Consider the following 54,402-nt stretch of genomic DNA (forward strand, 5'->3'; position numbering starts at 1 on the left):
TCCCCGCCCCACTTGACCACGTCCTTGACGAGACTGGAAGACAAGAAGGAGTACAGCGGATTCGTCGGCATGAACAGCGTCTCCACGCCGGAGAGCCCGATGTTCATCTGCGCCATCTGCAATTCGTAGTCGAAGTCGCTGACCGCGCGCAGGCCCTTGACGACCACGGCGGCCCCCTGCGCCCGGCAGAAGTCGACGAGCAGGCCGTGGAACGACTCGACCCGGACGTTGCCGTACGCGGCCGTCGCCTCGCGGAGCATCTCGATGCGCTCCTCGATGGTGAACAGGCCGGTCTTCGAGTGGTTGATCAGCACACCGACGATCAGCTCGTCGAAGAGCCGGCTGGCCCGCCCGACGATGTCGAGGTGGCCGTTGGTGACCGGATCGAAGGAGCCGGGACAGACCGCTCGTCTCATGATCGGCGACCGTACCAAAGGGTCGTCTCGCCGTAGCGGCGGCTGCGGTCCGCGGTGATGCCTTCCACCCAGCTCAGCGGCTCGCCCCGGACCGCCGTACGGGAGGAACGCTCGAACGTCACGACCGCGTCCTCGGCGAGCCACCCGTTGCCGACCAGCGCCTGCTGGACCTCGGTGATCTCGTCGTCGCTCACCGCGTAGGGCGGGTCGGCGAACACGACGTCGTACGGGCCGCCGTCGGGCGGTCCGGCGAGCACCTGGGCCACCTTGCCCGTGACCAGCCGCGCGGCGTTGCCCGCCCGCAGCGTGACGATGTTGTCGCGGATGGCCCGCGCCGCTTTCGCGTCCGACTCCACCAGCAGCGCGAACGCCGCACCGCGGGAGAGCGCCTCGAGACCGATGGCGCCGGAGCCCGCGTACAGGTCGGCGAAGCGGGCGCCGTCGAGGTCGACCATCGTGCCGAGGGCGCTGAAGTAGGCCTCACGCACCCGGTCCGCGGTGGGCCTGGTCTGCGCGCCCGGCGGGGCGGCCAGCCGGCGACCGCCGTGGGCGCCGGCGATGATCCTGGTCATACGGCCTCTCGCGGGTCATCGGGTAGCACGCTGTGACGCTACGCCACCACAAAGCACCGGCCACTGCGGAGTGAACTTTTACCCACCCCCGAAGGCCGTTTCGGCACCGAGAGCATCGACGTGGATGCAATCCGTACAGCGAAGATCTCGAATGGATATCAACCGGCTTAGGGCGCCCTGGGCAGTTTTTCAGATTCGTCTGAGTCGCTATGGTCGCTGAGCCGCCGACGTAACGCTGTCGGCTCGACGATGCGGGGAGGCGTCGTCGCTGGCCCTCGCCGACGCCCATGACCGCGCGCGACGGGCCGCCTTCCGCCTTCCTGTGCCGTACCCCCGACCCCTTCACAGGAGTAGGCGTGAACCTGCTTAAGTCCCCGCTCCAGCGCGCCACCGCCATCGCGGCCGGCGCCTTCCTCGGCCTGACCGGCGCTTTCGCGCTGACCGGCCCGGCGAGCGCCCACGCTCCCGTCATCCAGTACAAGACGTCCTGCGCCGAGGCCGACGGTTCGTGGAAGGTCGACTGGACCGTCGCCAACGACTTCGGCCTCGGGGCGACGGTGCGTGAGGTCGAGACCTCCAACCTGGCCCTCCCGGACGGCGACATCAAGGTCGGCCAGCGCGTCGACCCCAGCTACCAGAACCCCCTGAAGGGCACGAGCACCTTCCAGGGCTCGGACGCCTCGGGCTCCCTCAAGGTCACGCTCAAGTGGGATGACGAATACATCCGGGACGCGACCGCCACCGCGCCCAAGCCGGCGACATGCGACACGCCGCCGCCGCCGACCGCCTCGGCCTCGAGCAAGCCCGAGCCGACCGAGTCGACCCCGGCCCCGCCGGTGCCCACGGAGTCGACCCCGACCCAGCCGGTCCCGAGCGAGTCGACCCCGGACGAGCCGACCCCCAGCGAGTCCACGCCGGCCCCGGAGCCGACCCCCAGCTACGGCGAGGCCAAGCCGATCTTCGAGATCACCTGTGACTCGATGACCATCGGCCTGGACAACCCGGAGGACGGCGTCGAGATCCCGCTGGTGCTCGAGCCCAACAAGGGCGAGAAGAAGGTGCTCGTCGTCAAGCCGGGCGAGAAGAAGAGCGTCACGTTCGAGGCTTCCGAGGGCTTCAAGGTCAAGCTCTACCTCCAGGGCCACGAGGACGTCTCCGAGACCATCGCCTGGGAGGCTCCCGAGGGCTGTGACAGCTCCGGTGGCGGTGCCGGCGACGAGCCGTCCCTGCCGCTGACCGGTGCCGCCGCGGGCAGCATCGCCGCCGGGGCGGGTGTCCTGCTCGCCGTCGGTGCCACGGTGTTCTTCCTGGCGCGTCGCCGCAAGGTCAAGTTCACCGCCTGACCTGGGCACAGCTCCTGATCGAGGGGCGCGTCGACCGTCACGGTCGGCGCGCCCCTCGCTCGTCTGCGTCACCCTTCTCGCGGTCGCCGACACCCAGAGCATCGATGGCAACGCTTTCGGTGCAGCGATGGTCTCGGATCCACAACAAGCTCCTTAACCGGTCCTGAGCCACTTCCCAGATTCCGCTCAGTCGCTAAGGTCACTCGCGCCGACGAAACGCTATCGGCTCGACGACGTTGGGGAGGCGTCGTCCCGGCCCCCGCCGTCCCCTCGGCGGGCGCCGTCGCCTTCCTGGGTCGTGCCTCGGTATTCCAACGCCCCCAGGAGTACGCGTGAAGTTGAACTCTCCCCTCCGCCGCGCCGCGACAGTCCTCGCCGGCGCGCTCATCGGCCTGGGTGGAGCCGCGGTCGTCACCGCGCCCGCCAGCGCCCACGCCTCGTCCGTCAGCGGCAAGGCGGTCTGCGACACCGCCACCGGCACGCGGATCGTCACGTGGACGCTCACGAACGACTACCCGGCCGACGCGACCGTCGCCGAGCTCAAGACGGCCCCCACCGACGTCGAGAAGGCCGGCGAGGGCAACTTCGTCATCCCGAAGTCGGAGCGCGGGCGCGACGGCGAGCTCACCCTCACGCAGAAGGTGACCGGCGACGCCGGGGAGGCGACCATCTCCTTCAAGTCGATCTGGTCGGTCGACGGCTACGTGGACCAGAACAACACCGCCCGCGTGGACCTCAGCGAGCCGTGCGCTCCCGCCGAGACGCCCTGCGTCGAGGCCGGTGCCGCCACCTTCCACCACACCTTCGACGTCAACGGCGACGGCTCCACCGCCACGGTGACGCTCGACGACGGCGTGAAGCTGTGCGAGGGCGAGCCCGTCACGCTCGTCTCCTACTTCGCACCGAAGCCGCAGTTCTCGGTCCCGCAGTACGAGTTCGACCACGACAGCGGCTCGATCGACAACGAGCACCGCTCGGTGACGCTGAACGTCGACGTGCCGGACTGCAACACCCAGGTCGACCTCTTCTTCGGCGGCGAGGACGACATCATCGGCGAGATCACCGAGGGCGGCCCGCGCTACGGCGACAAGAAGCTGGGCAGCAACGGCGGCCTCGGCGGCCGCTCGAAGGGCCCGCAGGGCTGGTTCAACGGCGGCGAGAAGGGCTGCCAGACCCCGGCCGTCGAGCCGCTGTCGCAGTGTGACGGCACGGTCGCGCTCAACCTCAGCAACAACGGCGAGATCAGCAAGTACGCGGTCGACTTCACCGTGAAGGCCGGCGACTTCAGCAAGACCGTCACCGTCGCGGCGGGCAAGGGCGAGACGGTCACCGTCCCGGCCGGCGCCGGCACGATCACGGTCAGCGCCGAGGGCATGGACGACGTCGTCTACGACTGGGCCGCGCCCGCGGACTGCGCCCTGCCCACGGTCATCGTCGAGAACGACTGCGACACCGTGGCGATCACCGTCGAGAACCCCGAGGGCGTCACCCCGGCGACCGCGAAGATCACGTACGGCGGCAAGACCGAGACCGTCACCGTGGCGGCCGGCAAGAAGGAGAAGGTCACCTTCGAGGCCGGTGAGGCGACGTACGCGACGATCGAGTTCCCGGGCCTGAACGTCGAGCCGATCAAGGCCACCCTCGAGAAGCGGGACTGCGACGACAACGGCGGCGGGGGCGGCGGGGGCGGCGGGGGCGACAACGACGAGCCGAGCCTGCCCGTCACCGGCCCGGTCGCCGGCGGCATCGCGGGCGGCGCGGCCCTGCTCCTGATCGCCGGAGGCGTGCTGTTCTTCGTCGCCCGCCGACGCAAGATCACCTTCACCGCGTAAGGCACTGGTTGTTCAAGGGCGCGCCGAACTCCCGTCGGCGCGCCCTTTCCCTCTCCCCTGCGAAGGCGGCTCCCGTTGAGACCCCTGCTCCACCGCATCGCCGCGGTCGCGGCGATGGCCCTGATCGGCCTGACCTTCGCGGCCCCCGCGAGAGCCGCCGGACAGGAAGTCACCGTCACCGGCACCGCCACCTGCAACCCCGAGAAGGGCGAGTGGCTGGTCTCGTGGACGGTCGTCAACAGTGTTGACAAGATCGTCCTGGTCAACAAGCTCCGCACCGAGCCGGAGCCGGTGTCGGAGCTGACCAACGGCACCGAGATCCCCCGCCGTTCCCCGAGCGGCACCAATGGCAGGCGGATCTTCTCCCAGACGCTTCCCGGCGGGACACCGTCGGCCATGGTGTCCTTCGACGGCATCTGGCAGGGCGGAAAGGACACGGACAACACGGCGACCGTCGCCCTGGGCGAGTGCAAGCCTGCCGAGACGCCGTGTGTCGAGCCGGCCGAGGCCGCGTTCCACCATGAGTTCGCGGTCGCCGACGGCCGGGCGACGGCGACCGTGACGGTCGACGACGGCGTCAAGCTCTGCGCCGACGAGCCGGTCACGCTGGTCACCTACTTCGCACCGAAGCCGGAGTTCTCGGTGCCGCAGTACGAGTTCGACCACCAGAGCGCCACGATCACCAACGACCACCGTTCGGTGACGCTCGCCGCGACGCTGCCCGCCTGCAACGCCCAGGTGGACCTCTTCTTCGGCGGGGAGGACGACATCATCGGCGAGATCACCGAGGGCGGCCCGCGCTACGGCGACAAGAAGCTCGGCAGCAACGGCGGCCCCGGCGGCCGCTCGAAGGGTCCGCAAGGCTGGTACAACGGCGGCGGCCGCGGCTGTCACACGCCGGCCGTCGAGCCGGTGTCGCAATGCGACGGCACGGTGTCGCTGCACCTGAGCAACACCGGCGAGTACAGCAGGTACGCGGTCGACTTCACCGTCACGGCCGGCGACTTCACGAAGTCCGTCACGGTGGCGCCCGGCAAGGCCGAGACCGTGGTCGTCCCGGCCGGCGCGGGCCGGATCACGGTCAGCGCCGACGGCATGGACGACGTGAAGTACGAGTGGCAGCGGCCCGAGGACTGCCCGGCACCGACCGTCACCACGGAGAACGACTGCTACACGGTCACGGTGATCGTCACGAACCCGGACGGCGTCACGCCGGCCCGGGCAACGGTCCGCTACGGCGACGCCACGAAGGAACTCACCGTCGCACCCGGCGCCTCGGCGAAGGCGACCTTCCCGGCCCGGGACATCACCGAGGCCACGGTCACCATCGACGACCGGGCCCCGATCACCACCCCGATCGACAAGCCCGACTGCCCCGGCGGCGGCAACGGCGGCAGCAACGGCGGTGGCTCGACCGGCGGCGGAGACGGCGGTGGCTCGACCGGCGGCGGAGACGGCGGCGAGAACGGCGGCGGTCTTCCCGTCACCGGAGCGGCCGCCGGCGCCATCGCGGGCGGCGCGATCCTGCTGCTGCTCACCGGCGGCGCATTGTTCTACCTGGCCCGGCGCCGCCGGGTGACCTTCACTCCGTAGGAACTACAGGAACGTCGGCGGCCGGAAGCTCCCATCCGCTTCCGGCCGCCACTCGTGCACGGCCGCCACGGCCTCCACCGGAATCTCGGCATAGAGGTGCGGGAACTGCATCCCGCCCGGATCCGGCGGGTCACCGTCCTCCCACACCACCGGTACCGGCAGCAGCGCCTCGTCCAGCACCAGCAGCACGAGATCCGTACGCCCCCGGGCGAGCAGCGTCGCCGGGATGTGCACCTGCTCCGGCGTGGAGCAGTGGATGAAGCCCTGCGTCTCGAGGGACTCCGCGCGATAGCTGCCCGCCGCCCGGGCCGCCTCCCACTCGGCACGGGGGCAGAAGTGCAGGATCATCCCTTCTCCAGATACTCGGCGCGTTCCTCGTCCACCAGGGCGGCGACCGAGGCCGCGAGCGCCGGGTGCCGGGCCAGGGTCGGATCGTCGCCGACCAGCTCGGCCGCCTCGGCGCGCGCGTCGGTGATGAGCTTGCTGTCCCGCAGCAGGCTGAGCAGCCGCAGGTGGCTGTGCTTGCCGGACTGCGACGCGCCCAGCACGTCCCCTTCGCGGCGCTGTTCCAGGTCGAGCTCGGCCAGCTTGAAACCGTCCGTCGTGGACGCCACCGCGTCGAGGCGCTCGCGGGCCGGGGTTCCCTCCATCGCCTCGGTGACCAGCAGGCAGATGCCGGGCGCCGAGCCCCGGCCGACACGGCCGCGGAGCTGGTGCAGCTGCGAGACGCCGAACCGGTCCGCGTCCATGATGATCATGACGGTGGAGTTGGGTACGTCCACGCCGACCTCGATGACCGTGGTCGCCACCAGCACGTCCAGGTCACCGGCGGCGAAGCGGCGCATCACCGCGTCCTTCTCCTCGGCCGGAAGCCGCCCGTGCAGCACTCCGATGCGCAGTCCGTGCAGCGGCCCTTCCTCGAGGATCGGCGCCACCTCCGTGACGGCCAGCGGTGGCCGGCGAGCGGGTTCATTGTCGGACGGCGGCTCCCCGTCATCCTCGGCACCGGCCGCATCACCGATCCGCGGGCACACCACGTACGCCTGATGCCCGGCCTTGACCTCCTCCCGGACCCGCTGCCAGGCCCGCTCCAGGAAGGCCGGCCGTTCCGGCGGCACCACGTGCGAGGCGATCGGCGAGCGGCCCCGCGGCAGCTGGGACAGCGTGGAGGTCTCCAGATCGCCGTACACGGTCATCGCGACCGTCCGCGGGATCGGCGTGGCGGTCATGACCAGCACGTGCGGCGGCTGGGCGGCCTTGGCCCGCAGCGCGTCCCGCTGCTCGACGCCGAACCGGTGCTGCTCGTCGACGACCACCAGGCCCAGGTCGTGGAAGTCGACCCCCTCGTACAGCAGGGCGTGCGTTCCCACGACGATGCCGGCACTGCCGTCCGCCACCTTCGCGAGCGCCGCGCGCCGAGCGGCCGCACCGAGCGACCCGGTGACGAGAGTCAGCTGGGTGCCGGCCGGATCCCCGTCCAGCTCCCCTGCCCTGCCCAGCGTGCCGAGCTGGGCGCTGATGCTGCGATGGTGCTGGGTGGCGAGCACCTCGGTGGGGGCGAGGAGCGCGGCCTGCCCTCCGGCGTCGACGACCTGGAGCATGGCCCGTACCGCGACCAGGGTCTTGCCGGAACCGACCTCGCCCTGCAGCAACCGATGCATGGGATGGGCCCGCGTCAGGTCCGCGGAGATCTCCTCACCGACCCGGGCCTGCCCCTCGGTGAGCTCGTAGGGCAGGGCCGCGTCGAACGCGGCCAGAATCCCGTCGTCGCGTCGTGGCCGGGACCGTCCGGGAGCGGCGGCCGAGCGGGCCTTACGCTGCACAAGAGTCAGCTGTACGGCGAAAGCCTCGTCCCACTTCAACCTGTACTTCGCCTTGTACAGCTCCTCCTTGGAGCTCGGCCGGTGGATCTCGCGCAGGGCCGTGCCGATGCCGACCAGGTTGCGGTTCGCCCGCACCGCCCCGGGCAGCGGATCCTCGGGCGGCTCGAAGGTGTCCAGCACGGTCCGCACGCACTTGGCGATCGTCCACGTCGGCACGGCGGCCGCGGCCGGATAGACGGGAATGAGCGCCCCGGCGAACTCCTCGATCTCCTCGGCGGCCTCGTCCTGCGTCGCGTCGGCGCGCAGCAGCTGGTAGGCGGGCCCGTTGAGCTGCCGCTTACCGCGGAAATCGGTGACCTTGCCGGCGAACAACCCCCACCGCCCAATCCGCAGCTCCCGCTCACGCCACGCCTGGTTGAAGAAGGTGCAGGTCAGGCTCGCCCCCGACCCGTCCCCGATGGTGATCTCCAGCATGGTGCCGCGACGCTGGCGCATCGGGCGTACCGTGGCGCTCTTGACCTGGGCGAGCAGGGTGACCTGCTCCCCGACCTGGAGCTGCCGCAGGTCGGTGTGCTCGCCGCGCTCGTCGTAGCGCCGGGGGAAGTGGTAGATGAGGTCGCCCGCGGTGTGCAGATCCAGGTGCGTGGCCAGCGCCTTGGCGGTCCGTTCCCCGAGCACCTTGCGCAGCGGGGTGGTGGTCGTCGTCGCGGTGGTCGTGTCGCTCATTCCACTCCAACCAGGAGGTGGTACCGGGGCTGTCCGCCGGCGTAGGCCTGCACCTCGACGAAGGGCCACGCCTGAGCGACGTGCGCCCGCAGCAGCTCCTCGAGCCCGGCCGGCGCATCGGCGCCGAGCACCAGGGTGACCAGCTCACCGCCGCCGCCGAGCATCCGGTCGAGCAGCCGGCACGAGACCCCGCCCAGCGCCTCCTCCGGCCCGGCCTCCGCGGAATCGATCACATGGACCTCGCCGTCGACCAGACCGAGCAGGTCACCCGGGTGGCAGCGCCCCGCGACGGTGAGCGCCTCACGAGCCGCCGTCGTCACCTCGCCGTAGCGACAGGCGCCGGCGGCCTCGGCCATGGCGATGACGTCGTCGTCGAAGCGGCGCTGGGAGTCCCGCACGGCCAGCGCGGCGAGGGCCTGCACCGGGGAGCGGGTCGGCACGACACTGACCCGTACACCCGCGGCAGCGGCCTCCCGCGCCGCCGACACGGCGACGGCATGGGTGTTGGCATCGTTCGGCAGCAGCACCACCCGACGGGCGCCCGTCGCATCGATCGCGGCCAGCATCTCGGCGATGGACGGATTGCGGCCGACGACGACCGCGCCTTCCTCGGCGAACAGCGTGGTCAGGCCGTCCCCGGCGGCGACGACGACGGCACCCCGTTCGGCCCTCTGCGGGTCGGCCGGGCGTTCCCTCCCCGGCTCGACCGGGGCGCCCGAAGCGGGAACCGGGTGGTCGCGATCAGCGTGGTCATGGGCGGGGTGGTCGTCGGCGGCGTGGCCTCGCGCGGCCCGCTGCGCGGCGTGGTCATGACCGGCGCGGTCGTGGGCGGCGTGGTCGTGGGCGGCGTGGTCGTGGGCGGCGTGGTCATCGATCCGGTCGTCGAGCCGGCTCACCGAGATCCGGAACGGCCGCCCGGCCGCCACCCCTGCCTCGAGGGCGGCGCCGACCTGCGCGATGCCGACATGGACGTGGACGTTCCAGGTCGGCGGGTCACCCTCTCCGGTGCCCACGATGACGAGCGAGTCGCCCATCCCGGCCAGGGTGCCGCGCAGCGTTTCCACCGCCTCGGTCCCGGCATCCAGGAGATATTGCACCTCGTAGCCGACGTCGTCCGGACTGTCCGTGGCGGGAGCGGGGGCGGTGGCAACCGGTGCCTGCGCCGTCGTGCTGAGGGCCTCCACCAGGGCGTCGAGCAACACGACGAGTCCTCGGCCACCCGCGTCGACCACGCCGGCGCGGGCGAGGACCGGCAGCTGCTGCGGGGTGCGGGCCAGCGCCTCGGCCGCCGCGCGGGCCGCCTCCCGGGCTACCGCCACCAGATCGTCGGACTTGATCCGCCCTGCGCCCTCGGCCGCGGCCGCCGCCACCGACAGCACCGTGCCCTCGACCGGCCGGGCCACCGCCGCGTAGGCGGCCTCGCTCGCCCGCCGCAAGGCCTTGGCGAGCTCGCCGCCGCGCACCGACACGGCGGCGGCGAACGTGTCGGCCATCCCGCGCAGGATCTGGGAGACGATCACTCCGGAGTTGCCGCGCGCACCCAGCAGCGCACCACGGGCCATCCGGCGCATCACCCGTCCCAGGGGCGTCGCGGTGCCGGGCTCGTCCGCACCGGTCTCCTCCTGCAGAGCCTCGTGTGCCGAGGTCAGCGTGAGAACGAGGTTGGTGCCGGTGTCGCCGTCGGGCACCGGGTAGACGTTCAGTTCGTCGATCTCGTGCTGGTGGGCCCGCAGCGCGGCCAGCCCGGCGCCGCACCATCGGCGTACCGCGGCCGCGTCCAGGGTCTCCAGCACGCGAAAAGCGTACTAACCACCACCGACATTTGCGGGAGCACATGGCGGCGTCCGGGGCGATTGGCTGTGCCGGGTGGGCATCGGGTAACCTGGCCAGGTTGCCCGGGCGCAGTCTGTCCGGGGCACCCTCAGTTCGCAGCCGGGCTTCGGTCAGTCCGTCCGGCGTATCAATCCCAGGAGTACCCCGTGGCTAGCGTGTGCGACGTCTGTGGCAAGGGACCGGGCTTCGGCCACAACGTGTCCCACTCGCACCGGCGGACCAACCGCCGCTGGAACCCGAACATCCAGTCGGTGCGCACTCCGGCCGGTGGCGGCACCACCAAGAAGCTCAAGGTCTGCACCTCGTGCATCAAGGCCGGCAAGGTCGTCCGCGCCTGATACCGGCGCGCCGGTCGCCGGCGTCCCGCACTTCCCGTAGCCGCCGGGTCTTCTCGACCCGGCGGCTACGCGTGTGCCCGGGTCACAGCGTCCGTGCGTAGGACAGCACGCCCGGCTCGTCCTTGTAGAAGCCGAAGTCCTCGATCCGCTCGTAGCCGCACTTCTCGTAGAGCGCGACCGCCTCGGGCTGCTTGTCCCCCGTCTCCAGGATCACCCGCTTACGGCCGTGCTCGCGCGCGGAATCCTCGACGGCGGCCAGCACCCGGCGGGCCACCCCCCTACCCCGCGCCGCCGAGATCGTGAACATGCGCTTGAGCTCGGCGTCCTCGCCGTGTGCCCGCCAGCCCGCGCAGCCGATGAGCCGGCCGGTGGCATCCTGCGCCACGAGGAACGCGCCGTTCGGCGGCTCGAAGTCGGTCACGGCCACCGGGGTGTCGTCGCCCGAGCCGCCGTACCTGGCGCTCAGCTCGGCCATGGCGAGGCCGATGAGCTGCCGCACGGCGGGGTCGTCGAAGCGGGCCTCCCGAATGATGATCTGGTCCACGCCGCAAAGCTAACGCGGGTCAGCGGAAGTGGTCCCAGCCGGTCCCGCCCTGCCACGGCTTCCGGTCGACCGTCACGCCCGTACCCTCGTGCACGCTGCCGATGACCCGCCATTCCGGCGGCAGACTCGCCCCGGGCGGGAAGGTCGCCGCCAAGGCGTGGTCGTCGCCGCCCGCGAGGAGCCACACGTGCGGGTCCACGCCCAGCGCCGAAGCCGCATCGCGCATCTGGTCGGGCACCTCGAACGCCTCGCGGCGGACGTCGATGCCCACCACGCTCGCGGTCGCCACGTGGCCCAGGTCCTGGAGCAGTCCGTCCGAGACGTCGATCATCGAGGTGGCGCCCAGCTCGGCCGCCGCCACGCCCTGCGCGTACGGGACCGACGGCCGCCGGTACGCCTCGACGAGCACCTTCGGCGTCCGGAAGCCCCGGGACAGCACGGTGTACCCGGCCGCGGCGAAGCCCGTACGCCCGGCGAGCGCAACGGTGTCGCCCGGCTGAGCCCCGCTGCGCAGCACCGGGGCACGGCCGCCGAGGTCGCCCAGCGCCGTGACCGCGATGGTCAGCGTCGGGCTCGCCGACATGTCGCCGCCCACCACGCTCGCCCCGGTCGCGGCGGCCTCGGCGGAGAGGCCGCCGGCGAGCTCCTCGGCCCAGGCGGCGTCCAGGTCGACGGGTACGCAGAGCGCGACCAGCAGCGCGGTCGGCGTGGCACCCATCGCCGCGATGTCGGCCAGGTTGGCGGCGGCCGCCCGGTGACCGACGTCGGCCGCGCTCGACCAGTCCCGCCGGAAGTGCCGGCCTTCGACCAGAACGTCGGTCGATGCCACGGTCCGGCCGTCGGGCGCTGCCACCAGCGCGGCGTCGTCGCCCGGGCCCAGCAGGGTCGCCGGGCCGTCGCCGAGCCGCGCGACGATCCGGGCGATCAGCCCGAACTCCCCCGTCTCCGCGATGCTCACGTCCACCGTCTCCTCGATTTCCCCGTCGCGGTGCGCCCGGCCGGGCCACACCGATATCTTGAAGCCCGCCGGGCAGGAGCCAGCGATGCGTGCCACGAGGACCGCGCTCCGTACTGTAGTTTCACGTTCGGGTCGCCGGCGGCAACGGATAGGAGTCGGATCGTGGTCCAGGCATACATCCTCATCCAGACGGAGGTCGGAAAGGCCCGTGACGTGGCCGCCGCGATCGACAAAATTCAGGGAGTGGTCCGGGTCGACGCGGTCACCGGGCCCTACGACGTGGTGGTGCTCGCGGAGGGGCACAGCGTCGATGAGCTCGGTCGGATGATTGTGAGCAGAATCCAAGCGGTGCCGGGCATCACGAGGACCGTGACCTGCTCCGTGGTAAATCTCTGACATGGTCGACGTGGAGACCCGGACCGAGCCTCAGCCCCCCGCCAAGGATCCGGCGGTGCGCAGCGCAGCCCTGTGGGCGACCGTCGTGGCAGTGCCGGTGGCGGTGCTGGTCGGCCTGGTGATCTTCTTTCAGATGGTTCCCGACGACGGCCCGGTCCCCGCGGCGACGGCCACCCGGCCCGCCGTGGTGCCGAGCACGCCGGTGCAGATGGCCGCGCCGAAGCTGGCGGCCCGGCCCGCGCAGGTCTGCCTCGCGGTGACCTCGCAGCTGCCGGAGAAGGTCCGCGACCTGGTGGCCCGCAGGGTCAGCGCCGGCCCGGAGCAGAACGCCGCGTACGGCGAGCCGGCCATCACCGTGGCCTGCGGCGTGGCCCAGCCCCGGACCTGCAAGTCCCTCGACGAGACCGGGTCGGGCTGCGTACCCCTGGACAGCGAGCTGCTGAACATGAACCGCGTCTGCTGGTACGCCGAGCAGCAGGCCGACGCCACCGCTTTCACCACGATGGACCGTGAGGTCCCGGTGCGGGTGACGGTGCCCCGGCAGTACGAGCAGTCGGCACAGTGGGCGAACGAGTTCTCGGACGTCGTGGTGAAGACCGACAAGTCGATCAGCGAGGGCGTCCCCAGCGGGTGTGTCTGAGGCTCAGGCGACCGGCTGTGCGGCCCTGGCCTGGGCGGCCTTGGCGTAGCGGACCGTCCACAGCGCCAGGAGCACCATCGTGGCGATGAACAGGGCCGTCGACGCGGTGACAGCGGCCGACGTCGACAGTGCGAGCACCAGCGGGATCCGGACGATCGCGTCGAGCAGCAGGCCGGCACCCCAGGCCGCGGACATGATGCGGAACGTGCGGCGGAACCGCGGCAGCTCCTCCCACTTGCGCGCGAACTCGGCGGCCTTCGCCGGGTCGGCCTGCATCCGCAGGGCCGCGTAGTAGATCAACGGCCGGCCCACCACGCAGGAGCCGAGGAACGCCAGGCCGGCGATGCCGGTGCCGAAGGACTCCTTGATCAGCAGGAACTTCGGGCTCCCGGTGAGGAACGAGAGGCCGAGGCCCACCGCGAACACCCCGAGCATGACCGCCGCGAAGACGTCGAACTCCCGCGTACGCACGGCGATGTAGAGCACCCGGCCCAGCGCGACGACGGATCCGGCCAGCAGGGCGACGTAGTCGCTGGCGCCGAGCCAGTGCGCGACGAAGTAGGCGGCGAGGGACAGGCCGACGTCCCACAGCAGCGACGACAGGATGGTGACGAGTCCGGGCGTCTTGTTCATGAGGCAACCCTGACATGTCAGATCTGACATGTCAATGCCGATATGACGTTCTCGACATGTCGAGTTCGTCTGGTTAGACTCCCGGCATGTCCCTGCGCCACGCCCTGCTCGGCCTGCTCGTCGACACCGAGCAGAACGGCTACGACCTCACCAGACGCTTCGAGCAGACGCTCTCCGGCCACGCCTGGAGCGCCGGGCACAGCCAGATCTACCCCGAGCTCAAGCGCATGACGGCCGACGGTCTGATCGAGGTCGTCGACGAGGGATCGCGCGGCAGCAAGGTCTACGGCGTGACGCCGGCGGGCCGCGACGAGCTGCGCCGCTGGATGTTCAGCCCGCCCGGGGAGGCCCCGGCACGCAACGAGTTCGTGCTGCGGCTCTTCCTGCTGTCGTCGTTGGACCTGCCGGACCTCCGGGTCCTGGCCGAGCGCATGGCCCGGACCAGCGACGAGCAGGCCACCGAGCTGGCCGGGACCATCAAGGAGATCGAGGCGGCCACCCCGGCGGGCCAGCCGCACGGCTACGCGCGCTTCGCCGCCGAGTTCGGCCGCCGCTGGTTCGAGCTGCAACGCGACTGGGCCCGCTGGGTCCTCGGCGAGCTCGACGACCGGCCGGAGGCTGACTGACGTCAGTGCAGCCCGGTGCCGCGGTGGAGCGCGGTGCGGATGAGCCGGTCGACGACCTTCGGATACTCCAGGCCCGTCGCCGCCCACATGAGCGGGAACATCGACGTCGGCGTGAAGCCCGGCATCGTGTTGATCTCGTTGAGCAGGATCTGGTCGTCGGCGGTGACGAAGAAGTCCACGCGGGCCAGCCCGGCGCAGTCGAGCGCCGTGAACGTGCGGCAGGCGTACTCCTGGACCTGGCGCGCGACGTCCGGCTTGAGGTCCGCGGGGATCTGGTACGGGGTGCCGTCGCCGAGGTACTTCGCGTCGAAGTCGTAGAACTCGTCGCCCGAGGTGTTGACCATGATCTCGGCGAGCAGCGAGGCCTCGGGGACCCCGCCGGTCTCCCCCTCCAGCACGCCGCACTCGACCTCGCGCCCGACGATGGCCGCCTCGACGAGCACCTTCGGGTCGACCTTGCGGGCCCTGGCGACCGCCTCGTCGAGCTGGTCCCAGTCGGTGACCTTGCTGATGCCGTACGAGGAGCCGGCGCGGGACGGTTTCACGAAGACCGGGAGGCCGAGGCGGTCCTTGTCGGCCTCGGACAGTGAACAGCCGGCGCGCAGGACCGCGTACGCCCCCACGGGAATGCCCTCGGCGGCGGCGAGCTTCTTCGTGAACTCCTTGTCCATGCCGGCCGCGGAGGCGAAGACGTTGGCGCCCACGTACGGGATGCCGGCCATCTCGAGCATGCCCTGGATGGTGCCGTCCTCGCCGTAGGCGCCGTGCAGCGCCGGGAAGACGACGTCCACGCCGGACAGCACCGCCACCCCGTCGGCCGGGTCGACGACCATCAGCCCGGAGGAGGTCGGGTCGGCGGGCAGCACGACCGCCCGGCCGGACTCGACGGTGACCTCCGGCAGCCGGCTGCCCTCGATGGCGAGCTGCGCGGGGTCGTCGCCGGCCAGCACCCAGGCGCCTTCCCGGGTGATGCCGACGGGCACGACCTCGTACTGGTCGGGGTCGAGGGCGGCCAGGATGCTGCCCGCGCTCACGCACGAGATGGCGTGCTCGGTGCTGCGCCCACCGAACACGATCGCCACGCGGGTTCTGCGAGGGGTCGTCATGGAGGCCTCTCCTTGCCGGACGTCGCTACGCTGCCTGCCGCGCGGGCTGCGGGCATGCCGGGGGTGACCCTACTCTGCGTAGACCACTTTCCCGATACGCCAGGCACCGGCAGGGCGAATGAGGACACGGAGTCGATGAGACCACCACTGCACGTGATCGCCTGGCCCGGTCCGGGGCGCCTCGCGACCATGGCGCACCCCCGGGGCGGTGAGCGGCTGGCCGCCGAGATGGCCGGTCTCTCGGCCGCCGGCGTGGACGTGGTGGTGTCGGCCCTGACTCCGGGCGAGGAACGGCGGCTCGGCCTGACCGGCGCCGCAGCGGCGGCCGCCGCAGCGGGCATTCAGCATCTGGCCTGTCCGATCCCTGACCGCGGGGTGCCGGGAGACGCCGTGGCCCTGGGGGTACGCCTGGCCGCCCACGTCCGCGCCGGCCGTTTCGTGGTGGCGCAGTGCTTCGCGGGGGTCGGCCGCTCGACCCTGCTCGCCGGTGTGACGCTGGTGATGCTGGGTGTCCGGCCCGAGCGGGCTCTGCACCTGGTCGCCGAGGCGCGCGGCCTTCCAGTGCCGGGCACCGAGGCGCAGCGCATCTGGCTGTACGACTTCGCCCGCGCGCACGGAGGGTTCACCGGCGGGAATCCGGTGGGTCATGGCGTTTCCGCCGCTCCCCACGGCCCTCCCAGCCGCCTAGCGTTGCCCGCATGCACACACAGATCGTCCTCTTCGACGGCTTCGACCCGCTGGATGTGATCGCCCCGCTCGAGGTTCTGCACGCTGGGGGCGGCACGGTGGAGCTGGTCACCGCGGAGGGCCCGAGGGAGGTCCCCAGCGGCACCGCGGGCGTCTCCCTGCGCGCGGTCGCGGCCATCGCCCCCACGGACTGGCTGCTCGTTCCCGGCGCCGCCGGCGGATCCGAGGCCGAGGTCACCGCCAGGTTGGCCGCCACCCTGTCGACGCCGCTGCCGGAGCGGGTGGCGGCGGCCCTGGCCGACCCCGGGGTACGGGTGGCCACGGTCTGCGGGGGCTCCCTGATCCTCGCGATGGCCGGGCTGCTTGCCGGCCGGTCGGCGGTGACCCACCACGACGGCATGGCCGCCCTGGCCGCCGCCGGGGTGCACGCCGTGGACGCCCGGGTCGTGGACGACGGCGATCTGGTGTCGGGCGGCGGGGTCACCTCCGGCCTCGACGTGGGCCTGCATCTCGTCGAGCGGGAGCTGGGCTGCCAGGCCGCGCGGGCGTCGAGCGCCTGTTGGCGTACGAGCGCCGTGGCGTCGTATGGCGCGCTCCCGTGCCCGCGTGACCCGGCGTTCTCAGCCCGTCTTGGCGCGCCGGATGGCCACGTCGCGCATCTCCCGCTGGCAGAGGAGAGCACCCAGCACGGTGACGCCGAGCGAGACGGCCAGGGCACCCGGGTAGGGCAGGTCGCGGGTCAGCACCTCCCCGCTGCCGCCGTTACCGAGCAGTTCCTCGGCGAGCAGACCCGGCAGCACGGCCGGAACGAGCAGCGCCAGCCCGATGCCGGCGCCGAAGCGGTAGAAGCCGGCGGCGACCGCCGCGCCCGACACGAAGAACGCCAGGCAGACCGGCAGGACGTGCCCGAACTCGCCGACCGCTACGGGCGGCGACCAGGCCGGGTAGTCGGCGCTCACGGCCCCGAGCGCCTTGTCCTCCAGTCCGTGGCCGAGCGGGATGAGCACTGCCACACCGACGGACACCAGCACGCCGAAGGCCGCGCCGCCCGCGACGACCGTGCGGCGGGTGACCCCGGCCGCGACGAACTGGCGCAGGTGGAGGGTGACCAGCATGACGCCGATCACGCCGAGCCAGTATTTGACCGCCGACCCGGCCACGAACATCCACAGGCTGAAGCCCGGCTCGGTGAGGAGACCGAACGCGAGATCGACGAGGCCCAGGCCGACGACCAGGGTGGCGCCGAACCCGAGCAGGATCGGCCGGTACATCCGCAGGAGGGTGCTGAGGACCGTACGCGACGTCATTTGACTGCCTCCCCCGAGGTGAGGTGAACGAAGAGGTCCTGGATGCCGACCGGGGCGAGGCTCAGACCGGCCAGCTCGGCGCGGCGCTCCTCCTCGTCGCCCAGTTCGCCGTAGAGGGTTGCCTGACGGACGCCGCCGAGGCTCTGCGTGCCGAGCACCGTACGCCCGGACACGAACGTCTCCACCGCCTCGGCCGGACCGGTCACCGCGACGCCGCGGGACCGGAAGGTGTCGGTGTCCTCACTCACGACCAGCCGCCCGCGGTCGATGATGACGACCTCCTCGAAGAGGTCGGCCACCTCCTGGATGAGGTGGGTGGAGAGGACGATCGTGCGCGGGTGGGCGAGGTAGTCGTCCAGCAGCTCGCGGTAGAACGCACTGCGAGCGGCGGCGTCCATGCCCAGGTAGACCTCGTCGAGCAGGGTGAGTGAGGCCCGGCAGGCGAGTCCGAGGACGACGCCGAGGCTCGACCGCTGCCCCCGCGACAGCGCGGACACCCGGGTGCGGCGGTCCAGGCCGAAGACGTCGAGCAGATGCGCGGCGTACCCGGCGTCCCACCGCGGCCGCAGCCGGGCGTGGAAGTCGAGCACCCGGCCGATCCGGTCACTGTCGGCGACGTCGAGGGTGTCGCGGATGAAGACGGTGTCCCGCATGGTGCGCGGGTTCTCGAAGGGGTCCTCGCCGTCGACCAGCACCGAGCCGCCGTCCGCCTTCCGGTACGCCGCCAGGACGCTGAGCAGACTGGTCTTACCCGACCCGTTGCGCCCGAGCAGCCCGTAGATCCGGCCGGGGGCCAGCTCCAGGGTGAGGGCGTCGATGGCGGTGGTGGCGCTGTAGCGCACGGTCAGGTCGCGGACCGAGACGCTCGGGATCATCGGTGCCCTCCGGCTATGTGCTTCTGGATCTCGTCGACCGAGACGCCGATCATGCGTGCCTCGGCGAGCATCGGGTCGACGACCTCGGCGAAGAACCGCTTGCGCCGCTCGCCGCGCAGCTTCTCGCGGGCATCGGGGCTGACGAACATGCCGATGCCCCGCTTCTTGTACAGCACGCCCTCGTCGACGAGCTGGGCGAAGCCCTTGGCCGCCGTGGCCGGGTTGATGCGGTAGAAGGCCGCGTACTGGTTCGTGGACATGACTTGCCCGTCCTCCTCGAGTACCCCGCTCAGGATGTCGTTCTTGATGCCTTCGGCGATCTGCAGGTAGATGGGGCTCCGGTCGTCGAACACGCCGAGCCTCCCTACTTCAGTGGTTCATTACTCATGCAACGAACCATAGAAGATGCCCGCTAGGGTGGCAAGCATGACGACGATGGACGCCGCCGCCGAGCAAGCGGGCCTTCTGCTCGACCGTGGACAGCGGGCGTACGAGCAAGGCCGGTTGGAGGAGGCCGTCGAGCACCTGGAGGGGGCGGCCGAGCCGGCCCGGCGGCTGGTACGCGAGCTGCCACGCGACCGCACCTTCCGGCAGGGGCTGGGAAGCGTGCTGTACAGCCTCGGCGGGGCGTACATCACGGCTCGCCGGTTCCCCGACGCGGTGACCGTGCTGACCGAGGCGCTCGAGGCGTACAGGGAACTGGCCGCGAAGGCCCTCATGGCGGACGTCCGGGCCCGCCGCGGCATGGCCCACGCCCTGACGGGTGCGGGCGCCTCGGCGGTGACGGACGTGCAGGCTGCCGTCATCGGCTACGTACGCCGGGCCGGACTCAACCGGTACGACGCCGATTACGTGGGTCTGTGCCGCGTGCTGATGCTGGGCTCCGACGTGCTCGGGGCGTACGGGGACCCGACCATCGGGCTGAACGCCGCCCAGACCGGGCTGACCCTGTGCGTCAACGCCATCCGGGCCGGCGAGCTCACGCCCGACGGCGCCCTGCACCAAGCGATGGTCCGCGCTCTCAGCGTCGAACGCGAGCTGCTCCACGCCCTGGACCGCCCCGCGGAGGCCGCGAATGCCGAGGGCACGCTCCAGTGGCTGGGCGAAGAGCCGCTGCGCACCCTCGTGGCCGAACGCCTGGCCGGGGACAGCCCCGGGCTGCTGCTGCCGGTCGCCGACGCGGTGGCCACCGCCGACGATCCGGAGCTGGCGGCCCTGCTGCTCGGCGAGCCCGTCGGGCCGCTGTGCGCCCCCGCGTTCCGGGTGCCTCCGCCGCGGCTGACCGAGGCCGGCGTGGCCGCCGCCGACGCCGCCGTCCGGCTCCTGCCGGGCGACCCCGACGCCGCGGTCCGGCTCGGCCTCGAGGCCCACTTCCTCCTCGACGTCGCCCACGAGGACCGGCCGCCGCGCGACCCGGTCCGCGCGGTCTGGGTCGGCGTCCTCGAGCGGATGCGCGCCCAGTGCGAGGTGGACGGCGACACCGCGCTCGCCGCCGACCTGGCGGCCTGCGCGGAGCGGCTCTAAGCGGCCGCGAAGGTCTGCGGCAGGGCGCCCTCGTCCCACAACCGGTCGAGGTGCGCCAGGAAACCGACGAGACTGCGTTCCAGCTCCCGCCGCTCACCCGCGTCGAGCGCGGCCAGCGGATCGGAGAACACCAGGCCGTCCGGATGCTTCGCCCGGGTCCCGACGAACCGGTGGCAGGCCGAACACCAGACGTAGCTCACCAGGGTGGGCCGGCGGGCGTTCTCGGGAGCATTCACGTACGCCCGCACACTGCGCCGGCCGCAAGCGGGACACTCCCGTTCCCCAGGGGCGGCGAAGAAGCTCTCACCCTGCGCCAGCGCCGTGACCTCGGCTCCGCTGAAACTGCTCCACTCCATGCAAGGAACCGTAGATCAGGCCTCGTCCAGGGCTGCGGTGAGATCGGCGAGCAGGTCGGCCGTGTCCTCGATGCCGCAGGAGAGCCGGACGAAACCCGGCGCCGTGTCATCGCCCCACTGTGCGCGCCGGTCCGCCGTCGTGTGCAGACCGCCGAACGACGTGGCGGCGAAGACCAGCCGCGAGGCCGTCAGGAACCGGGCCACGCGCTCCGCGCTGCCCAGATCGAAGGAGACGATGCCCGGGATGCGGCGCATCTGGCTCTGCGAGATCTCGTACGAGGGATCCGACGCGAGCCCCGGCCACCGCAGCCCGGTCACGTCCGGCCGCCCGGCGAGCAGCCCGGCCACCGCCGCCGCGTTGGCGCTCTGCCGGGCCAGCCGCAGGTCCAGGGTCGCGAGCGACCGGTGGGCGAGCCAGCAGTCGAACGCCCCCGGGATGCCGCCGGTCTGCGCGCGCCAGGTGGTCACCCGGGCGATGAGGTCCTCGTCGTTCGTCGCCACGTAGCCGAGCAGGACGTCGGAGTGCCCGGTCAGTGCCTTGGTGCCGGAGGCCACCACCAGGTCGGCCCCGAGCTCGAGCGGGCGCTGCCCCAGCGGCGTCGCCGTCGTGTTGTCCACCGCCACGAGAGCGCCGGCGGCGTGCGCGGCCGTGACGACGGCCCGCAGGTCGCAGACGTCCAGTCCCGGGTTGGCCGGGGTCTCCACCAGCACCAGCCGTACGCCCTCGAAGGACGGGTACGGCCCGGCGGTGGGCACCAGCACCGTCTCGACGCCCAGGTCCCGCAGCGTCCCCTCGGCGAACGCCCGGACGGTGAAATAGCCGTCGGACGGCAGCGCGACCGTGTCACCCGAGCGCAGCACCGACAGCAGCAGTGCGGTGATGGCTGCCTGACCGCTGGCGAAGGCCCGGACCGTCCCGCCCTCCAGCTCGCCGACGGCCGCCTCCAGCGCGCGCCTGGTGGGATTGTCCGGCCGGCCGTACCCGTTCTCCGTCGGGCCCTCGACCGGGTCGAGGTGGTACGGCGCCGCGAGGACCGGCCCGGGCAGGAACGGCTGACCCGGCACCGCCGCGGGCAGCCCCGCGTGCACGACCCGCGTGCCGTCCCCCTGATCCGTCACTCCGGCTTCATCTCCCGGCCCATGAGCAGCTTCACCGCGACCCGGGGGTCCACACCCTCGTGGCACACGCGCTCGACCTGCTCGGTGATCGGCATCTCCACGCCGTGCGCCCGCGCCAGGTCGCGGATCGCGAGGCAGCTCTTCACGCCCTCGGCCGTCTGCTTGGTCGACGCCTGCGCCGCCTCCAGCGACTCGCCGCGACCCAGGTGCTCGCCGAACGTACGGTTCCGTGACAGCGGCGACGAGCAGGTGGCGACCAGGTCACCCAGCCCGGCGAGCCCGGCGAACGTCATCGGGTCGGCGCCGAGCGCGACGCCCAGCCGCGCCGTCTCGGCCAGCCCGCGCGTGATCAGCGAGGCCTTGGTGTTGTCGCCCATGCCCATCGCCGACGCCATGCCGTACGCCAGCGCGATCACGTTCTTGACCGCCCCGCCGAGCTCGCAGCCGATGACGTCGTCACTGGTGTACGGGCGGATGTACGGCAGCGCGATGGCCTGCTGCACCAGCTGGGTGCGGTCCACGTCGATGCCGGCGACCACGGTCGCGGCGGGCTGCTCGGCGGCGATCTCCGGGGCGAGGTTGGGGCCCGACACGACCACCACCCGCTCGGGCGCCACCCGTGCGGTCTCGATGATGACCTCGCTCATCCGCTTGGTGGTGCCCAGCTCGATGCCCTTCATCAGCGACACGAGGGTGGCGTCGGGCGGCAGGTGCCCCGCCCAGTCGGCGAGGTTGCCGCGCAGGGTCTGCGACGGCACCGCGAGGAAGACGAGCTCGGCGCCGGCGACGGCCGCCGCCAGGTCGCTGGTGGCGGAGACCCGCTCGGGCAGCTTCACGCCGGGCAGGGAGGCCTCGTTGATCCGGTGCTCGCGGATCGCCGCGGCGACCGTCTCCCGCCGGGCCCAGATGGTCGTGTCCGAGCCCGCGTCGGCGAGCACCTTGGCGACGGCCGTACCCCAGGCGCCGGCGCCCAGCACCGCGGAGCGCCTCATGCCGGCCGCTCCGTCGGACCCGTCGCCCGGCGCGGGGGCGCCGCGTAGAGCTCCTGTGGCGGCTCTTCCTGGCGCAGCTCCGCGAGCAGGTCGCGGGTGGCCAGCTGGATCGCCTCGGTCATCTGCTCGAGCACCGCCTTGGTCGGCGCCTCGCCCTGCCAGCGGCTCAGGTCGACCGGCTTGCCGACACTGACGCTCACCGGCCGGCGCGGCTTCAGCGAGATCTTCTTCGTCCGTACGTCGTGCACCTGCTGCGCGCCCCACGTGGCCATGGGCACGACCGGCGCCCCGGTGACCAGCGCGAGCCGCGCGGCGCCGGTCTTGCCGCGCATCGGCCACAGCTGGGGGTCACGGGTCGTCGTGCCCTCCGGGTAGATCACCACGACGCCGCCCACCCGGATGGCCTCGATGAGCGTGTCCAGCGACTTCACCGCCTCCACACTGCCGCGTTCCACCGGGATCTGCTGGGTCTTGCGCAGCATGAACCCGACGAACGGCACCTTCCAGATGCTCGCCTTGGCCAGGAACCGCGGCCAGCGCCCGGAGGCGTAGATGACGTGGGCCACGAGCAGCGGGTCGAACTGCGACATGTGGTTCGGGGTGATGATGAAGCCGCCGCCCGGTGGCATGTTCTCCAGGCCGTACCAGCGACGCTTCGTCCAGAGCTTGAGGGCCGGCAGCACGAGCGCCACCGCCAGCCGCCGCCAGAACCCGAGCCTGCGCTGCCCCACGGTAACTCCTCCGTCCCCCACGCCCTGGGACGAAATCATGCCTGTTCGTGGTCGCCGGAGCCAGGCCGGGTCGGTCGCGGAGGCGGTCCCGGGCGCTGGTGGCAGGATTGGCGGCGTGTCAGAGGCGGACTGGGTGGCGGTGATCCCCGTCAAGCGGCTCAGCGCGGCGAAGAGCCGGCTGCGCGGTGCCGTCGCCGACGCCTGGCACGAGGAGCTCGCCCTGGCCATGGTGCGCGACACGGTCGCTGCGATCGCCGCATGCGAGCAGGTCAGCGAGGTGCTCGTGGTCACCGACGACCCGGCGGCCGCCGGTGCCGTGGCAGCCCTGGGCGCGCGGGCCGTGGCCGACTCCCCCGCCGCGGGGCTCAACGAGGCCATGCGCTTCGGCGCCGACGTGACCGTGGGCATCGGGCGCCGTCGGGCGGTCCTGGCCGGGGATTTGCCGGCGCTGCGACCGTACGAGCTGGGCGCCGCCCTGCGGAGCGCGGGCACCGGGCGCAGCTTCGTCGCGGACGCCGCCGGCACGGGCACGGTGCTGTTGACCGCCGGGCCCGGCACCCACCTGGATCCGCGCTTCGGGGTGGGCTCGGCGGCCGCCCACGCCGCGTCCGGTGCGCAGCCGTTGTCCGGGGACTGGCCGGGGCTGCGCCAGGACGTGGACACCCCCGCCGACCTGCGTACCGTCGTCGAGCTCGGTGCCGGCGAGCACACCTGCGCGCTGCTGCGGCACCTCGGCCTGGTGACGGGATGCGTGCCGGCCGGTCCGTCCCGGTAGCGTGCTCCTCATGCAGGGCACGGTCGCGACGTTCGATCCTCAGACGCACACGGGCACGCTGCTGCTCGACGACGGCAGCGAGGTGCCCTTCCCGGCGGCGGCATTCCGCGCCTCCGGGCTGCGCCTGCTGCGCCTCGGCCAGCGGGTCAGCATCGAGACCGGTGCCGGCGGCGATGTGACCAAGGTTCAAGTTCCCGGAATCTCCTGAGCTTTGTTCATTTCCCCGTAACCCCCGACGGGCAATGATGGAGTGATGACCACCCCGCCCCGGACACCCGAGTCCGCCGTGACCGCTCGCCGGCGCGGCCCGAACGGACGGTTCCTGCCTCGTGAGAGCGCGGCCGGGGTGGCCAACGCCGAGCCGACCGCCATCGAGCCGACGGAGCCTGCCGTGACGACCGCTGCCCCGCGCCCCGCCGAACCCCAGGCAGAGCGCGACGAGCTGCCCGACGACCGTTTCCTCAACCGCGAGCTGTCCTGGCTCGACTTCAACGCCCGGGTGCTGGCCCTCGCGGAGGACCCGGAGACGCCCCTGCTGGAACGGGCGAAGTTCCTGGCGATCTTCTCCAGCAACCTCGACGAGTTCTACATGGTCCGGGTCGCCGGGCTGAAGCGGCGGCTCAAGGCGGGCCTGCCGATGCGCGGCGGGGACCGCAGCTCCCTGCGCAACCAGCTCGAGATGATCACGGAACGCGCCGCCGACCTGGTCACCCGGCACGCCGCCTGCTTCGCCGAGGAGGTCCGGCCCAAGCTGCAGGCCGAGGGCATCGAGCTGGTCAGCTGGGCCGAGCTCGACGCGCCGGAGCGCGAGCGGCTGCGGACGTTCTTCCGCGAGCAGGTCTTCCCGGTGCTCACCCCGCTGGCCGTGGACCCGGCGCACCCGTTCCCGTACATCTCCAGCCGCTCGCTGAACCTCGCCGTCGTGCTGCGCGACCCGGCCGACAGCAGCGGCGAGCTGTTCGCGCGCATCAAGGTGCCGAACAACGTGCCGCGCTTCGTGACGGTGCAGAACGACAGCCGCGGCGTGCGTTTCCTGCCCGTCGAGGAGCTCATCGCCGTCCACCTGGACCAGCTCTTCTCCGGCATGAAGATCCTGGAGTGGCACCTGTTCCGGGTCACCCGCAACGCCGAGGTGGAGGTCGACGAGGACCGCGACGAGGACCTCCTGCAGGCCCTCGAGCGCGAGCTGGCCCAGCGGCGGTTCGGCCCGCCCGTACGCCTCGAGGTCGCCGCCTCCATCAGCGACCACGTCCTCGACCTGCTCGCCCGCGAGCTCGACATGAACGACGAGGACGTGCTGCGGGTGCCCGGCCTGCTCGACCTCTCGGCACTGTGGCAGGTCTTCGGCGAGGTGGACCGCGACGACCTCAAGGACCGCCCGTTCGTCCCGGCGACGCACCCGCAGCTGGCCGACGGCGAGGTGCCGCGCAGCGTCTTCAACCGGCTGCGCGAGTGCGACATCCTCGTGCACCACCCCTACCACTCGTTCTCGACGAGCGTGCAGCGTTTCATCGAGCAGGCGGCCGCCGATCCCAACGTGCTGGCCATCAAGCAGACGCTCTACCGCACCAGCGGCGACTCCCCTATCGTCGACGCGCTCGTCGACGCGGCCGCCGCGGGCAAGCAGGTGGTGGTGCTGGTCGAGGTCAAGGCGCGCTTCGACGAGGTCGCCAACATCGGCTGGGCCCGGACCCTGGAACGGGCCGGCTGCCACGTGGTCTACGGGCTCGTGGGGCTCAAGACGCACTGCAAGACCGCTCTGGTCGTCCGCCAGGAGGGCAACCAGATCCGGCGCTACTGCCACATCGGCACGGGCAACTACCACCCCAAGACCGCCCGCCTGTACGAGGACTTCGGCATGCTGACCGCCGACCCGGAGATCGGCGCCGACGTCACCGACCTGTTCAACGTGCTGACCGGCTACAGCCGGCAGACCGCGTTCCGCCGCCTTCTCGTGGCGCCGCACGGGGTGCGCAGGGGCCTCATCGAGCGGATCGACGAGCAGGCCCGGATCGCTCGCGAGGGCGGCGAGGCGCTGGTGCAGTTCAAGGTGAACTCGCTGGTGGACGAGGAGACCTGCGACGCGCTCTACCGCGCCTCCCAGGACGGCGTGAAGGTGGACCTGGTCATCCGGGGCATGTGCGCGCTGCGGCCGGGCGTGCCGGGGCTCTCGGAGAACATCCGGGTCCGCTCGATCGTCGGCCGGTTCCTCGAGCACTCCCGGGTGTTCCGCTTCGGCGCCGGCGACGACGCCGAGTACTGGATCGGTTCGGCCGACCTGATGCACCGCAACCTCGACCGCCGGGTGGAGGCGCTCGTGCGTGTCACCCTGCCGTCCGCCCAGGACGACCTGCGCAGTGTGCTGGAATTGGCCATGAGCGACGAGAGCGAAGGCTGGGACCTCGACGGCGACGGCACCTGGCACCGGCGTCCGGCCAACGCCGCCGAGCCCCACATCCACCTGCAGGAGGCCCTGCTGCGCCGAGTCATCGGCAAGGCGGTCTAGGTGACGCGGACAGTTCGCGCCGCCGGTGGGGTGCTCTGGCGGCCCGCCGGCGACGGTATCGAGATCTGCCTCGTGCACCGGCCGTACCTGGCCGACTGGAGCCTGCCCAAGGGCAAGCTGGACGGCGCCGAGCATTCGCTCGCCGGGGCGGTGCGCGAGGTGTTCGAGGAGACCGGCGTAGGCGCGGAGCCGCAGCTGCGGCTGCCCGAGGTCGCGTACACGCTGCCTGACGGCGTACCGAAGACCGTCGACTTCTGGTTGATGCGGGCCGGCGACGGCCCGGCGGCGGACCCGCAGGATCCCACCGAGGTCGACACCGTGCTGTGGCTGCCGCCCCGCGAGGCCGTCGCCAAGCTCAGCTATCCCGATGACCGCCGGCTGGTCGAGCACGTCGTCACCCTGCCTCCGGTGACCGCGGTGACGCTGCTGATCCGGCATGCCCACGCGGGCAAGCGCAAGGACTTCGCGGGCAACGACGCGCTGCGCCCGATCGACGACCGGGGCCGGGCCGAGGCGGAGACGATCGGCGTCGCGGCCGCCCTGTTCGCCCCGCACCGGCTGATCGCCGCGACCCCGCTGCGCTGCCGGCAGACCCTGGAGCCGCTCGCCCGCACGCTCGGCCTGCCGATCGTGACGGACGGGGCCTTCGCCGAACCCGCCGAGCCCGAGGAGATTCCGGCGCGGGTGAAGGCGGCGGCGGCGCGCCTGACCGAGCTGCGCGACGGTGCGCGTACGGCGATCTGCAGCCAGGGCAAGGTGATCCCGGATCTGCTGGCGCTGCTCGACGGCGCCCCCGACGCGGCTCCCTACAAGACGCCCAAGGGCGACGGCTGGGTGCTCAGCTGGTCGGGCGACCGGCTCGTGGCGCTGAGCCGGCTCTGAGTCCCCCGCCCGGGCCGGTGCGGCGCGGCAGGGGCGGCAGCAGCGGATCCGCGCGCCAGAAGCCGATGAGGTCGCCGGTGAGCCACCGGGCGCGCCACAGCTCGTCGTCGCGCGGCTCCCAGTCGCGCAGCGGCAGCAGCGCGATCCGCCACGACAGCACGGCGGTCAGGTACCAGCCGTAGATGGGGACCAGGCCGAGCAGCGTGTCCCGGCGGCGATAGGAGCCGTGCGGCGCCAGCGCGAAGACGGCCCCGCCGTTGACGGCGCACGTGACGAGCCAGTCGAGCAGGCCCCATCCGGTCCAGCGCTCGGCGGCGTCCCCCAGCGTCCAGCCGGGCACGACCGCGGCGGCGAAGACGGTGGCGGCGATGAGGGACCGGCTCACCAGACCGCGCGGCCGGGCGGGATCGCTGGGTGGCTCCGGCCGCAGGCGGGAGCGGCCGGCCGGGACGGTTCTGCGGTCCATGATGCGGACCGTAGGCTCAGCGGCCGCTGTGGCGCCGGAACACGCGAAAGGCGTCCACCGGACGGGTGGACGCCTTTCGTCTCGTCAGCGTGCCGCTGAGCGGGTGCTTCAGCGGGTCTTGCGCGGCGCCGACGTGCGCGCCGTGGTGGCCTTCGTGGCCGGGGTGGCCTTGGCGGCCGCCGTGGTCTTGCGGGCGGTCGCCTTCTTGGCCGGAGCCGACTTGGTGGCGGCCGCCGACTTGGTGGCGGCCTTCTTCGCCGGCGCGGCCTTGGTGGCCGCCGTGGTCTTCTTGGCCGCCGCCGTCTTGGTGGCGGCCGACTTGGCCGGGGTGGCCTTCGTGGCGGCCGACTTCGCCGCCGTGGTGGCCGTCTTCTTGGCCGCGGTCGACTTGGCCGCGGTGGCCTTCGTGGCGGTCGCCTTCGTTGCCGTCGCCTTGGTGGCCGTCGCCTTGGTGGCCGTGGTCTTCTTCGCCGCCGCCGTCTTGGTGGCAGTGGCCTTGGCCGGGGTGGCCTTGCTGGCGGTCGTCTTCTTCGCCGCCGCCGCCGTCTTGGTGGCGGTGGCCTTGGCCGGGGTGGCCTTGGTGGCAGTGGACTTCGCCGCCGCGGTGGTCTTCTTGGCGGCGGCGGCCTTGGCCACCTTGCCGCTCGCGACCATCTCCCGGAAACCCGTGCCGGGCTTGAAGGCGGGGACGGACGTCTTCTTCACCTTGACTGGTTCACCGGTGCGGGGATTCCGAGCGGTACGCGCATTGCGTGCCCGCTTCTCGAAGACACCGAAACCGGTAATGGCGACGCGGTCGCCCTTGGTGACGGCGGTCTGCACCTCGCTGATGACCGCATCCAGCGCCGCTGTCGCGGTTTTCCGGTCCCCCAGTCGGGCGGCGAGCGCCTCGATGAGCTCGGCCTTGTTCACGGTTTTCCTCCCGAACGTGAGAACTGATGCTCGTCCTGTACATGTCACGGACGGGTCTGCACCGTCGCGAACAAGCATCACTGGCCCAATGCGAGCCATTCTGCGCGCACGGTATGCCCTCTGACCAGCAGACACAAACATTGGCCGGAAAAAAAACCCTTGTGTCGCAACGAATTTGCCCCCACCGGCGGGCCGGTGGGGGCAGAAAAGCCTGTACTGACAGGGTTTTGCGGCTCAGACGACGACCGGCTTGAAGGCCGGCCGATTTCCCTCGTACGCGGTGATCGCGTCCTCGTGCCGCAGGGTCAGTCCGATGTCGTCGAGCCCTTCCATGAGGCGCCAGCGGCTGAAATCGTCGATCGGGAAGCCCCAGGCGGCGTCGTCCACGCGCACCTGACGCTCGCCGAGGTCGACGGTCACCCGCTTCTCCGGCTCGCTCTCGGCCATGTCCCAGAGCGCCTCGACGGCCTTCTGGTCGAGCTGCACCGGCAGCAGCCCCTCCTTGAGGGCGTTGCCCCGGAAGATGTCGCCGAAGCGGGCCGCGATGACGACCTTGAAACCCCAGTCCCGCAGGGCCCAGACGGCGTGCTGCCGCGACGAGCCGGTGCCGAAGTTGGGGCCGGCGACCAGGATCGTGGCGCCGGTGTGCGCGGGATTGTTGAGGACGAACGACGGGTCGTCGCGCCAGGCGCTGAAGAGCCCGTCCTCGAAACCGGTCCGGGTGACCCGCTTGAGGTAGACCGCCGGGATGATCTGGTCGGTGTCCACATCGGAGCGCCGCAGGGGCATGACCTTGCCCGCATGGGTGGTGAACTTGTCCATGATTGGCTTCCTCGTCTCTACAGGTCGGCGGGGGCGGCCAGCTTGCCCACCACGGCGGTGGCGGCGGCGACCTCGGGCGAGACCAGGTGGGTACGCCCGCCCCGGCCCTGCCGGCCCTCGAAGTTGCGGTTGGACGTGGACGCGGCGCGCTGCCCCGGGCTGAGCGTGTCCGGGTTCATGCCCAGGCACATGGAGCAGCCGGCGAAACGCCACTCGGCGCCCGCGTCGAGGAAGATCTTGTCCAGACCCTCCTGCTCGGCCTGCTCGCGGACCAGGTACGACCCCGGCACGATCATCATCCGGACGCCCTCGTGCACCTTGCGCCCGCGGATCACCTCGGCGGCGGCGCGCAGGTCCTCGAGGCGCCCGTTGGTACAGGAACCGACGAAGACGACGTCGACGGGAACGTCCTTGAGCGGGGTCCCGGCCTCGAGTCCCATGTACTCCAGGGCGCGGCGGGCGGCGTTGCGCTCCACCTCGTCGACGAACTCCTCCGGGTCCGGCACCCTGCTGTCGAGCGCGGCGCCCTGCCCGGGGTTGGTGCCCCAGGTGACGAACGGGCTGATCGCCGAGGCGTCCAGGATCACCTCGGTGTCGAACTCGGCGCCCTCGTCGGTGACGAGCGACTTCCAGTATTCGACCGCGGCGTCCCAGTCGGCGCCCTTGGGCGCGTGCTGACGGCCCTGCAGGTACGCGAACGTGGTGTCGTCCGGCGCGATCATGCCGGCCTTGGCGCCCCACTCGATCGACATGTTGCAGATGGTCATCCGGCCCTCCATGGAGAGCTTGCGGATGGCCTCGCCGCGGTACTCGACGATGTGGCCGTTGCCGCCGCCGGTGCCGACCTGCGTGATGAGCGCGAGGATGAGGTCCTTGGCGGTGACGCCGGGGCGCAGCTCGCCGACGACCGTGACGGCCATCGTCTTCGGCTTCGCCTGCGGCAGGGTCTGGGTCGCGAGCACATGCTCGACCTCGCTGGTGCCGATGCCGAAGGCCAGCGCGCCGAACGCGCCGTGGGTCGCGGTGTGCGAGTCGCCGCAGACGATGGTGGTGCCGGGCTGGGTGAGACCCAGCTGGGGGCCGATCACGTGCACGATGCCCTGCTGCTCGTGGCCGAGCGAGCGGATCTGCACGCCGAACTCGGCGCAGTTCTTGCGCAGCGTCTCGATCTGCGTGCGCGAGGTCGTGTCCGCGATCGTGAGGAGGTCGCCGCGGCGGGTGTTGAACGCCGGGTCCGCGTACCCCGTCGGGGTGTTGTGGTCCTCGGTCGCGAGCGTGAGATCGGTACGCCGCACCTGGCGGCCGGCCAGGCGCAGGCCGTCGAAGGCCTGCGGGCTGGTCACCTCGTGCAGCAGGTGCAGGTCGATGTAGAGCAGATCAGGCTCACCCTCGGCAGCACGCACCACGTGGTCGTCCCAGACCTTCTCGGCCAGGGTCCTCGGCTTCGGAGTGACTCCCACCATCTGGACATCCTAAATTCTGGGAGGTATGTTTCGGCTTGTGGGACACAGTATGAGCGGTGTCGGCGTTCTCGACAAGGCGGTGGTCATCCTGGCCGCCTGTGTCGACGGCGCCAGCCTGGCCGAACTCGTCGACCGCACCAAGCTGCCCCGGGCGACCGCGCACCGGCTGGCCCAGGCCCTGGAGATCCATCGGATGCTGGTCCGGGACACCCAGGGACGCTGGCGGCCGGGACCGCGCCTCGGCGAGCTGGCGAATGCGGCGCCCGACGTGCTCCTGACCGCGGCCGAGCCGCTGCTGGCCGCCCTGCGCGACGCGACGGGCGAGAGTGCACAGCTCTACCTGCGCCGTGCAGACGAGCGTATCTGCGTGGCGGCCGCGGAACGAGCCAGTGGTCTTCGGGACACCGTTCCGGTGGGATCGGTGCTGCCGATGGTGGCGGGATCCGCGGCGCAGATCCTGCTCGCGTGGGAGCCCCCGGAGGCGGTGATGCCCCTGCTGCCGCGCTGCAAGTTCACCGGCCGCACCCTCGCCGAGGTCCGCAGGCGCGGTTGGGCGCAGAGCGTTGCTGAGCGGGAGCCGGGTGTGGCGAGCGTCTCGGCGCCGATCCGCGACCGGACCGGCAGGGTGATCGCGGCCATCTCGATAAGCGGTCCGATCGAACGCCTCGGACGGCGGCCCGGCGAGCGGCACGCGATGGCCGTGGTGCGAGCGGGACAGCGCCTCAGCGGCCTGTGACCGACGGGCCAGCTGCCGCGACACCGGAATTCCGCGAACCGTCCTGGGGCTCGTCGACCGCTCTGAGAGAGCGCTCCCCGGGATGCCGTGAAGGTTCCGGCGCGCTGCCGAGCACCCCCCGCGTGGTCAGGGCTCCCAGATCGCGTTGTCGTGGGCGAAGACCACGCGGGCCGGGTCGAACTCCAGGAGGCGTGCGATCCACGCCGGAGCGACCGGCAGCGGCGGTTCCGCACCGTGCCCGGCGGCCGTCCGTGCCAGCACGTCACCGGTGAAGGCCGTCGCATGGTCGTGGCTCTGCCCCGCGACGACCACCGTGCCGTCGCGGCGCCGGACGACCACCGACTGGTGGCCTGCCGTGTGCCCGGGGGTGGGCACGATCACCACGCCCGGCAGGATCTCCGCCTCGCCGTCGAGCTCGGCGTAGGAGGCGCCGGGTGAGTCGATCAGCTCGGGCAGGGTGTATCCCTCCTGGTGGCGGGCGAGGTCGAGTTCCACCCGCTGGGTGAAGATCGGCCGGCCGGGCAGGTCCGGGTTGCCGCCACTGTGGTCGAAGTGCAGGTGACAGTTCACGACGTACCTGATGTCGTCGGGCCGGACCCCGACGGCGCCGAGCGCTTGCGCCAAGGGGATGCGCCGCGGCCGGTAGTGGGCGTCGACGTCGGGGTGCGCGCCCATGCCGGTGTCGACGAGCACCGGGCCCCGGGGATGGTCGATGAGATAGCCGAGGCAGGGTTCGACGCGCGGCGAGCCGGTCCCGGTCTCGGCGGCCGGCCGGACGAAATAGCCGAAGTCGACGCGGTGCACCTGGAGATCCGTCACACTGTCAGTGTCCCGGCCGCGCGGCCGCATCAGTTAGACCCGGCGCGGACACCGACGGAAAACGAAACGGCCCGTGTCCGAAGACACGAGCCGTTGCTGCTGGTAGTCCCGAAGGGATTCGAACCCTCGCTACCGCCTTGAGAGGGCGGCGTCCTAGGCCGCTAGACGACGGGACCAGGCCTTGCCGTGTTGCTCTTGCTCGGTCTTTCCCGCTCCAGCAACGGTGCCGAACTCTATCAGAAGTCCAGCGCCGCCGATCTCGCGGGGAGACCGTAGCGCTGGGGTACCAGGACTCGAACCTAGACTAACTGAACCAGAATCAGTCGGGCTGCCAATTACCCCATACCCCATTGGTACGGCTTGCCGTACCGAGTGAGAACTCTACCCGAGCCCATGGTGCCCACCAAATCGGGTCACCACATGGCGTTTCCGTAACCTCGCGACTACGGCTTGAAGAGGTCGGCGTGCTGCCGCGCCCACGCCGCGAACGTGACCGCCGGACGCCCCGTCAGCTGCGCGACCGTCCCCACCGCCCGCTGCGGGTGTTCCGCCAGGATCCGGAGGCCGGCGGCGTACCAGGCCGCGTACTCGCCCATCGGAGCCGCCAGCTCCCGGACGAGCTCGTCGTGGGGCAGGTCGACGTACGTGAGCTCCCGGCCCAAGGCCGCGCCGAGCTGCAGCACCCGTTCCCGGCGGGTCAGCGACTCCGGGCCCGTAAGCGCGTACGAGTGGCCCTCGTGCCCGTCCTCGAGCAGGCACCGGGCCGCCACCGCGGCGATGTCCTCCACGGCGATCGGGGCGTTCGCCGCCGAGCCGTAGCCGTCGCGGACCACGTCGCCCGCACGGATCTGGGCCGCCCACAGGGTGGCGTTGGTCATGAACTCGCCCGGCTCCAGGTGCACGTACGGCACCCCGCACGCCTCGACCCCGTCCTCGATGGCCTGCCAGTGGTCCCCCTTCGCCCCGGCCATGTCGACGATCCGCCGCACCCCGGCCGCCGCGGCCATCCGGCAGACCTCGGCGTTCGTCTCGATCACCGGTGCGAGGTACATGCGGTCCATGCCTGCCAGCGCGGAAGGCATGGTCGACGGCCGGCCGAGGAAGCCCCGCACCACCTCCACCCCGGCCGGCAGCCCGGCCTCGGCGGGGTTCACCGTCAGCGCCCGCACGTCGTCGGCGCCGAGCGCCAGCAGCTCGTCCACGACCAGCCGGCCGACCCCGCCGGTCGCTCCTGTCACCAGGATCCTCATTCTCGTACCCCCTACGGAAAGTGTTCCCGTAGGGTATACGAAATGAGCGATCGTGTGCTGCCCCTGCTCTGGCGTCACCGCACACCGCCGGAGGCCGCCAGGACGGGCCGGCGGCCACGGCTCAGCATCGACGAGGTGGTCGCGGCCGGCATCGCCATCGCGGACACCGACGGGCTGGAAGCGGCTTCCATGGCCAAGGTCGCCGCGCGGCTCGGGGTGGGGACGATGACGCTCTACACGTACGTACCGTCGCGGGCCGACCTGGTCGACCTCATGGTCGACGCCGTCCTCGGCAGCCGGAACCTTCCCGGACCGCACGACCCGCAGCCCCCGGACTGGCGCGACCGGATCCACCTGTACGCCGACCGCACCCGTGCGATGTACCGCGCCCACCCCTGGCTGAGTCAGGTGTCGACGATCCGGCCGCCGCTGGGACCGGGCATGTTCCGCGAACGGGAGTACGTCCTGTCCGCGATGGAGCAGGCGGGGCTCCCGCTCGGGCGGGTCAACGAGGCCGCACTGGCCATCGGGATGTTCGTCACCGCCGCGGCCCGGCAGGAGGGCGAGAACGTCCTGCTGCACCGGGCCACCGGGCAGTCGAACGACGCGTGGTGGCAGGAGCGCAACCGCTTCTGGGAGGACTGGTTCGACGTGGAGCAGCACCCGGTGATGACGCGGGTGTGGGAGGCCGGCGGCTTCGGCGGCGGCACCGAGGAACAGGCCGAGGCGGCGTTCGCCTACGGCCTGCGCCTCATGCTGGCGGGCATCGCGGGATCAGTCGAGTGAGACGACCGGGTTGCGCAGCTCGCCGATCCCCTGGACGCTCACCGACACGGTGTCGCCGGCCACGATCGGGCTGACCCCGGCCGGGGTGCCGGTGAGGATGACGTCGCCGGGCAGCAGCGTCATGACGTGCGACACGTAGGACACCAGCGTCGGCACGTCGAAGACCATGTCCTTGGTGCGGCCGAGCTGGCGTACCTCCATCTCGTCGGGGTTGCGTCCCACCTCGCACCGCACCTCGAGGTCGCTGACGTCGAGCTCGGTCTCGATCCACGGGCCCAGCGGGCAGAACGAGTCGAAGCCCTTGGCGCGGGTCCACTGCGGGTCCTTGCGCTGCAGGTCGCGGGCCGTCACGTCGTTGCCCACGGTGTAGCCGAAGATGGCCTTCTCCGCGCCGGCCCGGTCGACCCGGCGGGCGCCGCTCGCCCCGATGACGACGGCCAGCTCCGCCTCGTGCTCGACCTGGCTGGTCGCCGGCGGGATCCGGATCGCGTCGTTGGGGCCGATCACCGAGGTGGACGGCTTGATGAAGATCAGCGGCTCCTGGGGCACCTCGTTGCCGAGCTCGGCCGCGTGGTCCGCGTAGTTGCGCCCCACACCGATCACCTTGCTGGAGAAGATCGGCGCGAGCAGCCGCACGTCGGCCAGCGCCCAGCGCTGACCGGTGAAGCGGACGTTCTGGAACGGGATGCTGTCGATCTCGGCGATGGTCAGGCCCTGGGCGCCCGACTGCGCCGCACCCTCGACGACCCCGAAGGACACGCCACCGGCATGAACAAAACGAGCGAAACGCACGGATAACCCCATCCATCGAAAGCTTGCACGCACGGACGAGGCTACGCGCTGCGCGGGACCGTATCCGTGCCGAGCCGGGGAAACGGCCGCAGGGAGAAGACGACCTCGACCGGCACCTCGAAGTAGTCGCAGATCCGCAGCGCGAGGTGCAGCGACGGGCTGAACTCGCCCCGCTCGAGGTAGCCCACCGTCTGGTAGTGCACGCCCAGGGCATCGGCGAGCTGCCGCCGCGAGATCCCTCGTTCGGCGCGCAGCATCGCGATGCGGTTGTACGTGATCTCGGAACTCATGCGCCGTCCTTCACCCGGGCCGTTGCAGGGCCTTCTCGCGGCGTGCCGCGACGGCGGACCCCGACTCGCGGCGCGCCATCCGGCGCAGGACGACGGGGGCGAGGGTCAGCCCGGCCACCGCCCACAGGGCCAGGACACCGGCGGTCTCCAGGTGCCGCCACGAGTGGCCCAGCTCGGCCGCCGTCAGGGCGTCGGGCAGGAACACGGAGCGCATGCCCAACCCTAGCCAGTAGACCGGGAAGAGCTGGGCGACGCCCTGCAACCAGCCCGGCATCGCACCGATCGGGTAGAAGACGCCCGAGATGGCGATCAGCCCCACGAGCGGCGCCATCACGACGCCCATCGTGCGGGGGTTGTCGATCAGCGAGCCGATCACGGCACCCAGCGGCATCGTGGCCACGAAGCCGAGCGGCACCAGCCACAGCAGGGTCAGCCAGCCGCCCGCGCCGACGTGCAGACCGTCGACGAGGAAGACGCCCGGCACGATCTGCAGGACGAAGCCGACCAGCGTCATGCCGCCCACCAGCACGATCTTGCCGACCAGGTAGCCCGACATCCCGTTCGGCGTCGCCTTCGCCCGCAACAGCGTGCCGTCCTCGCGATCGGTCACCAGCGTCGCGGCCACGGTGATCAGGCCGGCGAAGGCGATGCCCATGCCGAAGGCGCTGGGCAACGTCCGGGCGCCGAGGGAGATGTCCGTGCCGGGCACCGTCGCGTCACGCATGAGGAACACCGTGCCGAGCAACAGCAGCGCCGGAAGAAGGTACGTCCACAGATCCGCGACGGTGGTGAACGTGTGCCGCAGCTCGATGCCACCGCGAGCGAACCCGGTGCGCGCGGCCGTCGCCAGGCTCCTCACAGCGCCTCCTCGAACGTCGTCACGGCCGTGGGCGCCCGGCCCGCCTCCGACTCGCGTACCAGGGTCATGTAGGTCTCCTCGAGGCTCGCCCGGCGCACCTCCAGGTCGCCGATCTCCTCGCCGTACTGGCGGAACAGCCCGCGGACGAAGGTGGTGGCGTCGCCGGTGGAGTGCACGTACCGGCCGCCGGCCCGGGTCCAGCGGACCTCCGACTCCCCCGCGACCCGCCGGGAGAGCTGGTCGGCGGAACCGTCGGCGATGATCCGGCCGCCGGCCAGGATGAGGATCCGGTCGGCGAGCTTCTCCGCCTCGTCCAGGTCGTGGGTGGTGAGCAGGATCGTGGTGTCGTCCACATCGGTCAGCCGGTGCACCAGGTCATGGAACTCCCGGCGGGCGGCGGGATCGAAGCCGACGGTGGGCTCGTCGAGGAACAGCACCTCCGGCCGGCCCACGATGCCGATCGCCACGTCGAGCCGGCGGCGCTGACCGCCGGAGAGCTGCCCGACTCGCCGCTTCGCCTGCGATGTGAGTCCCACCACGTCGATGAGGTCGTCGACGGGCCACGGCCGGCTGATTCCCGCCGTGGAATAGGCGGCGTAGTACGTCCCCAGGTGATGCAACAGCTCCCGCACCCGCCACTTGCCGTGGTCGCGCCAGGACTGGAGCACCACGCCCAGCCGCGCCCGCCACTGTTCGCCGCCGATGGCCGGGTCGGCGCCCAGGACGCGTACGTCGCCTGCCGAACGTAGGCGGAAGCCCTCGAGGATCTCGATCGTCGTCGTTTTCCCAGCGCCGTTGGGCCCGAGCAGGGCGACCACCTCGCCGCGGCCGGCGGAGAAGCTGACACCGCGCAGCACATCGGTGGTTCCGTAGCGCATCCGCAGATCGCGCACGTCCAGCACCATGTCATTCACACTATCAAGTATGTAGTAGATGTACTACATTCGCTAGCATGCCAACTATCACCAGTGTGGACGGTACGCCGTTGAGCATCACCAGCACCGGCGCCGGCCCCGGCCTCGTGGTCCTGCCCGGCGGCCTCCGTTCGGCCCACGACTACGCCACGTTCGCCGCAGCTCTGGCCGACGTGCGAACGGTGCACGTCGTCGACCGGCGGGGGCGGGGCTCCAGCGGGCCGAAGGGTCCGGCGTACGCGATCGAGCGCGAGGTCGAGGACGCCGAGGCCGTTCTCGACGCCACCGGCTCCGACGAGATCTTCGGCCACAGCTTCGGCGGGCTGGTGGCGCTGCACGTCGCGCTGCGCCGCAAGCCGGCCAAGCTCGTCGTCTACGAACCGGCGGTCAGCCTGCACGGCTCCTTCCCCGCGCACGTCCTGCCCGCGTACGAGAAGAAGCTGGCCGCGGGCCGCGACGCCGCAGCCATGGCGACGTTCCTGACCGGCCTCGGTCTCGCCCCGCTGCCGATCGTGCCCATGCCGGTCTGGACGGCGTTCGCGTGGTTCATGCTGCACACGCCCGGCGGCCGGGACACCCGGGCCCTGCTGCACACCCTGCCGTCCGAGTGGCGCGTCGCGGCCGGCCTGGACTCCGACGGCACCCGCTACGCCGCCGTCACCGCACCCACGCTGGTCATCGCCGGCGACCGCAGTCCCGGCTGGCTGCTACGGGTGCAACCGGAGCTGGCGCGGCTCATCCCCGCGGCCTCGTACACGTGCCTGCCGGGCCTCGACCACAACGCGCCCGATCTCAGCGCGCCCGCGGCCGTCGCAAACCTCGTTCGGGCGTACCTCACAACCGGCGCGGCCAAGGCTCGATAGGACTGGACTTGCTGGATACGCTGGTGCGATGGGGATCAGCGAGACGCACGCGCTGACCACGGTGCTGCCCAGCATCAGCTGGATCCCGCTCGCCCGGGCCCACGCCGAGCGCGCCGACGAGATGACCGCCGGCCACCGGGCCCGCCGCGCCGCCGGCGAGAAGCACGCGATAGAGGACTTCCTCTACGACTACTACGGCACCCGCCCGGCCCAGCTCCGCCGCTGGCACCCCGGCGTCGGCACCGGCCTCGCCCCGGCCCCAGACGGCCTCGCCGAGCAAGCCGCCTGGAAGTTCTACACCACCCACCCCGACGGCGTGGTCACGCTCGACGTCGAGGCCTACATGCACGCCCGCGGCGAAAGCGTCCGCTACATCCACGGGCTGCTCACCGCGACGGCATCCCGCCCGGCGTTCTCGGGCTGCTTCGGCCTGCACGAGTGGGCGATGGTCTACCGCCAGCCCGAGCACCGCCACGCGCTCCCCCTGCGCCTCGGCCAGGCCGAGACCGACAAGGTCGTGGAGGAGCACCCGATCCGCTGCACCCACTTCGACGCCTTCCGCTTCTTCACGCCGGAGGCGGTGGGCCTCAACCGGCTCCAGCCCACCCGGGCCACCCAGGTCGACCTGGACCAGCCGGGCTGCCTGCACGCGGCGATGGACTGCCACAAGTGGGCGGGCAAGCTGGGGCCGGCGGTCCCCGGTGCCCTCGCGCTCGACTGCTTCGCCCTGGCCGGCGACATCCGCCTGCTCGACATGCAGGCCAGCCCGTACGACCTGAGCTCCTACGGCCAGCCCCCGGTGAAGATCGAGACCCCGGAGGGCAAGGCCGAGTACGTCACCCGCCAGCGGGAGTTCGCCCGCCGGGCGGCGGCCCTGCGCGCCCGCCTCATCCGCGTCTGCGAGGAGCTCCTCGGTCCGGCACTCGCCGCGGAGAACCGCGAGGCCGTAGCCCCGCACAACATCTGAGCTGCCGCCCGCCGCGAGGCGTGAGCTTCCCGGGTACGGGTAGTTCGACGAGTGTCGATGACGACCAGTGGGAGGTGTCTCATGTCGGACCAGCCGCAGGGCAACCGCGAGGAGCTCGAGAAGATCGCCAAGGAGCGGATGGAGGAGCTGCCCGGCGAGACCGCGCTCGGGAACCGGGATCCGCAGGCCGGGGGTGAGGGCGAGCCGCGCGACTTCGAGGGCAACAGCGACGTTCCGCTGCCCGAGTAGGCCGCGCGGGCATACGTTGCGGGATCCGAGGGCATTGAACGGCGCCAATCACTCGGATCCCCGTACCATCCCCTCGCATGCCCCTCAACGCAGTCCGCATGGCGGCCCTCTCGATCGCCGTCGCCATGACGACCATGCCCAGCGCCGGCCTGCCGGCTTCCGCAGCCGCCCCGCGTGATGCGTCGAAGATCTGCTCTCGTCCGGCCGTCTCCGGCGACACCACGATCGACGTCGACTTCGAGGGCACGACCTACCCGGTTCTGGTGTACGTCCCGGCATCCGCCGGCCGCACCGGGCGCGTCCCGCTGGTTCTGAACCTGCACGGCAGCAGCGGCAACGGGCCGGGACAGATGGACTACAGCGGGCTGCGCGCGGTCGCCGACGACGAGGGCTTCATCGTGGCGGCCCCGAACGGCGCGATCACCCTGCCGCAGGACCCGATGCCGCCGAACGGCAGCTGGGCCTGGAACGTGCCGGGAGTGCCCACGACCGCCGGCCAGATGCCGCCACCGGACGCGCGCAACGACATCCAGTTCCTCAGCCGCGTGATCGACGTGGTCTCCGGCAAGCTGTGCACCGACCTTCGGCGTACCTATGCCACCGGGCACTCCGGCGGCGGCCGGATGACCTCGGCGCTGGGCTGCTACCTCTCCGACCGGATCGCGGCCATCGCCGCCGGTGCCGGTCTGCGCGCCGGCCGCCCCGATCCGGACGACGTCAGCGTGCCGGAGGTGGAGGACTGCCGACCGGGACGACCGGTGCCCGTCGTGACGTGGCACGGGCAGAAGGACACGACCAACCCCTACCCCGGCAGCAACGACCTGCGCTGGGGTTACGCCGTACCGGTCGCCGTTCAGACGTGGGCGCGGCTCAACGGATGCCAGTACGGCCCCGAGGCGACAACCGTCACCGAGCACGTGACCCGGCTGTCGTACACCGGCTGCAGCCGGGGCGCCGACGTCGTGCTGTACCGGGTGAGCAACGGCGGTCACGTGTGGCCCGGCGCGAACGAACCCGGCTCCGAGATCGACGCCTCGCGGATCCTCTGGGACTTCTTCGAGCGATTCCGCCTCCCGGCACGCTGAGGCATCGAACGAAAACTATTCTGCTCTCCGATCGGTCGGAGGCGTAAAAAATTTCGCAACATCATTGACTACTATCAATGATGTGACGATGCTGAGTCTGCCCGGGCGCCCGCACATCCCCCGCTTCGTCGCCTCCGCCGAGGAGCCACCCGTGAACCGCTCCCTGCTCCGCCGAACCCTGTCCGTCGCCACCGCCGTGGCCGCGACCGCAGCCCTGACCGCCATCGGCATCGCCGTCGCCCAGCCCTCGAGCGCGGCGGTGAGCTGCGGCGTCCTCTTCGACGACTTCAACTACGCTTCCAGTTCGGACCCGGCACTCGGCCAGCACGGCTGGCACGTACGCACGAACTCGGGCGGCCCCGGCGTCCCGGGAGCGACCTGGTCCGCGAACAACATCTCGTTCCCCACCGTGGACGGTCAGCAGGCTCTTCGTCTCCAGGCCGCCACCAACGGCACAGCCGGTGGCACCAGCCACGCCGAGTTCTCCCTGTCGGACCGGCGGTTCTTCGAGGGCACCTACCTGGCCCGGATCAAGTTCGCGGACACACCCGCCTCCGGGGCGGACGGCGACCTCGTGAACCAGACCTTCTACACCATCAGCCCGCTGCGCTACGCCTTCGACCCGATCTACAGCGAGCTCGACTTCTCCGAGTACCTGCCCAACGGCGGGTGGGGCGAGAGCGGCCCCACCAACTTCCAGACCACCTGGTACACCTACCAGGCCGACCCGTGGGTGGCCGACCGGCAGTACAGCAAGCAGAACGGCAGCATCGCCGGCTGGCACGACGTCATGGCCACCGTGGGCGGCGGCGAGGTCAAGTACTACATCGACGGCCGGCTCGTGGGCACCCACGGCGGCAAGTACTACCCCCGCCAGAACATGTCGATCGACTTCAACCAGTGGTTCATCGACCTCACCGGTCACAGCGGCGGCACCAGCGTCTGGCAGGAACACGTGGACTACGTCCTGCACGCCAAGAAGCAGGTTCTGACGCCCGCACAGGCGACCGCGCAGGTCAACGCGTACCGGTCGGCCGGCACGAGGCACACCGACACGGTCACCGGGGACAACGGCTGCACGCCGGGCACACCGAACGAGCCGCCGGCCGGCACCAGCAGGCTGGCGAGCAACTGGAACAACAAGTGCATCGACGTACCCAACTGGAACTTCGTCGACGGCCAGCGGCTGGCCGTGTGGGACTGCACCGACGGCACCAACCAGAAGTGGGAGTTCACCGGCGGCACCCTGCGAACACAGAACAACATGTGCATGGACGTCGCCTGGGGTTCTTCCGCGGACGGCGCCGCCATCCAGATCGCCACCTGCTCCGGCAACCCCGCCCAGCAGTTCGTGCTCACCGCGGCCGGGGATCTGGTGAACCCACAGTCCAACAAGTGTGTGGACATCGCCGAATGGAACGGTGCCAACGGCGCCGTCCTGCACCTGTGGACCTGCGTCGGCGGCGCCAACCAGAAATGGCACCGGGTCTGAGCTCGCCGTTCAACCAGTTCGCGGAGGCTTGGTGCCCATCTTGTGACCGGCCGGTCGTTGATGCGGCTGACCGGTGACCAGCATGAGTGCCACGTCGTGGCGGACAGCGGTCTGTCGGGTTGCGGGAGCCGGGCGGACGTCCGGACCGGACGACCAGGCTCGGTGCACGTGCTGGTGAAGGGCTCGTCGCGCGCAGGTTCCGAAACCCCCGCCGCACCCGGGCCGGGGTGAACCGTTCCGGAGCCGGCGGGCGCTTCCCCGGGTCGGCGCAAGCCCCGCGGCAAGGGCCGGACGAGACGTAGCTGAGCCACAACGGAGCGGATCGAAGGCGGACCCTTCGAGGGCACGGACATGGCCGAGATGAGTGCGTCCGGATTCATTATCGACAGTTTCCGCGGAGGTCTTGTTCGCCTTTCCATCGTCATTGACGGCGGTCGCCTCGCCGATCCGGCACGACAATGGCCGATGGTCCGATCGGGCCGGAATGTTCGGTGCGCGCGGCGGGCCTGGCTTCGACCGTGCCCGCTTTCTAGTCGCGGGGGACGCGCGGCGGAATCCGTGGCCGCCGGTGGAACGGGGGACCCGGTCGCCCACGTCTGCTCTGCGGCCACCGCGTGGGACCGGCGATCTTCCGCGTCACTGCTGTGCCCTATGTCGTCCTTCGGTGCGGCGCCGCGACCCGCTTCGTCGTGCTGACCGGGGCTTTCCGGCCATCCGCGATGATTCTTTGCGCCTTCCCGATGCGTCACGCCGGGCGGCGTCTCCGGAAGAGAAGCATCAGGAACTGGCTGCGGCTCAGCCTCGCGCAGCCGACGCAAGCGCCGGGAATGACGTTGCATCAAGCCCCACGAGCGGTGCCGCTCATGCTTGCGTCGGAACTCCTCGGCCGCCGGTGAATGATTGCGCCGCAGCGTCCGGTCCCTCACATTCTTCGTGGGGAATAACGTCAGCTGCGTCATCACTCCATTATCCTCGCCACCCTCCGCATTCCACGATGCCGACCACGGATGATTCATATCAAGAAATCATCTGAAGCCGACTGGACGTCCGTCGGTCCGGCCACCACGAAAAGAGCGAACGGGCAGTCTCCGCACCACCCTGCACCGGCTCGTCCACTGCGCCGCGGCGACGCCAGGCGAGCAGCGCGGGCGCAACGGCAAGCTGAGGCATGGCGCCGCGGCCCGAAGCGGCCGGCGGCCGCGAAGCGCACCGCCGCTTGTTACCTCGGCCTCGACCAAGCGCACCGCCACGGCGTCGGCCCCGGCCACGTGCACGGCGGTCACGAAGACGGCCGCCAAGGCCACCAAGTCGGCGGCTACGCCGGCGGGCTCCGCTCGAAGGAGCCGGCCTCCCGGCCCTGCTACCTCTCGCCCGTCAGTCCACGTCGCCTCGGCGACCGCGCTTGATCTGGCTGCGGCGCTTCTTGTCGGCGATGCGCCGTTCCACCGCGCCTCGTGAGGGGCGGGTGGCTCGGCGCACCCGGGGAGGCGGGGCTATCGCTCCCGCGACCAGACCGGCGAGCCGGGCAGCTGCGGCCTCGCGGTTGCGCAGCTGCGAACGGTGCTCGGAGGCCACGACGGTCAGAACGCCGTTGACCAGCCGCGAGCCGAGGCGTTCGACCGCACGGTCCCGCAGCGCCACTGGCAGCAGATCGGAGCCGGCGAGGTCCCACGAGAGCTCGACCCGCGAGTCCGTGGTGTTGACGCCCTGCCCGCCCGGGCCGCTCGAGCGCGAGAAACGCCACGACAGCTCCGCGGCGGGGATCACCAGCCGCTCGTTCACCTGGACGTCATCGGGCACGCGGCCCAGCATGTCACCGCCGCCCGGAGGACGCCACGCGGTTTGTGATCAAGCGAACGCCGTGGAGCCGATGCTGGCGAGGACCACCAGCACGACCGCAGAGGCGGCGGCCGGGGTGAGAGGCTGGGCCAGTAGGAGCCAGCCGGCCAGGGCGGCGACCGCCGGTTCGAGGCTCAGCAGGATGCCGAAGGCCCGCTGGGGCAGGCGGCGCAGCGCGGACAGCTCGAGCGAGTACGGGATGACCGAGGCGAGCAGGCCGGTGCCGAGCGCGATCAGCAGCAGATGGGGTGACGTGACGGCCTTCTCGGCGCCCGTCACGCCGCCCGGGAGCAGGACCAGGGCGCCGAACGCCATGGCGACCGCGAGCCCGCCCTGGCCCGCGATCGCGGCGCCGGCGTGGGTGCTCGCCAGGATGTAGAGCGCCCAGAAGACCGCCGCGGCGAGGACGAGGGCGACGCCGACCGGGTCGAGGGTGGCACCGCCGTCCGCGAAGCCGAACACCGCGACTCCCGCGGCGGCCAGCAGGACCCAGCCGTAGTCGCGGGCGCGGCGGGACAGGACGGCGGCCAGGGTCAGCGGGCCCAGGAACTCGATGGTGACCGCCGGTCCCAGCGGGATCCGGGCGAGGGCCGCGTAGAAGAACCCGTTCATCCCGGCCAGCGCGGCCCCGAGCAGCAGCACCGCCCGCCACTGGTGACGCCGCCAGGACCGGACCGCCGGCCGAGCCACGGCGAGCAGGACGCCGGCCGCCAGGCCGAGCCGCAGCAGGGTGGCGCCCGCGCTGCCGGTCACGGGGAAGAGGCGGGCGGCGAGGGCCGCGCCGATCTGCAGGGAGGCGCAGGACCCCAGAACCATGAGGACGGCGGGCCCGGGAGCTGGAGCGATGTGGGAGGAAGCGGTGGTCACGGCTCCACGATCGCCAGGCGGCGACCGTTTCGTCCAGCGAATGTTTCTGGGCGATAATCGTCAGCAATGTTGGACGTTCATCGCCTCCGGCTGCTGCGCGAGCTCGATCGGCTCGGCACGCTGGCGGCCGTCGCGAAGGCGCTGAACTACAGCCCGTCCGCCATATCGCAGCAGCTCAGCGTGCTGGAGGCGGAGACCGGCGCCCGGTTGCTGGAGCATGTCGGGCGGGGCGTACGCCTCACCGCGCAGGCCCGGATCCTGGTCCGGCACGCCGAGGTGATCCTGGAGCGGATGGAGCTCGCCGAGGCGGAGCTGGCGGCGAGCATGACCGACGTCACCGGCACTCTGCGGGTCGCGTCCTTCCAATCGGTGATGCTGGCCCTGGTTCCCGGGGCGCTCTCCCGGCTGAGCGCCGAGCATCCCGGCCTCCGGGTGGAGATCACCCAGGCGGAGGCGGGTCCGGCCTTCGCAGGGTTGCTCGCCCGGGACTTCGACGTCGTGCTCGGGGAGTGCTATCCGGGCGTGCCGGAGCCGGCCCTGCCCGGCGTCGACGAGGAGGACCTGCTGGAGGACGAGTTGCGGATGGTCATACCGACGGGCGGGCCGTGGCATCGCGCGAAGCTCACCGACCTGGCGGAGGCTCCGTTCGTCTTCGACCCCGGCGACACCATCACGGGCCGTTGGGCGCGGCAGATCTGCCGCAGCGCCGGGTTCGAGCCGGACGTACGTTTCCAGAGCCCCGACCTGCTGTTGCAGCTGAGACTGGTGGAGACCGGGCACGCCGTCGCGTTCGTACCGGATCTGCTGTGGACCGGCCGTACCCCCGGCGACCTGGAGCTGAGGCACCTGCCGGGCCGGCCGCGGCGCCGCCTCTACACCGGGGTCCGCAGCGGGTCGGCGGAGCAGCCGGCGATCCGGGCCTTCCGCGCGGCCCTTCAGCTCACGGCCCGGGTGTGACCCGGGATACTGGAACCCGATACAGGGAGGTTGCGTGTCCGCTCAGCCCGCACCGGTCGCCGAGACCGGCTATCCGTGGCCCATCGAAACCGCGCGCCTGGACAACGGGCTGCGCATCGTCGTCAGCGAGGACCACACCGCGCCCGTGGTCTGCGTGAACCTCTGGTACGACGTCGGCTCCCGGCACGAACCGCCCGGCCAGACCGGCTTCGCCCACCTCTTCGAGCACCTGATGTTCGAGGGCTCCGCGCACGTCGGCAAGACCGAGCACATGCGCTACGTGCAGGGCGCCGGCGGTTCGCTCAACGCCACCACCAACCCGGACCGCACCAACTACTTCCAGACGCTGCCGTCGGAGCACCTCGAGCTGGCCCTCTGGCTCGAGGCCGACCGGATGGGCGGGCTGGTGCCGGCGCTGACCCAGGAGACCCTGGACAACCAGCGCGAGGTGGTCAAGAACGAGCGGCGCCAACGGTACGAGAACGTGCCGTACGGTGATGCGTGGCTGCGCCTGCTGCCCCTGCTGTACCCGTCGGGGCACCCGTACCACCACGCGACCATCGGGTCGATGGAGGACCTGAACGCGGCGAGCCTGGAGACGTTCCAGGCGTTCCACGCGCTCTACTACGCCCCCAACAACGCCGTGCTGACCGTCACGGGCGACGTCACGCCGGCCGAGGTGTTCGCCCTGGCGGACAAGTACTTCGGCATGATCGAGCCGGTGCCGGACATCCCCGCCGCGCCGCACGGGCACATCGCCGGCCCGGCCACCACGCCGGTGCGCGAGACGGTGACCGGAAGCGTGCCAGCGCCGCGCGTGTACCTGTCGCACCGGACGCACGCCTTCGGCACGGCGGGATACGACGCGATCACCGTGCTCGCGGCGGTGCTGGGCAGCGGCCGCGGCAGCCGCCTCTACCAGCGGCTCGCCGACGGCGCCCGGATCGCCCAGCCCGACTACATCGGCGCGTACGGCGTCGACCTGGCGCACGCGCCGGCACCGCTGATCGTCACGGCCACCGCCAAGGACGGGGTGGACACCGAGACCCTCGAGGCCGGCGTGGCGGAGGTGCTGGACAGCATGGCCGCCGAACCGGTCACCGAGGCCGAGCTGGAGCGGGCCAAGGCGCTGCTCACCACGGCCTGGTGGCGGCAGCTGTCCACGGTCGGCGGCCGGGCGGACATCCTCGGCCGGTACGCGACCCAGTTCGGCGACGCCTCGAGTGCCGCGTACCGGTTGCCGCAGTGGCAGGCGGTCACCGCGGGCGACATCGCCGAGGCCGCGCGCACGCTGAACCCGGAGTCCCGGGTGACCCTCGTCTACCTCCCGGAAGGGACCGAAGCATGAGCCTCGTCGCCACCCGGCCCGACTCGGGTGCCGCCCGCCCGTACGCGTTCCCGGCGATCCACCGCGTGTCCGTCGCCGGCGGCGAGGTCGTCGCCGCGCACATGCCGGGCCAGCTCCTGGCCACCGCGTCACTGCTCCTCGATGCGGGTGCGGCCCGGGAAGCCGCGGGACGCGAGGGCACCGCCGCCGTCCTCGCGAAGTGCCTCGAGGAAGGTACGAGCAACCGCGACTCCGCGGCGTACGCGCTGGCCCTCGAGGGACTCGGCGCCGAGCTCACCACCTCCGTCGACTGGGACTCCTTCCGGATCGGCGTCTCGGTGCCCGCAGGCCTGCTGCCTCGCGCGGTGGCCCTGATGGCGGAGGCGGTCCGCACGCCCCGGCTCGACCCGGCCGACGTCACCCGGGTCCGCGACGACGAGGCGACCGCCCTGCGCATGGACTGGGCGCAGCCGGGACCGCGGGCGGACGCCGCGCTGCGCGCCGACCTCTTCGGCGTCGGCGAACGCTACGGCCGCCCCCTGCACGGCGACCCGACGTCGATGGCGGCGGTCACCGTGGAAGACGTCCAGGCCTTCCACAGCGACCGGCTGACTCGTCCCGGCGTGCTGCTCGTCGCCGGTGACCTCGACCGGCTCGACCTGCACGAGCTGGGCGCGGCGGCCTTCGCCGGCACGTCCGGTGCGCCCGAGGCCGCCGAAGGGCCGCTGGACGTACCGATCTCGGCGACCCGCCGGGTGCTGCTGGTCGACCGGCCGGGCTCGGTGCAGTCGACGCTGCGCCTCGGGCACCGCGCCCCGGAGCGGGCACACCCGGACTACGTGCCGATCACCCTGGTGGCGACGGTGCTGGGCGGGGCCTTCACGTCCCGCCTCAACCACCTGATCCGCGAGGTGAAGGGCTACACGTACGGCATCCGCGCGGACTTCGCGATGACCCGCCGGTTCGGCCGGTTCGGGGTCAGCTCCTCGGTGCAGACGGCCGTGACCGCGCCGGCGCTGGCGGACACCGTCGGCGAGATCGCCCGGACGCGGCTCGACGGCGTCACGGAGCAGGAGCTGGCGGTCGCGCGGACGTGGCGGGCCGGCTCCCTCTCGGTCGACATGCAGACGCCGGGCTCGATCGCCGGAGCGCTCGCCACGCTGGTCGTGCACGGCCTGCCGGACGACTACTACGTGACGCTGCGGCAGCGGCTGCTGGCCGCGACGGTCGAGGAGGTGTCCGCGGCCGCGGCGACCTACCTGCACCCGGACGGCCTCACCCTCGTCGTGGAGGGCGACAGCGCGCTCATCCGCGACGAGCTGGCGGCCGGCAAGATCGGAGAGGTCCTCGACGCCGAGATCTGACGTACGATGTCGGGCCCGCCGTCGGTGATCGGCGGCGGGCCGAGTATTGCCACCGGTTGTTCCAGGGAGTTTCAATGGCCCCCAGCCTCCTTGAGAGCGCTCCCGCGAACGTTGGGACCCTGACATGCCCACGAACCTGACGACGTCGTCCGCATCGTTCACCTGCAGCCGCCCGCTCGCACGGCCATCGGCGGCCGCCCCCGTGCTCGCCCCCGACGCCGCCGCCGGGACCTGCGCGCCGCGGCACCTCGTCGACCGGTCGCTGGCCGAGCCGATCGGCCGCGCCTACCACTACCTCGACGTGGTGCAGGACGCGTACCTCAAGGGCGGCGAACCCCGGCTGCTGCAGAGCTACAGCAACGAGAGCGAGCTGCTCACCACCGCGTTCGTCTACGACAACGCGCTCGCGATCCTGGCCTACCTCGCCAACCCGACCGTCGCGAACGTGCGCCGGGCCCGGCTCATCGGCGACGCCCTGCTGTGGGCGCAGGCCAACGACGACACGTACGCCGACGGGCGGGTGCGGCAGGCGTACGCGGCAGGGCCGATGCAGTTCTACGGCGGCGGCCCCAGCTTCCCCGGCCTCAAGCGCGAGGACGGCAAGGCGGCGCACCTGTGGCCGTTCGGCTTCGGCGGCTCGTCGACGGGCGACATGGCCTGGGTCGGGCTGGCCCTGGCACAGCTCTACACCGACACCCGGATCAGGAAGTACCTCGACGGCGCCGTGGCCCTCGGCCTCTGGATCGCCGGCCGGCAGTCACCCCACCGGTACGGCGGCTACCACGGGGGCCTCCGCGAGGACGGGCGGACGCCGCAGCGGTGGGCGTCGACCGAACACAACATCGACGCGTACGCCCTGTTCACGCTGCTCGCGAAGCTCACCCGGGAACGCCGCTGGACGACCCGCGCCGCGATCGCGGCCGCCTTCGTCGGCGAGATGTGGAACCCCGCGGGCCGGCACTTCTGGACCGGCACCACCGACGAGAACCCCGACGAGATCAACGTCGGCAACGTCCCCGAGGACGTGCAGAGCTGGGGGCTGCTCAGCCTCGGCGACCGCCGCTACGAGGAGTCGGTCGACTGGGCCGTGCGCCACCTCGGCAACACCGACGGCACGGTGACGGGCCTGACATACAGCAGCCAGGCGAAGGTCCTCACCGGCACCGTCACCGGCAGCGCGCAGACCAGCAACCCCGCCGCCGTGTGGCTCGAGGGCACCGGCCACGCCGCGTTGGCCCTGCTCAGGCGCGGCGGACCGGGCGACGCGGCCCGCGCCCGCCAGCTGCTGCAGGCGACCGTGACGGCCCAGGAGTCGCTCGGCGCCGGGCAGACCGTCGGCCGCACCTGCGACCCGCGAGGCGGCCGGCTCTCCGACCCCGGCGAGGGCGGCACGTGGACCGGCACCCCGCTGCCCGCCGCCTCCGGCGTGGTGGCCGCCACCGGCCCCTTCGAGACCGGCTTCGGGTGGGGCTACTTCGGGCTCCAGCACGTCGGCACCACGGCGTGGTTCGTGATGGCGGGGCAGAACTTCAACCCGTACCAGTGACGGCCGGATGTGACGTAAGACCTGTTCATTCGGTACGGGTGGCCCCGGCCGGATACCGTCGCCCGCATGACCATCACGACCCCGGCGCCCACGGCGAAGCCCGCCCGCGCACGCCGGGCCGCCTGGCAGGTGTTCCTCTGGCTCCTGGTGCTGCCCGGCACCGCGTGGGCCGTGGGGCGCATGGCGGGCGAGGAGCGCGGCCTGGTGATCCAGCTCTTCGCCTTCACGCCGTACGTCGCCGCCTGGTCGGTCGTGCCGGCCATCGCCGCGCTGGCCACCCGCCGCTGGCTGGTCGGCTCCGTCGCGGCGGTCACCGTGGCCCTCTTCGCGGTCATGGTCCTGCCCCGAGCCTTCGCCGACGGTGACCGCGGGCCGCAGACCGGCGTGAAGCTCCACGTGATGACCTCGAACATGCTCTTCGGCCACGCCGACGCGGCCCGGATCGTCCAACTGGTCCGCGACAACGACGTGGCGGTCCTCGCCCTGCAGGAGTTCAGCCCGGCCGCCCAGACCCGGCTCGCCGAGGCGGGCCTGGGCAAGCTGCTCCCCTACTCGTCACTCGCCCCCGAGTGGGGCGCCAGCGGCTCCGGGCTCTACTCCCGCTTCCCCATCACCGACCCGGGCACCCGCGACAACGCCACCGGCTTCAAGCAGGCGTACGGAACGGTCCAGCCGGCCGGCACCGGGAAGATCATCGTCGAGTCCGCCCACCCCCTGGCCCCGGCCGCGAAGTCGGCCCTGGCGGGCTGGCGCTCGGACCTCGCGGCCCAGCCCCGCCCCGACACCACCGGCCTCCCCCGCATCCTGCTCGGCGACTTCAACGCGACCCTGGACCACGCACCCCTGCGCTCCCTGATCGGCGACGGCTACCGCGACGCGGCCGACGCCACCGGCAAGGGCCTGATCGGCACCTGGGGCCCGTACGACGGCGACCCCATCCCCCCGGTGACCATCGACCACGTCCTGGTCGACAAGCGCCTGGGCGTCGCCGACGCGGCCGTGCACGGCATCAAGGACAGCGACCACCGCTCGATCATCGCCGAGGTCATCGTCCCGGCGGCCTGACGGGCAGCCCGAGGAGCGCTTCGACGCCACGGGTGTAGGTCGAGACCGGTACGGCCTCCGGATCGGCGAGGTACTGCAGCGCGACACCGATGTCGAGCGCGAGCAGGAGCGCGGCTGCCTGATCCGAAGGCATCGGCAGCCGGTTCCCCAGCACAGCGGCGTCGTCGGCGAGGTGCTCCCGAACGCTGCGCAGCCAGTCTCGGAACGGGCCGAGCTGAGTCTCGTCCCGCATCCCGAACAGCCACAATTCGACGAGGGCCATGGCGAAGCGACGCACCTGCGGCGTGGGAGCGCTGGCCTCGTAGCTCTCGCCCACCGACCTCACCCAGGACTCAAGCGACGACCTGGGCCGGACCGGGTCGTCGCGTTCGAGCTTGCGTTGCAGCAGTGCGGCGATCAGGTCCTTCTTACCGCCGAAGTTCGCGTAGATCGCCCCCTTGGTGAGACCGGCCGCCGCCGCGATCTCGTCGAGCGTCGTCTGATGGATCCCGCGGTCGCCGAAGAGCGTCTCGGCGCTGTCCAGCAACCGCTCGCGGGTGCGCTTCTGCTGCTGCGCACGGGTCAGCCGCTCGGTCATGGCGCAAACCTACCCTATTGACATTCGTGCGAGTATCCAGATACTCACTGGTATCCAGATACTGACGGGTATGCGAGGCACCGTGCTGAACATCAACTCTCTGACCAAGGTCTATCCGGACGGCAGCCGGGCCAACGACGGGATCACCCTCGTCGTCCGCGCCGGGCAGGTGACCGGGTTGCTCGGCCACAACGGAGCAGGAAAGACCACGCTGCTCCACCAGGTCGTCGGGCTGGTGCGGCCCACTTCGGGCCGGATCCGGCTGCTCGGCCGCGACCCGGTCGCCGATCCGGCGTACGCCCGCACGGTCTGCTCCTTCCAACCGCAGTCCCACGCGCCGCTGACCGGCGTCACGGCCCGGCAGGCGATCGAGATCGTCGGACGGATCCGCGGCGGAGGGCGCCGTGCCGTGCAAAGCCGAACGACGGAACTGCTGGCCGCCCTGGACATCGAGGAGTGGGCGGACGCCCCGGCCGAGCGGCTGTCCGGCGGAGTCCGGCGGCTCATCGCCTTCTGCATGGCGATCGTGACGCCCGGCCGGCTCGTGATGCTCGACGAGCCCACGAACGACGTCGACCCAGTGCGGCGGCGCCTCCTCTGGGAGCGGATCCGCACGCTGGCTGCCGCGGGCCACGCCGTCGTGCTCGTCACCCACAACGTCGCCGAGGCCGAGCGGACGATCGACCAGGTCGTCGTTCTGAACCACGGCCGCGTGGTGGCGACGGGCAGCCCCGCCGACCTCGCCGCCGGCCACGAGATGCGGCTGGAGCTTGCTAGGCCCGGCGGTATCAGCACGCCGGAGTGGTGCCGTGCGGTGCACCGAGACGGCGACCGCATGACCATGACGCTCGCCGCTGCGGACGCCTCGCGAGCAGTGGCCTGGGCGCTGGCGCACACCGCCCGCTTCGCTCTCCATTCGGCCGGACTCGAAGACGTCTACATCAGACTCACCGACTCGGGGGAAGGGGACCGTGGTGCGGTTCTGGTTTCGTAGTTACGCCCTGCTCGTCCGCTGGACCGCCCTGCGGCTGCGGTTCGTGTTGCCACTCGTCCTGATCGTCCAGAGCTTCCTGGCGGTCGGGATCGTCGTCGGATTCGCGTACCTGGTGCCCGACCTCGATCCGGCGACGGCGCTGTACCTGTCCACCGGCGCGCCCACGCTCGGCTTGATCACCATCGGCATGGTCATGGCACCGCAGCTGATCGCCCTGTCCAAGACCGAGGGCACCTTCACCTACAACCGGACGCTGCCCGTGCCGCGCACCGCCGTGCTGGCGGCGGACCTGACCACGTGGCTGGTCACGGGCACGCCCGGGCTGCTGCTGGGTCTGCTCACGGCGGTGTTGCGCTTCGACCTCCATCTGCGCGTCAGCCCGGTCGTGGTAGGGGCCGTGCTGCTGGTCGCACTGACCGCCACCACGGCCGGCTTCGCGCTCGCGTACGCGGCACCGCCGGCCACGACGAGTCTCGCGACGCAGGCCCTGGTCTTCGTCGCGCTGATGTTCTCACCGATCAACTTCCCCGCGGAGCGGCTGCCGGACTGGCTCCAGGCCGCGCACCGGGTATTGCCGTTCCAGTACATGGCACAGGCCGTACGGGAGAGTCTCACGTCACCACCGGGCGGGATCGCCGCGCTTCCCTACGCCGTTCTCGGAGCGTGGTGCCTCGCTGGCCTGGCCATCACCTTGCGCGTGATGACCAGGCGGCCGTGACGGGTCAGGCGCGGGCGGCTGCGCGGGCCAGGCCGTACGTCAGCGCGTCGGTGAGGGCCTTCCAGCTGGCCTCCACCACGTTCTCGTGCACGCCGACCGTCGTCCACTCGCGGTTGCCGTCGCTGGTCTCGACCAGGACGCGGGTGATGGCGTTGGTGCCGTGGGAGCCTTCGAGGATGCGGACCTTGTAGTCGGCCAGCTCGAAGTTCTCGAGCTCCGGGTAGTGCTTCGACAGCGCCGTGCGGAGGGCTTCGTCGAGGGCGTTGACCGGGCCGTTGCCCTCTGCGGTGGCGATCACGCGCTCTCCGCGTACCCGGACTTTGACCGTGGCTTCGGAGACGACCGCGCCGTCCTCGCGGTGCTCGACCTGCACCCGGTAGGACTCCAGGCTGAACGGCTTGGCCAGGGCGGCGCCCGGCAGGGCGTCGCGGACCAGGAGCTCGAAGGACGCGTCGGCGGCCTCGAAGGACCAGCCGCCCGCCTCGAGCTCCTTGACCTTGCGGGTCACCTCGGTGAGGGTGTCCGGGTGGCCGGCCAGGTCCAGTCCGAGCTCACGGCTCTTGAGCTCGATGCTGGCCCGGCCGGCCATCTCCGTCACCAGGATCCGCATGTCGTTGCCCACCACCGCCGGGTCGACGTGGTTGTAGAGCAGCGGATCCACCTTGATCGCGCTCGCGTGCAGCCCCGCCTTGTGGGCGAATGCCGCGGCCCCGACGTAGGCCTGGTGGGTGTCGGGGGCGATGTTGGCGATCTCGGCGAGCGCGGTCGACACCCGCGTCGCCTTCTCGAGGCAGCCGTCCGGTAGGACCTTCAGCCCGAGCTTGAGTTGCAGGTTGCTGACCACGGCGAAGAGGTCGGCGTTGCCGGGCCGCTCGCCGTAGCCGTTGGCCGTGCACTGGAAGTGTTTGACGCCCGCCTCGACGGCGGCGACGGTGTTCGCCACGGCGCAGGACGTGTCGTTCTGGCAGTGGATGCCGAGCCGGTCCGCGGGTACGCCGGTGCGGGCGACCACGTCCTGGATCGCGGCGGTGATCATCGACGGGAGCATGCCGCCGTTGGTGTCGCACATGACGACCCGTTCGGCGCCGGCCTCGAAGGCCGCGCGGACGACGGAGGAGGTGTAGTCGGGGTCGTAGCGGAAGCCGTCGAAGAAGTGCTCACAGTCGACGAACGCCCGGCGCCCGTTCGCGACCAGGTGGGCGACGGTGTCGCGGACCATCGCCAGGTTCTCGTCGCCGGTGGTGCGCAGC

Annotated in this window: 57 protein-coding genes, 2 tRNA genes and 2 pseudogenes (2 of these 61 only partly in view); 28 read left to right on the forward strand and 33 right to left on the reverse strand. The window is 71.7% G+C overall.

Annotation, left to right across the window (positions count from 1 at the left end; genetic code table 11):
• Together coaD and rsmD are read right to left on the reverse strand one after the other, a co-directional pair.
• Positions 1-416: the 5' portion of a pantetheine-phosphate adenylyltransferase gene (gene coaD, locus AB0J80_RS14670; protein WP_364704750.1), read on the reverse strand. The gene continues 64 nt to the left of window position 1, outside the view; 416 of the gene's 480 nt are visible here — the first part of the coding sequence; it begins with the start codon at positions 414-416; the stop codon falls past the left edge of the window.
• Positions 413-988 carry a 16S rRNA (guanine(966)-N(2))-methyltransferase RsmD gene (gene rsmD / locus AB0J80_RS14675; RefSeq protein ID WP_364704752.1) on the reverse strand — a complete coding sequence of 192 codons (576 nt, stop codon included), beginning with the start codon at positions 986-988 and terminating at the stop codon, positions 413-415. Before rsmD ends, coaD begins: the two co-directional genes overlap by 4 nt.
• Positions 989-1,344: 356 nt before the next feature.
• Between rsmD and AB0J80_RS14680 the strand changes: the two genes are divergently transcribed.
• The 3 genes from AB0J80_RS14680 to AB0J80_RS14690 all read left to right on the forward strand — a co-directional run bounded on the left by AB0J80_RS14680 (position 1,345) and on the right by AB0J80_RS14690 (position 5,756).
• Positions 1,345-2,331 (forward strand): LPXTG cell wall anchor domain-containing protein, encoded by a 987-nt coding sequence (locus tag AB0J80_RS14680; RefSeq protein ID WP_364704754.1) that lies wholly within the window; start codon positions 1,345-1,347, stop codon positions 2,329-2,331.
• 332 nt (positions 2,332-2,663) lie between these two features.
• Positions 2,664-4,163, forward strand: a complete 1,500-nt coding sequence (locus tag AB0J80_RS14685) for a cell wall anchor protein (RefSeq protein ID WP_364704755.1) — start codon at positions 2,664-2,666, stop codon at positions 4,161-4,163.
• Positions 4,164-4,238: 75 nt separating this feature from the next.
• Positions 4,239-5,756, forward strand: a complete 1,518-nt coding sequence (locus tag AB0J80_RS14690) for a cell wall anchor protein (protein ID WP_364704756.1) — start codon at positions 4,239-4,241, stop codon at positions 5,754-5,756.
• 3 nt (positions 5,757-5,759) lie between these two features.
• On the opposite strand, the gene AB0J80_RS14695 is transcribed toward AB0J80_RS14690, so the two are convergent.
• Genes AB0J80_RS14695 through AB0J80_RS14705 form a run of 3 tightly spaced genes read right to left on the reverse strand, consistent with a single transcriptional unit; the run spans position 5,760 to position 10,098 of the window.
• Positions 5,760-6,104: a DUF952 domain-containing protein gene (locus tag AB0J80_RS14695; protein ID WP_364704758.1), complete on the reverse strand. Its 345-nt coding sequence runs from the start codon at positions 6,102-6,104 to the stop codon at positions 5,760-5,762.
• Positions 6,101-8,305, reverse strand: coding sequence for an ATP-dependent DNA helicase RecG (gene recG, locus AB0J80_RS14700; protein ID WP_364704759.1), 2,205 nt, complete (start codon positions 8,303-8,305; stop codon positions 6,101-6,103). Before recG ends, AB0J80_RS14695 begins: the two co-directional genes overlap by 4 nt.
• Complete coding sequence (locus AB0J80_RS14705) at positions 8,302-10,098, reverse strand: DAK2 domain-containing protein (RefSeq protein WP_364704761.1); 1,797 nt, start codon at positions 10,096-10,098, stop codon at positions 8,302-8,304. Before AB0J80_RS14705 ends, recG begins: the two co-directional genes overlap by 4 nt.
• A gap of 186 nt (positions 10,099-10,284) precedes the next feature.
• Here AB0J80_RS14705 and rpmB point away from each other — a divergent pair, with 186 nt between their 5' ends.
• On the forward strand, positions 10,285-10,476 hold the full coding sequence (gene rpmB / locus AB0J80_RS14710) for a 50S ribosomal protein L28 (RefSeq protein WP_026207002.1): 192 nt from the start codon (positions 10,285-10,287) through the stop codon (positions 10,474-10,476).
• Positions 10,477-10,558: 82 nt separating this feature from the next.
• Here the strand turns inward: rpmB and AB0J80_RS14715 are convergent, their stop codons facing one another.
• Together AB0J80_RS14715 and AB0J80_RS14720 are read right to left on the reverse strand one after the other, a co-directional pair.
• Positions 10,559-11,020 (reverse strand): GNAT family N-acetyltransferase, encoded by a 462-nt coding sequence (locus tag AB0J80_RS14715; protein ID WP_364704763.1) that lies wholly within the window; start codon positions 11,018-11,020, stop codon positions 10,559-10,561.
• 19 nt (positions 11,021-11,039) lie between these two features.
• Entirely contained in the window at positions 11,040-11,978 is a 939-nt protein-coding gene (locus AB0J80_RS14720) for a thiamine-phosphate kinase (RefSeq protein ID WP_364705063.1), read from the reverse strand.
• Between the two features lie 162 nt (positions 11,979-12,140).
• On the opposite strand from AB0J80_RS14720, the gene AB0J80_RS14725 reads away from it, so the two are divergent.
• Positions 12,141-12,374, forward strand: coding sequence for an Lrp/AsnC ligand binding domain-containing protein (locus tag AB0J80_RS14725; RefSeq protein WP_364704764.1), 234 nt, complete (start codon positions 12,141-12,143; stop codon positions 12,372-12,374).
• Between the two features lie 55 nt (positions 12,375-12,429).
• The gene (locus AB0J80_RS14730) at positions 12,430-13,014 is read left to right on the forward strand and encodes a DUF3515 family protein (RefSeq protein WP_364704766.1); all 585 of its coding nucleotides are present in this window, start codon (positions 12,430-12,432) and stop codon (positions 13,012-13,014) included.
• 3 nt (positions 13,015-13,017) lie between these two features.
• Here the strand turns inward: AB0J80_RS14730 and AB0J80_RS14735 are convergent, their stop codons facing one another.
• Positions 13,018-13,647, reverse strand: a complete 630-nt coding sequence (locus AB0J80_RS14735; protein ID WP_364704767.1) for a VC0807 family protein — start codon at positions 13,645-13,647, stop codon at positions 13,018-13,020.
• Between the two features lie 86 nt (positions 13,648-13,733).
• On the opposite strand from AB0J80_RS14735, the gene AB0J80_RS14740 reads away from it, so the two are divergent.
• Positions 13,734-14,273, forward strand: coding sequence for a PadR family transcriptional regulator (locus tag AB0J80_RS14740; RefSeq protein WP_364704768.1), 540 nt, complete (start codon positions 13,734-13,736; stop codon positions 14,271-14,273).
• Between the two features lie 2 nt (positions 14,274-14,275).
• Here the strand turns inward: AB0J80_RS14740 and AB0J80_RS14745 are convergent, their stop codons facing one another.
• Positions 14,276-15,379, reverse strand: coding sequence for a D-alanine--D-alanine ligase family protein (locus AB0J80_RS14745; protein ID WP_364704770.1), 1,104 nt, complete (start codon positions 15,377-15,379; stop codon positions 14,276-14,278).
• 135 nt (positions 15,380-15,514) lie between these two features.
• Between AB0J80_RS14745 and AB0J80_RS14750 the strand changes: the two genes are divergently transcribed.
• Together AB0J80_RS14750 and AB0J80_RS14755 are read left to right on the forward strand one after the other, a co-directional pair.
• The gene (locus AB0J80_RS14750; protein WP_364704771.1) at positions 15,515-16,126 is read left to right on the forward strand and encodes a tyrosine protein phosphatase; all 612 of its coding nucleotides are present in this window, start codon (positions 15,515-15,517) and stop codon (positions 16,124-16,126) included.
• Positions 16,078-16,524: pseudogene (locus tag AB0J80_RS14755) on the forward strand (DJ-1/PfpI family protein); the annotation flags it as partial. The gene AB0J80_RS14750 and the pseudogene AB0J80_RS14755, both read left to right, overlap by 49 nt.
• 162 nt (positions 16,525-16,686) lie before the next feature.
• Here AB0J80_RS14755 and AB0J80_RS14760 read toward each other — a convergent pair.
• Genes AB0J80_RS14760 through AB0J80_RS14770 form a run of 3 tightly spaced genes read right to left on the reverse strand, consistent with a single transcriptional unit; the run spans position 16,687 to position 18,601 of the window.
• Complete coding sequence (locus tag AB0J80_RS14760) at positions 16,687-17,373, reverse strand: hypothetical protein (RefSeq protein WP_364705086.1); 687 nt, start codon at positions 17,371-17,373, stop codon at positions 16,687-16,689.
• On the reverse strand, positions 17,370-18,248 hold the full coding sequence (locus tag AB0J80_RS14765; RefSeq protein WP_364704772.1) for an ABC transporter ATP-binding protein: 879 nt from the start codon (positions 18,246-18,248) through the stop codon (positions 17,370-17,372). The genes AB0J80_RS14760 and AB0J80_RS14765 overlap by 4 nt, the downstream gene beginning before the upstream one ends.
• Complete coding sequence (locus tag AB0J80_RS14770; protein WP_364704773.1) at positions 18,245-18,601, reverse strand: GntR family transcriptional regulator; 357 nt, start codon at positions 18,599-18,601, stop codon at positions 18,245-18,247. The genes AB0J80_RS14765 and AB0J80_RS14770 overlap by 4 nt, the downstream gene beginning before the upstream one ends.
• Positions 18,602-18,674: 73 nt before the next feature.
• Between AB0J80_RS14770 and AB0J80_RS14775 the strand changes: the two genes are divergently transcribed.
• Positions 18,675-19,772, forward strand: a complete 1,098-nt coding sequence (locus AB0J80_RS14775) for a tetratricopeptide repeat protein (protein WP_364704775.1) — start codon at positions 18,675-18,677, stop codon at positions 19,770-19,772.
• Here AB0J80_RS14775 and AB0J80_RS14780 read toward each other — a convergent pair.
• From AB0J80_RS14780 to AB0J80_RS14795, 4 genes are read right to left on the reverse strand one after another with little or no spacing between them, the layout of a single operon-like run.
• Complete coding sequence (locus AB0J80_RS14780; RefSeq protein ID WP_364704776.1) at positions 19,769-20,128, reverse strand: hypothetical protein; 360 nt, start codon at positions 20,126-20,128, stop codon at positions 19,769-19,771. The genes AB0J80_RS14775 and AB0J80_RS14780 overlap by 4 nt on opposite strands.
• A 15-nt stretch (positions 20,129-20,143) precedes the next feature.
• Entirely contained in the window at positions 20,144-21,247 is a 1,104-nt protein-coding gene (locus AB0J80_RS14785) for a cystathionine gamma-lyase (protein ID WP_364704777.1), read from the reverse strand.
• Positions 21,244-22,239 carry an NAD(P)H-dependent glycerol-3-phosphate dehydrogenase gene (locus AB0J80_RS14790; RefSeq protein ID WP_364704779.1) on the reverse strand — a complete coding sequence of 332 codons (996 nt, stop codon included), beginning with the start codon at positions 22,237-22,239 and terminating at the stop codon, positions 21,244-21,246. Before AB0J80_RS14790 ends, AB0J80_RS14785 begins: the two co-directional genes overlap by 4 nt.
• Positions 22,236-22,970: a lysophospholipid acyltransferase family protein gene (locus AB0J80_RS14795; protein ID WP_364704781.1), complete on the reverse strand. Its 735-nt coding sequence runs from the start codon at positions 22,968-22,970 to the stop codon at positions 22,236-22,238. The genes AB0J80_RS14790 and AB0J80_RS14795 overlap by 4 nt, the downstream gene beginning before the upstream one ends.
• A 115-nt stretch (positions 22,971-23,085) precedes the next feature.
• Here AB0J80_RS14795 and cofC point away from each other — a divergent pair, with 115 nt between their 5' ends.
• Genes cofC through AB0J80_RS14815 form a run of 4 tightly spaced genes read left to right on the forward strand, consistent with a single transcriptional unit; the run spans position 23,086 to position 27,133 of the window.
• Entirely contained in the window at positions 23,086-23,745 is a 660-nt protein-coding gene (gene cofC, locus AB0J80_RS14800) for a 2-phospho-L-lactate guanylyltransferase (protein ID WP_364704782.1), read from the forward strand.
• A 10-nt stretch (positions 23,746-23,755) separates the two neighbouring features.
• Positions 23,756-23,953 (forward strand): cold-shock protein, encoded by a 198-nt coding sequence (locus tag AB0J80_RS14805; protein WP_364704783.1) that lies wholly within the window; start codon positions 23,756-23,758, stop codon positions 23,951-23,953.
• Positions 23,954-23,998: 45 nt separating this feature from the next.
• Positions 23,999-26,251 carry an RNA degradosome polyphosphate kinase gene (locus tag AB0J80_RS14810; RefSeq protein WP_364704785.1) on the forward strand — a complete coding sequence of 751 codons (2,253 nt, stop codon included), beginning with the start codon at positions 23,999-24,001 and terminating at the stop codon, positions 26,249-26,251.
• Positions 26,252-27,133, forward strand: coding sequence for an NUDIX hydrolase (locus AB0J80_RS14815; protein WP_364704786.1), 882 nt, complete (start codon positions 26,252-26,254; stop codon positions 27,131-27,133).
• Here the strand turns inward: AB0J80_RS14815 and AB0J80_RS14820 are convergent.
• From AB0J80_RS14820 to leuC, 4 genes are all read right to left on the reverse strand, one after another.
• A complete protein-coding gene (locus tag AB0J80_RS14820; protein ID WP_364704788.1) occupies positions 27,090-27,599 on the reverse strand; it encodes a hypothetical protein in 510 nt (169 codons plus the stop codon). The genes AB0J80_RS14815 and AB0J80_RS14820 overlap by 44 nt on opposite strands.
• A gap of 108 nt (positions 27,600-27,707) precedes the next feature.
• Positions 27,708-28,511, reverse strand: a complete 804-nt coding sequence (locus tag AB0J80_RS14825) for an HU family DNA-binding protein (RefSeq protein ID WP_364704789.1) — start codon at positions 28,509-28,511, stop codon at positions 27,708-27,710.
• Between the two features lie 234 nt (positions 28,512-28,745).
• A complete protein-coding gene (gene leuD / locus AB0J80_RS14830) occupies positions 28,746-29,333 on the reverse strand; it encodes a 3-isopropylmalate dehydratase small subunit (RefSeq protein ID WP_364704791.1) in 588 nt (195 codons plus the stop codon).
• Positions 29,334-29,350: 17 nt separating this feature from the next.
• The gene (leuC, locus tag AB0J80_RS14835) at positions 29,351-30,796 is read right to left on the reverse strand and encodes a 3-isopropylmalate dehydratase large subunit (RefSeq protein ID WP_364704792.1); all 1,446 of its coding nucleotides are present in this window, start codon (positions 30,794-30,796) and stop codon (positions 29,351-29,353) included.
• Between the two features lie 49 nt (positions 30,797-30,845).
• Between leuC and AB0J80_RS14840 the strand changes: the two genes are divergently transcribed.
• Complete coding sequence (locus AB0J80_RS14840; protein ID WP_106125738.1) at positions 30,846-31,532, forward strand: IclR family transcriptional regulator; 687 nt, start codon at positions 30,846-30,848, stop codon at positions 31,530-31,532.
• 126 nt (positions 31,533-31,658) lie between these two features.
• Here AB0J80_RS14840 and AB0J80_RS14845 read toward each other — a convergent pair whose 3' ends face one another.
• The 4 genes from AB0J80_RS14845 to AB0J80_RS14860 all read right to left on the reverse strand — a co-directional run bounded on the left by AB0J80_RS14845 (position 31,659) and on the right by AB0J80_RS14860 (position 33,589).
• A complete protein-coding gene (locus tag AB0J80_RS14845) occupies positions 31,659-32,351 on the reverse strand; it encodes an N-acyl homoserine lactonase family protein (protein ID WP_364704794.1) in 693 nt (230 codons plus the stop codon).
• 100 nt (positions 32,352-32,451) lie between these two features.
• A tRNA-Glu gene (locus AB0J80_RS14850) sits at positions 32,452-32,527 on the reverse strand.
• Between the two features lie 102 nt (positions 32,528-32,629).
• A tRNA-Gln gene (locus AB0J80_RS14855) sits at positions 32,630-32,701 on the reverse strand.
• Positions 32,702-32,794: 93 nt separating this feature from the next.
• The gene (locus AB0J80_RS14860; protein ID WP_364704796.1) at positions 32,795-33,589 is read right to left on the reverse strand and encodes an NAD(P)H-binding protein; all 795 of its coding nucleotides are present in this window, start codon (positions 33,587-33,589) and stop codon (positions 32,795-32,797) included.
• Between the two features lie 54 nt (positions 33,590-33,643).
• Between AB0J80_RS14860 and AB0J80_RS14865 the strand changes: the two genes are divergently transcribed.
• Positions 33,644-34,387: a TetR/AcrR family transcriptional regulator C-terminal domain-containing protein gene (locus tag AB0J80_RS14865; protein WP_364704798.1), complete on the forward strand. Its 744-nt coding sequence runs from the start codon at positions 33,644-33,646 to the stop codon at positions 34,385-34,387.
• Here AB0J80_RS14865 and AB0J80_RS14870 read toward each other — a convergent pair.
• Genes AB0J80_RS14870 through AB0J80_RS14885 form a run of 4 tightly spaced genes read right to left on the reverse strand, consistent with a single transcriptional unit; the run spans position 34,376 to position 37,233 of the window.
• Positions 34,376-35,179 (reverse strand): fumarylacetoacetate hydrolase family protein, encoded by an 804-nt coding sequence (locus AB0J80_RS14870; RefSeq protein ID WP_364704799.1) that lies wholly within the window; start codon positions 35,177-35,179, stop codon positions 34,376-34,378. The two genes, AB0J80_RS14865 and AB0J80_RS14870, sit on opposite strands and share 12 nt — an antisense overlap.
• Positions 35,180-35,220: 41 nt before the next feature.
• Positions 35,221-35,469, reverse strand: a complete 249-nt coding sequence (locus AB0J80_RS14875; protein WP_364704800.1) for a helix-turn-helix transcriptional regulator — start codon at positions 35,467-35,469, stop codon at positions 35,221-35,223.
• Positions 35,470-35,479: 10 nt separating this feature from the next.
• Positions 35,480-36,328 (reverse strand): ABC transporter permease, encoded by an 849-nt coding sequence (locus AB0J80_RS14880; protein WP_364704802.1) that lies wholly within the window; start codon positions 36,326-36,328, stop codon positions 35,480-35,482.
• Positions 36,325-37,233, reverse strand: coding sequence for an ABC transporter ATP-binding protein (locus AB0J80_RS14885; protein ID WP_364705065.1), 909 nt, complete (start codon positions 37,231-37,233; stop codon positions 36,325-36,327). Before AB0J80_RS14885 ends, AB0J80_RS14880 begins: the two co-directional genes overlap by 4 nt.
• A 47-nt stretch (positions 37,234-37,280) precedes the next feature.
• On the opposite strand from AB0J80_RS14885, the gene AB0J80_RS14890 reads away from it, so the two are divergent.
• From AB0J80_RS14890 to AB0J80_RS14910, 5 genes are all read left to right on the forward strand, one after another.
• Positions 37,281-38,105 (forward strand): alpha/beta hydrolase, encoded by an 825-nt coding sequence (locus AB0J80_RS14890; protein WP_364704803.1) that lies wholly within the window; start codon positions 37,281-37,283, stop codon positions 38,103-38,105.
• Positions 38,106-38,133: 28 nt separating this feature from the next.
• Complete coding sequence (locus AB0J80_RS14895) at positions 38,134-39,072, forward strand: 3-methyladenine DNA glycosylase (protein ID WP_364704804.1); 939 nt, start codon at positions 38,134-38,136, stop codon at positions 39,070-39,072.
• A gap of 81 nt (positions 39,073-39,153) precedes the next feature.
• Positions 39,154-39,321, forward strand: coding sequence for a hypothetical protein (locus AB0J80_RS14900; RefSeq protein WP_364704805.1), 168 nt, complete (start codon positions 39,154-39,156; stop codon positions 39,319-39,321).
• Between the two features lie 77 nt (positions 39,322-39,398).
• Positions 39,399-40,406, forward strand: coding sequence for a polyhydroxybutyrate depolymerase (locus AB0J80_RS14905; protein WP_364704806.1), 1,008 nt, complete (start codon positions 39,399-39,401; stop codon positions 40,404-40,406).
• Between the two features lie 88 nt (positions 40,407-40,494).
• Positions 40,495-41,898, forward strand: a complete 1,404-nt coding sequence (locus AB0J80_RS14910) for a ricin-type beta-trefoil lectin domain protein (RefSeq protein ID WP_364705066.1) — start codon at positions 40,495-40,497, stop codon at positions 41,896-41,898.
• A gap of 160 nt (positions 41,899-42,058) precedes the next feature.
• Here AB0J80_RS14910 and AB0J80_RS14915 read toward each other — a convergent pair.
• The 3 genes and pseudogenes from AB0J80_RS14915 to AB0J80_RS14925 all read right to left on the reverse strand — a co-directional run.
• Positions 42,059-42,203: pseudogene (locus AB0J80_RS14915) on the reverse strand (transposase); the annotation flags it as partial.
• A 1,069-nt stretch (positions 42,204-43,272) separates the two neighbouring features.
• Complete coding sequence (gene arfB / locus AB0J80_RS14920; RefSeq protein WP_364704807.1) at positions 43,273-43,698, reverse strand: alternative ribosome rescue aminoacyl-tRNA hydrolase ArfB; 426 nt, start codon at positions 43,696-43,698, stop codon at positions 43,273-43,275.
• A 48-nt stretch (positions 43,699-43,746) separates the two neighbouring features.
• Entirely contained in the window at positions 43,747-44,604 is an 858-nt protein-coding gene (locus tag AB0J80_RS14925; RefSeq protein ID WP_364704809.1) for an EamA family transporter, read from the reverse strand.
• Between the two features lie 66 nt (positions 44,605-44,670).
• Here AB0J80_RS14925 and AB0J80_RS14930 point away from each other — a divergent pair, with 66 nt between their 5' ends.
• The 5 genes from AB0J80_RS14930 to AB0J80_RS14950 all read left to right on the forward strand — a co-directional run bounded on the left by AB0J80_RS14930 (position 44,671) and on the right by AB0J80_RS14950 (position 50,863).
• Positions 44,671-45,561 carry a LysR family transcriptional regulator gene (locus tag AB0J80_RS14930; protein WP_364704810.1) on the forward strand — a complete coding sequence of 297 codons (891 nt, stop codon included), beginning with the start codon at positions 44,671-44,673 and terminating at the stop codon, positions 45,559-45,561.
• A gap of 34 nt (positions 45,562-45,595) precedes the next feature.
• The gene (locus tag AB0J80_RS14935; RefSeq protein ID WP_364704812.1) at positions 45,596-46,909 is read left to right on the forward strand and encodes a pitrilysin family protein; all 1,314 of its coding nucleotides are present in this window, start codon (positions 45,596-45,598) and stop codon (positions 46,907-46,909) included.
• Positions 46,906-48,252, forward strand: a complete 1,347-nt coding sequence (locus AB0J80_RS14940) for a pitrilysin family protein (RefSeq protein WP_364704813.1) — start codon at positions 46,906-46,908, stop codon at positions 48,250-48,252. The genes AB0J80_RS14935 and AB0J80_RS14940 overlap by 4 nt, the downstream gene beginning before the upstream one ends.
• Positions 48,253-48,376: 124 nt before the next feature.
• Positions 48,377-49,798, forward strand: a complete 1,422-nt coding sequence (locus tag AB0J80_RS14945) for a hypothetical protein (protein WP_364704815.1) — start codon at positions 48,377-48,379, stop codon at positions 49,796-49,798.
• A gap of 180 nt (positions 49,799-49,978) precedes the next feature.
• A complete protein-coding gene (locus tag AB0J80_RS14950; protein WP_364705067.1) occupies positions 49,979-50,863 on the forward strand; it encodes an endonuclease/exonuclease/phosphatase family protein in 885 nt (294 codons plus the stop codon).
• On the opposite strand, the gene AB0J80_RS14955 is transcribed toward AB0J80_RS14950, so the two are convergent.
• Positions 50,844-51,440, reverse strand: a complete 597-nt coding sequence (locus AB0J80_RS14955) for a TetR family transcriptional regulator (RefSeq protein ID WP_364704816.1) — start codon at positions 51,438-51,440, stop codon at positions 50,844-50,846. The two genes, AB0J80_RS14950 and AB0J80_RS14955, sit on opposite strands and share 20 nt — an antisense overlap.
• 82 nt (positions 51,441-51,522) lie before the next feature.
• Between AB0J80_RS14955 and AB0J80_RS14960 the strand changes: the two genes are divergently transcribed.
• Entirely contained in the window at positions 51,523-52,434 is a 912-nt protein-coding gene (locus AB0J80_RS14960; protein ID WP_364705069.1) for an ABC transporter ATP-binding protein, read from the forward strand.
• Positions 52,415-53,152 carry an ABC transporter permease gene (locus AB0J80_RS14965; RefSeq protein WP_364705071.1) on the forward strand — a complete coding sequence of 246 codons (738 nt, stop codon included), beginning with the start codon at positions 52,415-52,417 and terminating at the stop codon, positions 53,150-53,152. The genes AB0J80_RS14960 and AB0J80_RS14965 overlap by 20 nt, the downstream gene beginning before the upstream one ends.
• Positions 53,153-53,156: 4 nt before the next feature.
• Here AB0J80_RS14965 and cimA read toward each other — a convergent pair whose 3' ends face one another.
• Positions 53,157-54,402: the 3' portion of a citramalate synthase gene (cimA, locus tag AB0J80_RS14970; RefSeq protein ID WP_364704818.1), read on the reverse strand. The gene runs 341 nt beyond the window's last position; the window shows 1,246 of its 1,587 coding nt (coding positions 342-1,587); its start codon lies off the right edge, out of view; its stop codon occupies positions 53,157-53,159.

This window comes from Actinoplanes sp. NPDC049548, assembly GCF_040676695.1.
In the GTDB taxonomy this organism is placed as follows: Bacteria; Actinomycetota; Actinomycetes; order Mycobacteriales; family Micromonosporaceae; genus Actinoplanes.

What these genes read in the sequence shown, in the direction of transcription:
- rsmD (WP_364704752.1), bottom strand. Translation starts at nt 988, where the DNA reads ATGACCAGGATCATCGCCGGCGCCCACGGCGGTCGCCGGCTGGCCGCC.
- AB0J80_RS14695 (WP_364704758.1), bottom strand. Translation starts at nt 6,104, where the DNA reads ATGATCCTGCACTTCTGCCCCCGTGCCGAGTGGGAGGCGGCCCGGGCG.
- recG (WP_364704759.1), bottom strand. Translation starts at nt 8,305, where the DNA reads ATGAGCGACACGACCACCGCGACGACGACCACCACCCCGCTGCGCAAG.
- AB0J80_RS14735 (WP_364704767.1), bottom strand. Translation starts at nt 13,647, where the DNA reads ATGAACAAGACGCCCGGACTCGTCACCATCCTGTCGTCGCTGCTGTGG.
- AB0J80_RS14740 (WP_364704768.1), top strand. Translation starts at nt 13,734, where the DNA reads ATGTCCCTGCGCCACGCCCTGCTCGGCCTGCTCGTCGACACCGAGCAG.
- AB0J80_RS14745 (WP_364704770.1), bottom strand. Translation starts at nt 15,379, where the DNA reads ATGACGACCCCTCGCAGAACCCGCGTGGCGATCGTGTTCGGTGGGCGC.
- AB0J80_RS14750 (WP_364704771.1), top strand. Translation starts at nt 15,515, where the DNA reads ATGAGACCACCACTGCACGTGATCGCCTGGCCCGGTCCGGGGCGCCTC.
- AB0J80_RS14760 (WP_364705086.1), bottom strand. Translation starts at nt 17,373, where the DNA reads ATGACGTCGCGTACGGTCCTCAGCACCCTCCTGCGGATGTACCGGCCG.
- AB0J80_RS14765 (WP_364704772.1), bottom strand. Translation starts at nt 18,248, where the DNA reads ATGATCCCGAGCGTCTCGGTCCGCGACCTGACCGTGCGCTACAGCGCC.
- AB0J80_RS14775 (WP_364704775.1), top strand. Translation starts at nt 18,675, where the DNA reads ATGACGACGATGGACGCCGCCGCCGAGCAAGCGGGCCTTCTGCTCGAC.
- AB0J80_RS14780 (WP_364704776.1), bottom strand. Translation starts at nt 20,128, where the DNA reads ATGGAGTGGAGCAGTTTCAGCGGAGCCGAGGTCACGGCGCTGGCGCAG.
- AB0J80_RS14790 (WP_364704779.1), bottom strand. Translation starts at nt 22,239, where the DNA reads ATGAGGCGCTCCGCGGTGCTGGGCGCCGGCGCCTGGGGTACGGCCGTC.
- AB0J80_RS14805 (WP_364704783.1), top strand. Translation starts at nt 23,756, where the DNA reads ATGCAGGGCACGGTCGCGACGTTCGATCCTCAGACGCACACGGGCACG.
- AB0J80_RS14810 (WP_364704785.1), top strand. Translation starts at nt 23,999, where the DNA reads ATGACCACCCCGCCCCGGACACCCGAGTCCGCCGTGACCGCTCGCCGG.
- AB0J80_RS14820 (WP_364704788.1), bottom strand. Translation starts at nt 27,599, where the DNA reads ATGGACCGCAGAACCGTCCCGGCCGGCCGCTCCCGCCTGCGGCCGGAG.
- leuD (WP_364704791.1), bottom strand. Translation starts at nt 29,333, where the DNA reads ATGGACAAGTTCACCACCCATGCGGGCAAGGTCATGCCCCTGCGGCGC.
- leuC (WP_364704792.1), bottom strand. Translation starts at nt 30,796, where the DNA reads ATGGTGGGAGTCACTCCGAAGCCGAGGACCCTGGCCGAGAAGGTCTGG.
- AB0J80_RS14840 (WP_106125738.1), top strand. Translation starts at nt 30,846, where the DNA reads ATGAGCGGTGTCGGCGTTCTCGACAAGGCGGTGGTCATCCTGGCCGCC.
- AB0J80_RS14865 (WP_364704798.1), top strand. Translation starts at nt 33,644, where the DNA reads ATGAGCGATCGTGTGCTGCCCCTGCTCTGGCGTCACCGCACACCGCCG.
- AB0J80_RS14875 (WP_364704800.1), bottom strand. Translation starts at nt 35,469, where the DNA reads ATGAGTTCCGAGATCACGTACAACCGCATCGCGATGCTGCGCGCCGAA.
- AB0J80_RS14885 (WP_364705065.1), bottom strand. Translation starts at nt 37,233, where the DNA reads ATGGTGCTGGACGTGCGCGATCTGCGGATGCGCTACGGAACCACCGAT.
- AB0J80_RS14890 (WP_364704803.1), top strand. Translation starts at nt 37,281, where the DNA reads ATGCCAACTATCACCAGTGTGGACGGTACGCCGTTGAGCATCACCAGC.
- AB0J80_RS14895 (WP_364704804.1), top strand. Translation starts at nt 38,134, where the DNA reads ATGGGGATCAGCGAGACGCACGCGCTGACCACGGTGCTGCCCAGCATC.
- AB0J80_RS14900 (WP_364704805.1), top strand. Translation starts at nt 39,154, where the DNA reads ATGTCGGACCAGCCGCAGGGCAACCGCGAGGAGCTCGAGAAGATCGCC.
- AB0J80_RS14905 (WP_364704806.1), top strand. Translation starts at nt 39,399, where the DNA reads ATGCCCCTCAACGCAGTCCGCATGGCGGCCCTCTCGATCGCCGTCGCC.
- AB0J80_RS14910 (WP_364705066.1), top strand. Translation starts at nt 40,495, where the DNA reads ATGCTGAGTCTGCCCGGGCGCCCGCACATCCCCCGCTTCGTCGCCTCC.
- AB0J80_RS14930 (WP_364704810.1), top strand. Translation starts at nt 44,671, where the DNA reads ATGTTGGACGTTCATCGCCTCCGGCTGCTGCGCGAGCTCGATCGGCTC.
- AB0J80_RS14940 (WP_364704813.1), top strand. Translation starts at nt 46,906, where the DNA reads ATGAGCCTCGTCGCCACCCGGCCCGACTCGGGTGCCGCCCGCCCGTAC.
- AB0J80_RS14945 (WP_364704815.1), top strand. Translation starts at nt 48,377, where the DNA reads ATGCCCACGAACCTGACGACGTCGTCCGCATCGTTCACCTGCAGCCGC.
- AB0J80_RS14950 (WP_364705067.1), top strand. Translation starts at nt 49,979, where the DNA reads ATGGCGGGCGAGGAGCGCGGCCTGGTGATCCAGCTCTTCGCCTTCACG.
- AB0J80_RS14955 (WP_364704816.1), bottom strand. Translation starts at nt 51,440, where the DNA reads ATGACCGAGCGGCTGACCCGTGCGCAGCAGCAGAAGCGCACCCGCGAG.